Raw genomic sequence first — 56958 nt, 5'->3', positions numbered from 1 at the left:
CTATGCACGTATACAGCTGACAGAGATGGTCTATAACAATCCAGATTCACCACCAAATTTTGTTATGATGCTCCGCAAGTTTTTAGATGGCGCTATTCTTGACGGGATTCGTCAAATTGAAAATGACCGTGTCATTCATTTTTCCTTTTCAAAAAGAGATGAACTGGGCGATTTACAAAATATTTTATTAATCGTTGAGCTGATGGGACGTCACAGCACCATTGTCTTAATGAATCAGGACAGCGGCAAGATATTGGATGTTATCAAACATATCGGCAGCTCTCAAAACAGCTATCGTTCCCTTCTTCCCGGAGCAGACTATCTTGCGCCACCTGCAAAAAATCAAGTAAATCCATTTACCGCTTCTAAAGAAAAGGTGTTCGAACTACTGTCTATTGCTGAAGAACTGAACAGCACGTATCTACAGCAGCATTTTCAAGGTCTTGGCCGAGACACTGCCGAAGAGCTTGCCTTTCAAATGAAACAGCAGCCAAATAATAAAATGGTAATCTGGGAAAACTTTTGGAAAAAACTAAAGCAACCTACTCCCACACTAACAAAAACAGAGAAAAAAGAATTTTTTACTCCACTTGCCTATGACAGCTTACTTGGTGAAAAAGAACAGTTCGACTCACTTAGCTCACTGCTGGATGCTTTTTACAGCGGCAAAGCAGAAAAGGACCGTGTCAAACAGCAGGGCGGCGAGCTCATCCGAAAAATAGAAAACGAACGGAAGAAAAATCAAAGCAAGCTGATCAAGCTGGAAAAAACCTTAGCCGATACAGAAAATGCCGAGACTTTCCGGCGAGACGGCGAGCTTTTGACAACCTTTATGAGTCAGGTGCCCAAAGGCGGCGAATCAGTAGTTTTAGAAAATTATTATGAAGAAAATCAGCCTATCACTATTAAATTAAACCCGGCATTGTCGCCCAATCAAAATGCACAAAAATATTTCCAAAAATATCAAAAACTAAAAAATGGTGTACGTATTATTCAAGATCAGATAAAACAAACTAAACAGGAAATTCTTTATCTCGAATCTGTCCTTTCCCAGTTAGAACTAGCTACCCCTATCGATTTGGGTATGATTCGAGAAGAGCTGATTAGTCAGGGTTACGTAAAAAAACAACGACAAAAGAAGCAGAAAAAAGAGCAGCCAAGTAAACCGGAAATCTTCATTTCATCAGCTGGGGATACAATTTTAGTCGGAAGAAATAATCTACAAAACGATCAGTTGACGTTAAAAACGGCTAAAAAGTCCGACTATTGGCTTCATGCGAAGGATATTCCAGGCTCCCATGTCATTATTCGAAATGCTGAACCAAGTGAAGAAACACTCTATGAAGCAGCCTTATTAGCAGCCTACTATTCAAAATTCCGGCTTTCTGCTCAGGTTCCAGTTGATTATGTTCAAGTGAAGCATGTTCACAAGCCTAATGGAGCAAAACCCGGCTATGTGATTTACGAAAATCAGCGGACACTTTATGTTACACCTGTTTATGAAGCCATTCATAAACTAAAAAATAATAAGCTGAACTAGCTTTGCAAGTCCAGTTGAGAGCATCGTTAACACTATTCAGCCAAAAAAAAATAAGCAGTTTACCTGAATTTAGGTAGGCTGCTTATTTTCTAATCTATTCAACTGTTCATTCTATTTTGCAGCAGTCGAATAAATACTGGTGCTAAGATTAAGTAAAAAATCAGGTTCCCAATCCCATGCATGAAGTCAAAGGGGATACCTTGTAAATAATACGGCAGGAAAGCCGGCATGCCGTAAACCTGAACATCAATGAACGAGATAATCAACCCATAAAGAAAACCCGCTAAAAAACTAAATAAGCTTTGGAGGAAATAGCTGTTTCTGAATTCTTTAAATCGACTTAGTACCATAACGATCAAGAGAATAAAGAAATAACTCAACAGCTGCGAAAATGTCCATATACCCATGCCTAAATAGAAATTAGTAATCAAAACAGACAGAAGAGCAACAATCATTCCTCTTGATAAACCCAGTTGAATCGTAATAATCAGAAATATTGCTGTCAGCGGCTGTACATTCGGCAGCGGCTGACAGACAAGCCTGCCGACTACACAGGCAGCAATAACTAAGGACAAATAAGCAATCTCTCTGATGGAAAACGGGCTATCGCTTATCCTAAATTTTCTCATAAAAGAATTCGACATTATCTCCGGCCTTCAGTTTTGTTTCTTTAGCTCCGGTATTAATTGTTTCACTGTTAATTGTATACACCCAATAGTAGCCTGCAGCTTCATCCTGCTTTACGCCTTCAATAGAAGTAATCATCCCTTGCTTTTCCTCTACCTCAAATTCCTGTTCCATTACCTCCATGAGCGTACTTCCCTCAGCAACTTCAAGAACTTCATGAGCAAAATCCTCTTGATCCTTTAAGAGCGTAACTGTCACTTCTATCATTTTATCCGATTTCTTATCGCTATTATTTGAGCAGCCGCTAATCACTAATACACCGAAAATCAACGTCATCGCTAAAAATAATTTCTTTTTCATCGTCTTCCTCCTGATAAACACATATAAATAAAAACACTCCTCCTATTTTAGCACAGAATCGCACCCTTTGTGTATACTAAAGAGCTGTTTTTCCCACTTCTCTTTTTTTTCTCACAGCAGCTATTGGCGTCTCTTTTCGGATTTCTTTAGTGTTTTTTCAACTGTTTAACGCTTTCTTTAAACAGTTCACAATTCCTTCATGAAAAGTATTTTTTTCTTCTAAGTTTTTTATGTTCCATTTAATCTTGTTTGGTTATGATTAACTCAGCAAATACGAAAGGGGCTGTTTCAAGGATTTGAATTTTCTTTTTTGGGTTTTGTCTTCAAGATTTATAAAGAAAGCCGGAAACAAAACCCCAACTATTAAAATTGTATAGAGAGCTTACTATTAAGTGGATGAACGTGGTGTTTTAACTCTCATGAGGCATTAAACAGGATGTTTGTTCTCAACCCTAGAGGTGTAGGTTCGAATCCTACCGTCCACGTAGAAAACTCCCTTTCCATAAGGGTTTAATATATATTTACCCCAAATTTGCCCATAGAGGCAAAACTGAGGTGTACTCTAAACATGAAAGGATTGCTGCCCATGAAATTACTAATTACTGTCGGTTCGTTACTTTCAATCACTGCAATTACTGCGGTTACACTTAACAGAAAACACAAGTACGTGTACGCAAGAACGACCACTCGATAATCGTTTGAAATAAAGACGTTTGGCTCTAAAAGATAGGATGGATTATTCGGATTCAGTATAAAGAAAGGGTTTAGGCATGAGTAAACGCCTAAACCCTTTCTTTTCGCTACTCTCTAAACAAACATCGAACAGCAAGAATTTTTAGCAAAAAAGGCTAGTTACTTTTTAAAATTTGCAAGCTTAGAATTGGAGCCAGTCAGTATCATCAAAAAAATAATTGACTGATAATCCTGTTCAATAACGATTTTATACTAGCTGCTTAACTAATAAGTCTCCGTATAGTTTTTGAGTGCACCTTGTGCTCTGTTATATGTGGGATTTGCCTAATCAAGAAGATAAACTATTATTTACCAATACTATCTAATTGATAAATAAGCATCTGGATTTCCTTTAATTTCTTCGAACCAATCATTCACAAAATGAATATTGGGTATATTTAAATCATCGATAATTCCCAACATATCTTGAGTATTAATGCCAGAGTTCGCATAGCGAATTGCTTCTAGTTTCGGCATTTTATCTAAATAACCAAAAATATCTATTCCTTTATCTAGCGGCAGATAAAAAAATGAAGTAGTAACATCTAATACTTTTAAGCTCTTCAATTTTAAGAAAATATCAGGATTTGGAAAATAGGAATAGAATAGTGTCAAATACTCAAGTTTATTCAAGGTAGACATATTATCTATAAATTCTTTACTCACATCAGTAGCGAAATTCGCCCACTCAAAATCGATTCTGTCAAGATTCGGAGTATATTTAAAGAGATTTTTACCATTTTCACCCACACCAGCAAATTGAGACAAGGTCAGGTGATTTAACTTTCGTAAGTTCTTAAAGTAACTAAAATCACCTTCTATTAACTTATCATTAGACTGTAAAAGGATACTTGAAACATTACCCAATAAATAAAGTTTGTCAAACAATTCCTGTCCTAGAAAATCGCTAGATAACGAATAAAAGTCAAGGCTATGAGTTTCTCTTAACTCTTTATAAGTAATCTCCCAATCTAATTCTTTTCTTCTCTCCTCTAGATTGTAATCAGCTATACGCAAGACAGCTTTTGCCAGCTCATCATTTCCCAGCCATTCTCTGTATGTTTTTGTTTCTGAATCTTTGATTGCAAATGCTACATCCTGAGCTTTGATTTTTTCTAAAGTCTTGGTACCAATTCCCTTCACCTTCATCAACTCATCCAAGGATTCATAAGGTCTTCCCTGCACAATTCTTTCTGAGATAACCGATCCTATACCAGTTATCAATTCTAAGTCTTCTCGTGCTGCATAATTAATATCCACTTTATCCAAAGCTTCTGTGTTTCCCCGTACTGGCAGTATAAGCAAACCGCCAAGAATCACAATCAACACTTGCCATCGCAACAGCTTCATCAAAATACTTGCCCAACTATTTATTTTTTCTGCTCTTAACATTCTATCTCCCCTTCCTTATGAGAATATTATAAATTTCTTAAAGAAATAAATAAAATGCTTTTTAACATAAAAAAATAAAAAATGATAATTTAATTCTATTTTAAGAATTCTACCTTATTTTTCGAGTAAGATACTTCTGCCATGTTCTTCAGACTATATACAAAACCAATTATATTATGAACTAGTATAGTTTAATAGAATAAACATACAGTCATTTATTTTCATTTTTTACTCTGATATAATTGAACTAACACGGATTTTAAAGAAGGCAGAGTTTGGACACTTCATTCTGTCTTAAACTCGAAGGAGGACAATATGGTAAACAGTTTCTATTGTACTAATATTTTCACCAGAAATGCAAAAGAACTAATAAAATTTTATTGTGAAACACTGGAAATACCTATGTTGAGAACAGACTGTGATGATTACAATGGTGTTTATCTTGGTTTTATTGAGGATGCACCCTCCATTTGTATTTGGGATGCAGCACAGTGGGATGCGCCTGTTACCGGAGCTATGTCCTTTGTCTTTGTATGTGACAACCTTGACAACACTTGTTTGGAATTAGAACGAAAAGGGCTTGTCTTCGATCCCCCGGAAAAATTTGATTGGGGTACCTACGAACTTCGTCTAAAAGATCCGGATAATAACGAAGTTGTGATTGCTGAGTATTTAAACCAGTAGAACGAGTAATAAAAGTCTTTTCTAAATTTAGTGATGAAAACCAAGGAATGTAATGATTATCAATTCAACTATCGAGTAATAAGCCGCCAGATATCAAAAATATCTGACGGCTTATATTTTTTGTTTATTCCTTGAACTATAGAAATAAAAAGTATAGTTTCCATGCTGGTTATCACTACTCCTCCAGCAGAAACAGTATCCTTTGTTCCTTATTTTGCGGAGTTATTTGGATAATTTAAAATCTATTTCGTCAGTCATTAACATTTATCTTTTCAATGATTAATCCTGCCAAACAATTGGAATTTTCATTTGTCCCCAGAATTTAACAAAGAAATGGTCTCTCATCTCATCTGGTGTTTCTATCCAAACCGAAATGTGTAAATACTCAGTTTCTTCCGGAATATTTTCCCAAATCAACTTCCCTGTCGGCTCCCCTTCAGCATCCATTTCCTCATAACCAAACTCCTGATCATGAACCACAATACTTTGCTCACCAGTCTCCATTTGTCGAGGTAATTTTACTGGTAAATACATCGCATGATTGGGATTATTTCGGCTAAGCCTTACTTGCGAAGCTAGGGTACCATCAACACTGACTAATGCTTCAAACTTCTTATCAGGATTTTCAAACGTTTCCAAAGCAGAGAGATCAGAAGGAACAATACCACCAATTCCTTGATATTGATGGAGTTCAAAGCTTTGTAGACTTTCCAATTCCTCTAGAAAATCAAGCGAAGGAACAACACTTTTATCTGTTAGGTTCAGTTTCAATGTTTTTAAATTGGATAGCTTGCTAATTGGTGTTGCATCAAGTAAACTTCCTTCATAATCTAAATAGTCTAAATTGGATGCATGCTGTAATCCTTCTAAGCTAGAAGAATCTCCATTGACGACCTGCATCTCATTTTGCTCATTCTGTTGCTCTCTTGAGAATACATCTTTTGGCAAAGAATTAAACTCTTCAAAATTGGCAATTTCTTCACTTGTCATTACTGACCTGTAACCAGAATACTCATCTCCCAACAACGCTTCCCTTACTCCTTGGCTTGGCACAGCCACATAATCTTCACTAGCCTTCACTACTGAAAATCCAATGACCACACTTAACATCAACGCAGTGCCGCCCAACCCCGCTACTAATTTTTTCTTTTTCATCTAAATAACCTCTTTCTAAATTTTAACTATAGTATAACATGATTGAACACCATAAAATAATGCATTATGCATGATTTACAATCTTTTTTGAATAATTTTATTTAATAAATAAATTATTATATTGCTTATTTTGAACAAAACATTAAAAAATCACTTACAATAAGACAAAAAAATAATTTTTCATTTACTTTTTTCTGTTATAATGGAAAAGGTCTGATTGTTTTTTTTAATAGGATTACAATTTATGATAGACAATCTCCTATTTTAGGATGCAGACAAATCATTTATTTTAAGGAGCTTATAATGGATTTAAAAAAAGGAACAGATGTTTTTATATGGTTAGGCGTCACTGGTGTTGGTGCTTTTTTGCTGATTATTGGATTGATTATGCTAATTGTTCTTGCTGTTCGACGAAAAAAGATTTTATCAGGCTTGATTGTACTGCTCATCGGGCTAGTCTCAGCTTCTGCTGGCGGTTACCAGCTGTTTACAGTTGCAAAAACTCTTGATGTAGAAGGCTATATGGACTTAATTGATTACAAAAATGTAGGCAAAGATATTGATGAATTAGATGCAAAACAAATGAATAATGAAGACATCTACAACTTAGTTGACGATGCTACAGCAGAATTCGACAAGATCGAAGCAGAGCTGCAAGGCTTCATTGATAAGCCAGAGACTTATAATATTCTTGCTATGGGAAAAACAATGACTTCTGCTGAAAAGCTAAGAAAACAAGGGTTGAAACTAGAAGAAGCTCTTGAAAATGATACACATACACTTTCTAAAGAAGAAATCGATGTATTGAAAAAGAAATTAGAAGAAAAAATTTTAGTGCTTTCTGAGCTTGTCTCTCAGCTGCCTGATGAGGAATTGAATCAATAGCTTTTTTTCAAATCCTATTACTCAAAAATGTCATTCTGAATAATCATATTTCAAGACCTTAAACAAACTGCTTTTTATCAAAATTTATTTGAGAAACAGTTTGTTTTTTTATGTACTTTCGTAATTCTATTCTGTAAAATAAATACATTTTTCTTTCAAAATTAAGAGATAATCCATGCTTTACCATTTCAAAAACAATTAGAAATTAAAATAAATCTGAAAGCGATTCATAAAATAACTAAAGTTATCCTTATATTTCTTTGAGTGCATTGCTATCTATTGAATAATAGTATAAAATAACAATATATTAATGAAAAGGAGAGATTTTATGAACTTGAAAAAATGGGGAACGTTAGGTTTGGCAACAACAGTAATTTTAGGCAGCTTACTTATTGGAGGACATCTTTCTGGCGCCAGCGAGAAGAAAATCTATATCCATGATGATCAGCTAAGACAGGAACTAGTCCGAGCAGCTTCTTATGATCCGGAAACTGGCGAGAAAATTGTCATAGAGGACGAGCTGCCAACAGCAAAACAACTTGAAACAGTTGAAAGCTTTTCTTTTTGGGAAGCGAGCTCGATTGATGGGATTCAATATGCGAAGAATATGAAATACCTAGTATTTGGCGCCAGTACTTCTGAGGAAGGGAAACAAGTTGCAGTTGATTTTAGACCTCTTGGGAAATTAACGAATTTAGAGATGCTTCAATGCTACAGCTATTGGACCGAAGATGAAACCACTTATTCGGTTCAAGATATTTCTTACGTGAAAAACCTTACTAAACTAACTAGCTTAGACTTTTATCATTTTCCAGTTTTGGATTTAACTCCAGTATCAAACTTAAATGAACTAATTTGGTTTGATACAAACACAGGCGTACCAGTCGAAATTGATTCTGTTGCTGTTAGTGGAACAGAGAAAAAAGTAGTTATGGAACACCCTGTAAAATACTCAGTTCAGTTTAACGATGGAGATAAATCTGCTACAGGAACTGCAAGAAATGAAAATGAAGAGTATAGTGCCGATATCAGTGTTCAAATGGACGGCAATAAATTAACGATTGAGAATATTCCTGCAGAAGCTACCTACATTGAATTAGAACTGCAAGCAACATCAAAAGACTACTATAGCCGTGAACAAATGGCGGAAAAACATTTTAGAGCAAATACTACTGTGAAAGTACCACTTTTCTGGTACTAATATACACTTAAGGGCAGCAAAGTCATTTTTGATTTTGCTGTTCTTCTTCAAATTAGTGATTGTCTCAAGAATCTCATAAATTAGCATCTTGCTCCTTCTTTTGGCAATCATGGTTGAAGTAGTTTAATAACTTTTCTCAATATTACTTTCTTGTTATTTGCCTCCTCCCAACAGCTTGTTTTTTTGGTATACTATTCCTATCAGCAAATCGCCTGCTGAAATAATTAAAAAGTTGAAAACTGACCTAATAACTTCTCTTAGAATTAAAAAATTATTTTAATATTAATCGCTCAATGGAAAAGATAGTAAAAAAACTAACCAGCTCCGCAAAAGCTGATTAGTCTCATATTATAGTATGTTGCAAAAATATTATAACACGGAATGGAGAGTTTAAATGAAAAAATTTTGGACTGTTTTAGTAACGGGGTTTCTACTTATTTTATTGGTAGGCTGTGAATCCAAAGAGGTAAAACCTGATTATAGTGAAGCAGATGCAGAAACAGCTTTGAATGAGGGAAAAGATTTAGAGGGTAAAACGGTTGAGGTTAATGTTGCTGAATTAGTTCCAGATAGCGCGTTTGGCTACAACATCCAAGCTGGTGAACATTTGAATTTTGTTTCTACTGATAATCCTAAAGTAGAAAAAGGAGATACATTAGTTCTTAAAATCATAAACGTAAAGAGTGTTACGGGGTCATTTATAATCTCATACGAAAAAGTTAAATAAAAAAACACATCCCCTGCCCGACTAAGAACGAAGATGTGCTAAACAAAAACTTAAACCTAAAAAGGCTTATTTGATTATACCTATTTTAACAGAAACAGAAACGGTTAACAATGTAGATTGAAAACAAAAAGAACGAAAATATCAAGTTCTTCAACTTTTAGGAAAGTTCACGAAGCTGAACTATAATTTTTTGCCCCTCATTTACCCCTTTTGTACTTTTTAGCAAAATAAAAAGGGCTCTAAGCCCTGACCAATCAATATTTATACAGACACATGGTGGCACCTGCTTAGTGTTTAATATAACGCCTTATTGTTGTAAAACCTTGTATTTTCTAGCTATTTTTCATTTCTAATCTGTTTTAATATAGCTATTATTATACAATGTTATATAATGTTTGCTACTTTTATGCTACTAATATTATTTTTTAAAATAACATAAACGGCAGGACAAACATTAGAACATTTCTTTTCGTGAAATATCTCATGCTAGACAAACCAAACAAATGTTCGTATAATCTTTTTCAAGGTGATAGTTATGAGATATGTAAAAACAGTTCATTTAAAAGAAGTAACTTCTGCTTATCAGTATTTCTATAAGAAGAATGTAAAACCCTTTCGGAAATTATCGGCTAATCCAGTTTTTATTGATGATATTGTTTATAACATCTGGACGTTTAACTCTAGAAGTACACGGGATTACATCACTGCATTCCCTATTGAACAAGCTGATCACTTTCATATTTTTGAATTAACGATTGAAGAAAAAGTGACTAAATATTTCTTTAAGAAAGTGAATAAGTTATCTGATTTTTCAACAAAGGAAATAAAGCGTGATACAACATTAACAGAATTAAAAAAGATAATGGAGGAAGCCAAAAATGACTAAAAGAGGTGCAACGGGAGTTGAAAAAATAATAAAGAAGGTTGAAAAATCAGCCTTCTTTATTATTTTTATTATCTGTATCCTCAGCTCAAGTAGAATGATATCAAAAAGACTCTTCTATCATTTTTAATTTTAAATTGAATTTTTCTGACTTTGGTATCCATTGTCTATAAAGAATCTCTTTTACTGAAGCTATACATTTTAACTTTGAATTTAGAACTATGGAAAATATTGCTTCAACACTTTTGTTTACAATTTTACCTTTGTAGTAATACCTAAATAGTTCAAAAATATTTGTGGGCAATAAACATTGAGAGCATACCTCTGAGACTATATTTGGAAAAAGATTTTGTTGTATCTTATCTAAATTGGAAGTAATGTAATTAATCAACCTCTCGTCTATTGTTCGACCAACTGCTTCTGGTATCTTCCCATTTATTATAGGCTCTATATTTATTTTAGAACAAAATAATGCATATTCTTGAGGTTTAATCAATTTCGTATTAGTATCTCCCTTAAAATGAAGTTCTCGAAATATATTAAGATGATACAAGTATATAAAGTTTTCATTTATATCAAATTGATTAATTTTTTGCAAAATATCATTCAGTTCATACTTTTCTCTTTTTGGGTAAGAACAAACTAGAAATTGTTCAAAAATTTCATCATCAAACAAATAATTTTCTAATTCGAAATAATCGTAATAAAATACATTTTCATCTACTAAATTATCATTTAAGAGAAAATCATAGTCCCTATCAAGTAATACTTTTATATTGACTCCAAATTTATCTTTCATATTATTATAACTTTCTATAGCATTTCTTTTACCATCGAAAACAATATCTTCATCCAGTATTGATGCTCTTCTAATTTCAAAGGGCGGAGTTTTTGATAATAACCTGTAATATGTCTCAATAACTGTCTCATCATCTGCACCTTCAACTAAAAGAATATTTTGAGAAATAGGAATATCAAAAAATTCCAAGCCTATTTCATCAATTTCCAAAGTTCGTGGTATAGAACTTCCTTCTTGAATTAAATTTTCATGCTTACTCATCAAAACTGTTCCTCCACTAATTTAAACACACTGGACTTTAAAGACTTATTAATAACATATGGTGAGTGAGTAGCCGTTAGTATTGAAATGTTACTCTTTTCTGTTAGACTATTGAGAAGTGTGTTTTGCCATTTGGGATGTAACGATAGTTCAGGTTCATCTATAATGACTAAAGAAGGTTCATCGGTTGGCAAATGGAGTGCGCAGTATACGAAAAAAGTAAATAATTGTTTTTCTCCAGTTGAAAGCTTCCCAAAATTTATTTTATTTCCGTTTTTTCTAATTGTAAATTCATTATTTTTATGTCTATCCAAACTCAATTTCCCATTGCTAAATTTAGATATATTATCAGATATATATTTGTAATTTTTTAACTTATTAGTGAGTCTATTTTGGTAATTTTGATACAGACTTTCAAGTACAGATAGATAAGTTGTTCCAGTATCTTGCAAGTCCATTAGCCTAAAAATGAGTCTTTTCACTTCAATATCATCTAAATCTACATCTTCTATAGTTTGATTTTTTTCTTTCAATTCCTTCATTATTTCTCTTGCTTCATTATTCTTTTCTTGATAATCCACTGAAAAACTATGAATAGCATCTTCATCTATTTTCAATTCCAATGTAGAATTTAAATTAGCCAACATATCAAAAATTCCTCGTTCTGGAGCAGATCGAAACAATTCTATGGTCCCATCGCTATCCATAATAATTTTTATAACTTCTTTTACAAAACTTTTCAATAAGTCATCTAAATTTTCTGATACAAACTCATTTATTTCTTGTGTGTATGTTTCCAAATTATTTACTATGTCGTCATTAGAAATACCAACCACCCTGCGATTTCTTGGTCTTTTTCTTTCAATAGAATAGGGATTTTGATGATTATGCGGTCCTAATATAGATTCTATTGGATATCCCAAATACGCCTCCATATCTATATCCACTCTCCTGTATGTTGGAAAATATAGAATTGACTCTTTTATTTTTTGTAGCACATCCCAGATATCAAACATTCCTATTCCGTCAACAACATCACTTAGTTGTTCGACTGTATCGAAATATAGCGGTGAATCCTCCATCTCAAAGTCCCAAACTTTTTGATTAGCTTCTATACGTAATAACGCGATTTGGTTTTCATCAAAAGAATTCATTTTTGAAAAAACAAATAAAATGTCCTCTCTGTCTTCCATATAATATTTAATAGAAAGACTTTTAAAAGGTGCTTTCTTTTCACATTTAACAGTTATTTTTTCTAACAACTCATATTCTTTTTTAAATGTTATATCTACTGTTTTGAAATCGAAATCGAATAAATCGTTTATATCACCCACTAAGATACTGTAGAGAATATTCAAAATAGTTGTCTTACCATTTCCATTATCTCCTGTAATAATTAGAATGTTCTTATCCATTTGTAAATGAACATTTTTTTCTCCAAAAAGATTTTTTATATCAACGTTTTTTAACATCTACACATTTCCTTTCTTTCTATCATTCTAATCCTATAACATAAATATAAAACAAAAATAGTTAAAAAGAAAGTACAAAAAGAACAGGATAGGATTTGAACCTATATTCTCTTGAATTACCATCAAGCGCATTCCTGTCTGCCACCTGTTCTCAATCAAATAATACCTTTTTTTCTTTGATCCAACCTCTCAAAAAACTCCCGATTAACTTTCACTTTTCCAACTGAATCAACACTGTAAAAAAATCGTTATTCAAGATCTTGTTGAAGCACCCAACTGTGAATCTCTTTTAGAAGATATGCTCTTTTAGAATTCGGATTATTTACAGTTTTCACTTGCTGAACAGTATAGGTCTTATTCTTAACCCAAGACGGAATACGTTCTAAAGTTTGCATATCTGATTCTAGACACGTCCAATCTCCGTTTATATAATTCATACAAATTCCATATTCAGTTTCGTATTTCTTGATAACTTCATCTAACTTACTCATGTTCTGCCTCCTTTTGCTCTTGCAGATGCATCTAACTGTTTTGAATTCATTTTCATTTGTATAACTCCGTATCTCATTTCTGTAAAAACAAGTTTTTTATAGAACTCCCAAAAATCACACTTCCTTAAAACGTGTTTTTTCGGCAATCGAATGTATACTTTATATGCTTGCTTCACATGTTTCATATTGAAATAAGAACCTTGCAGCTTTTCTTCCCGCTGCATAGAGATTAAAATAGAACGCCATCTTTTCTTACTCATGTTTTGCCTCCTCTAGCAATTCAGGATTTTCGTATATGTTTCCACAAACAATATATGGACACTTTTTCCAGAAAGGGTAATATCGTTGGCCTCTTTTTTTAGTTACTTCTCTAATGTCTTTTATCCACCACTGTCCAATTTCTTTATTCCAATAGACAAAACCTCTACCAGACATTTGGTTAAATTTGAATTTTATCAAATCTCCCTCGTAAATCTCCACGCCGTTCTTGTCTTTTAAGCCTGTGTATTGCATGAGGACTTGCTCAGGTATGTTGTTTTCAGTGATATGCTGTATAAATATATCTTCTGTCCCTATCATCCAAACATATTCGTTTCCATTTTCCATTTGTAATACCATTTGCTCTGCTTCTTTATCCCACGCCCGAAACTTAATCTCTCTCATTCCTGCTCACTCCCCTCAATAAGAATCTCTTCCGCTGACAAGTAATTTGCCAAGCAGTCATTATCACAAAAGATATTGTCTTCGCCATCGGCGAACTGGAAAAACTTCACGATCAAAAAATTGTCTCTGACTGTCACGAAGCTATCTGATAGCTCTTTTTGGCAATGGGCACAACACATGCTTTCTTTAATTTTTGGATAAGTCATAAGTTCTACTCACTTTCTGCTTTCTATGCTTTATTGCACATTCTGCATGTTGAACTCTCCAACCTTGACCTCTAACACGCTCAAAGTGTCCTTCACCTTTTTCCACAATCCTTTTACATCTATAGCAGTAGATCAATGGTGGCAACACCACAAATTGACCATTAGAAATTCATCAGTAAGAATCTATACAAACATACTTAAATACATTTCTGAGAATATAAACGGGGATGCGTTAATTAAAAATGCTGATGTTCTCTTTTTCCAGAATTTTATGAGTAATCTCCCTCATTCTTATGCTTACAAAAAGAAATTCAAAAGCGTTTTGAAAATGGCTTTTGATTATGCAGTAGATATGGAAATGATTACTAGTAATCCAATTTTAAAAGTAACTGTTCCAAAGCCCCCACTTACTAGCGAAAACTACGAAAGAATTGAAGATAAATTTTTGGAAAAAGAAGACGTCAAGAAGCTCTTAAAAGTGTTATATGGTTCTTTTCAATCAGTTCACATGGGACGTTTAGCAGAGTTTATGTATTTAACTGGTTTGCGTATAGGTGAGGCTACTAGCATTACTTTAAAAGATGTTGATTTAGAATCTGGAATACTCAAGGTTTCAGGTACACTCGACTATTCAAACGGTTATAAAAACGCAAAAAAAGAACTACCTAAAACACTTAGTTCTTTCAGAGAAATTGGGCTATCAAAAAGAGCGATAAAAATAATGAAAGAGTTAATTCTTGAAAATACAATAAAGCATCCTAATGCTGAGTTTTTATTTGTAGGTAAAACTGGAAAACCAATTCAAATCAGTGCTTTCAATACCGCACTAAAAACAGCAAACAATAAATTAGGATTCGAAAAAATAGACAAGAATATATCAAGCCACATATTTAGGCATTCTCATATTTCTTTACTTGCTGAACTTGGTATCGAACCAAAAACGATTATGGAAAGAGTAGGTCATGCTGACACAGAAACGACAATGAAGATATACACTCATGTCACCAGACAATCAAAAAATAACATCATTAATAAGCTTGATGAAATCGAACTATAAATTTTTGCTACTTTTCTGCTACCTTTGCATTTTTGACAAAATAAAAAGGGCTCTAAGCCCTGACCAATCAATATTTATACAGACACATGGTGGCACCTGCTTAGTGCTGCTTCCTTCCAGATCTGACACGCTTCACTGGCCCACCATTGTCCTGCCTTACGGCATTTAATAGTATACCGCACTTTTTCATTATTGGCTAGTCTTTCTTTTATTTTTTTCAGCTTTCTTTTTTGCTCGTAGTTCTCTAAAGAAACTTGAAAGGAGTTGACCACAGGTTTCTTCTAAAATGCCGCCTTCCACATAGGCAGTATGATTAAATCGGTCGTCATCCAGCAAGTTCATGAATGTTCCTGCGGTTCCCCCTTTAGGGTCAGCTGCACCAAAATATACTTCATCCACACGAGACAGCAGCATTGCACCGCTGCACATGGGACATGGCTCCAGCGTTACAAAAAGCTGTGCCCCTTCCAGCCGCCAGCTGTCCAGTTTTTTACAGGCTGCTTCAATTGCAAACATCTCTGCATGGGAAGCAGCCTGTCGGGTATGTTCCCTGAGATTATAGCCTTCCCCAATCACTTCTCCATCCTTGACAATGACAGCTCCTATAGGAACTTCATCAAGGGCTCCAGCCTGCTCAGCTAAGCGAATCGCTTTGCTCATATAGTATTCTTTTTCTTCATTCGTCAGGTTAGATACCTGTTCCTTCATTCATTGTTCCCCCACTTAATTATCAACGTTCTTTTTATTATACTGACAGATCTTTCCTCTGTCCATGCTCGTTAAACTAAACAAGAAAAACATTTCTTTATTTTACAAAAAAAGAAAGTGAGCAGGACATAACTCATTGAGTTATATCCTGCTCACTTGGAATCCGGATAAACGATGGGAGCAGTAGCATATACCAGTATTGAACTGCGACGAGTAACCGCAGGAGCAAGACCTTCGAAAATAAGCCGAAACTCACAAAAATTTAAAGAACACCAAGTAGGAATTAGTCAATATCGACTGACTCACATTCGTGTTTCCTGTCATTTCCGTGAATTTCTTCTTATTGCTGAGAAACACAGTGAGGGACGAGCTAATGTTAAACAGTACCTATTTGGTTCTCGGGACTAAACACTTCTGTCCCATCCTCCTTCTTTTCTGCTCTTATTTTTACAGAAGCTCTTCGATAAAAGATAAAATCTTATCCTTCATGCCTTCTGCATTTTCTTTCACTTTGTCACCATAATCGGATGCCTTTTCACGGCCTTCTTTGACCTTGTCTAAAACACTTAATACTGCATCTAAATCTTCATCTGATAAATGGTCAACCATTGACATGATTTTATCATTTCCGCCCAGCTTTTCCTGAACAATTTTTTTAGCCTTACAGCGGTTCGATACATGTCCAATTTTTTTGATAATTTTTTCTGAAGCTGTTACAGCAACTACAACACCGGCTACTGCAGCAATACTTAAACCGACTGTGATTTTTGTTGATGCTTTCATTTCTACTCAACTCCTTAATTATTTTGTTATATTTATCATAGCACAAACCTGAAAGTCCGCCCAATAATTCAACTGATTTCCTATTAATTCCTTCGGTTATTTCCGCCAAAGAGAATGATTAGACGCAGTAGTTGCAAAAATGTTGATAGAGCTGCAGCCACATAGGTTAATGCTGCTGCAAACAACACTTTTCGTGCCATAGGTACTTCTTCAGCCGTCAACAGATTACCGTCAGATAAAATCTTCAAGGCTCTTCTAGATGCATTAAACTCTACCGGCAGCGTCACCAGCTGAAATAACAGTGCCAGCGAAAACGCAAAAATACCAATGTTAATCAGCGTTTGATTCCAGCTAAAAAGTACACCAATCATAATCATTGGAAAAGAAAGCATTGATCCAAAGTTTGCAACGGGAACAATTGCTGCCCGAATACGCAGCGGACTATAGCCTGTATGGTCCTGCACAGCATGTCCACATTCATGAGCAGCCACGCCTATTGCAGCTACAGATGTTGATTGAGCAGTTGCTTCCGACAGACTGAGTGTTTTATTACCTGAATTGTAGTTATCTGTCAAGTGACCGGAAATCTGTTGAACCCCTACATCAGCAATATGTTCTTCCTGTAAAATGTATTGTGCTGCCCGTGTTCCAGTAACACTGTTTCGGCTCTTTACCTCATCGTATTTTCTAAATGTGCTGTTCACATAAGCGGATGCTGCCATAGAAATGACCAGCCCGATGATTACTAATAAATAAGTTGGATCTAAAAATCCATAAAGCGGCAACATAATTTATTCCTCCTATCCTTGTATGTAGCTCCTGATAAACGTATGAAAACACGCCTCATAATTTTTTTCGCATAAAGAAAGGCAAATGTGACTCATCACGTTTTTATAGGATTTATTATATAGTACCATGAGCTATCGAAAAAAGTGTGTATGAACTTCTAATTTTTAGTTAAGCACTTCAATACTTGAATCAAAGTATTGTTCAATAAAGTGAACCGCATCCTCAATCTGTTTTTTAGAAAATGAACATCCCGCTGGTGCGGCTACCCATTTGTCCTCCACATCGTCTTTACGATGAATCACCGCAATTAGCCTGCCTTCAAAAGATGCGATTGGTTCTGCCACGCCCAAAATATAAACATCCTGCTCTTCTCCATCGCCAGCTATCAGTCCTTCCACATAACCGTAATTGATAGGGTATACCGTACCAAATTCATTTTGATATCCAATTGGACGATCAACAACTACACTTATTTTGCTCATGTTCTCTCCTCCTATCCCTCACATACAGACTAACAAAACTGTCACCTGAAAGAAAGACTTATCGATGGCAAAAATAACGAAAACGAGGATAATAAGAGATGAGGTGAGGACATTGAAAAAAATAATCGCAGCACTTATTGTATTCCTTTTAATTGGAGGAGGTTCCTGGTATGCCTATAATTACTACTTTGGCGGCACATCCTACTATACAGAAATTCAAGAAACCGGAAAAGCCACTGAAGATATAGATACCCGAGGACAAAAATACACCACTTATCATTATGAGCAAAAAGCTTATGATGAGGACGGAAATCAAACTCTGCAAAAAATGAACGAAGTGCGAGAAGATCCTTTGCGCATAGGTGCTTATTTGAAGCTAACCGTTAATGAACGTAAAGGTGTACTTAGCTGGGAGGAAGTTTCTGAAAAAGAAGTACCGGAAAAAGCCTTGGATAAAATCAAGAATGATTCTAATTAAATAAAATAAACCAGAGACTGCCGCATAGTCGAAATAACTATGTAGCAGTCTCTGATTTTTTTCTAAAAGCATTATCGATTCTTTATAATTGATTACTGATTTTTTCAATATTTTTCAAGGTAATTGAAACAGTCCCGTCAGGATTGTTTACAAATTCAATTAAATCACTATTGCGGTAAACTTCAATAGGAACGATTAATTCAATTCCATTATCCATTTTCAACTTCTGTTTGCCGAATTTTTTCTCTGATATTTCCCTTGCTTCACGTACCGGTGGTGTTTTATCAACAAACTTTGATTCATTGACTTCTTCCTGATAAGCCATTCGTGCCGAGATATTCTCTTTAAAAACCTGCTCGGCAATTTGCTGATTATCGATGGTGCCAGTCTCTTCGATACTTTCATAAACAGCTTCCTTCACCGAAGCAATTAGTTCGAACTCATCTTCATCATATTTCTTACCGATACGTTTCACAGCTTTCTTTATCTCTTTGATATTTTCCTCCAAAGAAGGAGCCGGTTGAGATTCAATCACTTTTTCAGAAAAATACCAAAGCTTCTCACCTGAGAATTCATACCTTTTTTCCAACAGCTCATAGCTCAACGTATCTAAATTGATAATGATGCCTTCGTCTGGCTTCTGCGTTTTTGACGGCAGAATTGCCCGGTTGATAATCAGCTTGTTGTAAACTGACTCATTTTCATAATCCACGAAATGCGTATAGTTTTCTTTGTAGTTCAGCTTCAGCATAGCTAAATGCAGGATGGTATCTTCTTCATAGAGAATAACCAGAATATCAGCACTCGGTCCGTCTTCACTACTGGAATAAATGTCATACCAATGCTGAACAAGCTGCTGGCTTTTTGAAATAAAATCAGTGGGAATACCGTTCATCTTATCAACAAAGCTGCTTTCCTGAATCAAGATACCAGTTTTTGTCTGAGCGGTCGACAGCTTATTCACTTTATTTGTCAAATAAATCCGAATATATTCAGTTGTTAAATCCAGTTCGTTTTCTGAGAAAACTGGTGTCCCCGTCTCTCTGTCGATAATATGTAATACTGCTTTTTTCAAATAAATATCCATTTTGTCTTTCTCCTTCTATTGGTCAGATACGGATATATTACTGCCTAGATACAGCTGTAATCAGGTAACCTGTTCACTATTTCTCTGACCACTGCAAATCAAACCTTATTTAGTCTACAGGAAATCAGAAAAAAAATCAAAGCTCTATAAATTGCTGACTGTTTGTATGTACATATAATTCTAGTATAGGCTTGATACTATTCCCCTACTTCCTTTTGTCTAATCGGTTGCCACCTCTCTTTGTTCTCCCCTGTCTAACCGATAACTTTTTCTTTGGAAAAAAACAGTAATTTCCTTTTATTCTATTTTGAGTTAAAGGCTGAAATATTTGAAGGAAAGTGATACACTAGAAAAATCAAAAACTATTGTAAAGGACACATACACCTACTATGAAATCTAAAAAACATTTTTCAGTCGTTCAAGTACTGGCTTTAGGTTTTTTTCTGATTATTTTTACTGGCGGAATTCTGCTTTCTCTACCAATTTTTTCCCGCAGTGGAGAAGCAACACCTTTTATTGATGCATTATTTACTGCTACTTCAGCGGTCTGCGTAACCGGATTAACAACAGTAAATACTGCTCTCCATTGGAATCCAGCTGGACAGGTGCTGATTATGCTTTTAATTGAACTTGGCGGTTTAGGATTTATGACGCTTCCAGTAATTTTCTATTTTGTTCTAAGAAAAAAAGTATCTCTTAGTACCAGAATGCTGCTGAGGGAAGCATTGAATTTAGATGATATGTCCGGAGCTTTTCGCCTAATGATTTATATTTTAAAGCTAGCTCTGTTTATCCAATTGTTAGGAGCAGTCTTACTTTCTTTCCAGTTCATTCCTGAATTTGGCTGGGGAAAAGGAACATTCTATAGTATCTTCCATTCAATATCCAGCTTTTGTAACGCTGGTTTTGACCTGCTTGGGGACAGTCTGGTTCCTTACCAATCAAATCCGTATTTATTATTGGTTATTGGCTTACTGATTATTTCGGGCGGACTTGGTTTTATTGTCTGGCAGGATATCTTACTTTACCGTAAGCGCAAGCGGCTTTCTCTTCACACCAGAATTGCCCTAACTACTACTTTCTGGCTATTGGTTGGCGGGTTTATTATCTTTTTCTTTACTGAGCAAAATGCTGGAAATCTAACCGAGGGAACAAATTTCATTGATCGCCTTGCGAACACATTCTTTATGTCTGTAACTCCGCGAACTGCAGGCTATTATTCGATTAATTATCTAAATATGACAAATGCCGGCTTAATAGCCACTATGTTTTTAATGTACATTGGTGGAACTTCGGGCTCTACAGCCGGCGGTTTGAAAACCACGACCTTTGCAATCCTTGTAATACAGATAAAATCTTTATTTCAAGGTCGTGAACGAGCTGAATATCATGAGCGCACGATTCGCAGTACGGCTGTTTTCAGAGCACTTACATTGTTCTTTCTCACTCTATCATTATGTGTTGTTTCAATTATGATTCTTTCAATCACCGAAAAAATACCTGATTATTACGGGATTGAGTATATCGCTTTTGAAGTCTTTTCTGCTTTTGGCACAGTAGGTTTAACTATGGGACTAACACCAGAACTATCTTTAGCAGGAAAAATTATTATTATGCTTTTGATGTACATTGGCCGGGTCGGTATTTTTACTGTTGGTTTTTCATTGCTGGCAAGAGGCAACAAACAGACCGGCAAATTCAAATATCCTGATGAGAGTGTAATGATTGGTTAGGAATTTAGAAAAATTTCTGCTTTATTTTGTATAATTGGTTTAGCAATCCTCAAGTCATGTCTCTTTCACTAAAATCATTTCCGTTGTTCATTTAACTTTTTTGTACAAATGCTTTCTCATCATAGCGGTCTTTACTTCTTTATGCTAGAATACAGGTATCAAAATAGAAATAGGTGATGATATGATTGCCCATAAAAGAGAATTCGCTCCATGTAGATAAAGGACTAGCTAAGTAATTTACATGGAGGGAAATCAAATGAAAGAAAACCATTATGACAAACAAACATTTTTTGAGAAGTACAGCCAAATGGAGCGTTCAAAAAAAGGGCTTGACGGAGCTGGCGAGTGGCAGACACTTCAAACGTTACTCCCCGCCTTTTCGGGAAAACGAGTGTTGGATTTAGGCTGCGGTTATGGCTGGCATTGTATTTATGCCGCGGAACAAGGAGCTGCTTCCGTGATTGGTGTTGATTTATCTGAAAAGATGTTGGCTATTGCAAAAGAAAAAACACACTATCCTCAGGTAAAATATCTTCATGCAGGGATTGAAGATGTTGATTTTCCGGAAGATAGCTTTGATATTGTGCTAAGCTCTCTAGCGCTGCACTATATTCCGTCATTCGAGCTTGTTGCTCAGCACGTCGCAAAATTTTTAGTATCCGGTGGAACCTTTGTTTTTTCTGTAGAGCATCCGATATTTACAGCTGAAGGAAAACAAGATTGGCTGTATGATGATCAAGGAGAAATTAGCTCGTTTCCAGTAGATAACTATTTTTACGAGGGCAAAAGAACTGCTGAATTTCTAGGTGAACAGGTTACTAAATATCACAAGACTCTAACAACTTATATTGATGGACTCCTGCAAAATGGATTCCAACTGGAACGAGTTGTCGAGCCTATGCCCCCTGAAAATATGCTGAATATCCCTGGAATGAAGGATGAGCTGCGCAGACCTATGATGTTGATTATTAAAGCTGTTAAAGTTTAATCAAAAACAGCTGATTGTAGGACTGCAACAATTGATAATTTCTCTAGCTGTCCGTTGTTTGATTTAGACAGGATTAAGCTTAAGACAGACACCCATGGCGGGTTCCCGGCACCAAGCAGAATGAAAATAATCGACCTGCAAACTATCTCCTATCATATTAAAAAGGGCAGAAGTAGCTTGTGGGTCGATTATTTAGGTTCTACGTCAAAATGTGTTGGTAGGACAAAAAACTGAATAAAACGATAGAGCTTGGAACAAAAGAACAGAGAAACCTCTGAGTTTGTTTCAAGTTCTTTTTAGAGAAAAGGAAAACAGCACGAATGATTTGGGCAGCTAAGCCCATAAGTTCATTATGCTTTGCCTCGAGTAATCGCAGAGGCAGGCTTCGCAAGGTATATTCGTAGTTGGACAGCTAGCTCCAATATAAGGTATGAATGCTGCACATTCATCTATCATCGAACGCATACCATCCCACTAAATGTTCCTACACAAGTAGAACTGCTAATTCCCGATTTGCCTATAGAGCTGCGGAACTATTCGCTTGTTTTTCTTTTTCATGTTGTGAAAAAATAAGACCTTGAATACTGTAAATACGCGAACGAAAATGATAGAAATTACGATAACCATAGACAACACGCTTGATTACTTTCATCTTGTTGTTTAGTCCTTCTGTCACCCCGTTGGAGAAAGAATAACGAAAAGCATTAGTGATAATTTGACCTTGATTTTTTAGGCCACATCTTTCGCAATGTGTTGTTCTATATGTAAGTGTGGCTTTGTGACTTGAGCCTGAACTCCTTTCATCTGTCTGTATTCAAGCCACTCCTCTCCAAAGGAGAGGTGTTTATCTGTTAGTCCAAGTAATTTTCTGGTTTTCTTATCCATAGGGAACAAACCTTTCTGATGATTTGGTTTTTAGTCGATTTCATTTTATCAGTTAGTTGTTCCTTTTTTGTGTTTGAACACTCAAAAAACTGTTAGTGCGTTTTCCTTTAGGAATTTCCACCAACACAAAATATTATAGAGCCATTATTTATTGAGGCACCTTGAGGGACAAACTAGATCACTCTACTTAGTTCACCAATCATTTAGTCATAGAACCTGCGTATAAGAAATGGTCAGCTTCAAGCAATACGGCTAAAATTTTTCCACAGATTTTTACGAGTTTTACCGTATTGTCGAAGAGATTAATTTTGAAACACCATTTATCCGAGTTTAAATGGACTGAGGTATAATATCACAGCTCCCTTTTATTTTTATCTCATTTCTAAAACATCTCTGTTTTCCTCATACCATTTTCCAAATACTTCATAAACTGGCAAAAGACTTCTTCCAAGCTCTGTAAGCAAATATTCTACTCTAGGCACAATTTCATTGTATTCTATTCTTGAAATTAGTTTGTCTTTCTCTAAGTCTTTAAGCTGAGCCGACAATATCTTATGACTGACCTCAGGAATTTTTCTTTTTAGTTGTCCATATCTAATATTAGCGTTCCCACTCAAGTGATAAATAATTTGTATTTTCCACTTGCCACCTATCATAGTTAATAATTTTTCTATATTTTCAAAACCATAATCTGCAACAATGCATTTATTTTCTTTTTCTGATTTCAAATCTTAACCTCCACTAGCTACTTACTTTTTTGTGCGTAATTGTACCATCCAATTTATTATTATATACTCAAACCAGTTAATACTAAAGGAGAATACAATGACAGAAATACTTAACATAATAATTGCAATCAGTTTTTTTCTCAATGCCTTACTTCATCTACTATTAATATTTGGTTTTCCTTTTGGCGAATATGTACTAGGTGGAAAAAATATCGTGCTGCCATTCAAAGTAAGAATTGTCAGCTTCTTTCTCTTGCTCATTTGGACGATTGTTGGCATTAGTTATCTTAACCATGGTCAATTGATTCATATTTCAGCATTTAATCAGTTTGACAGAAGTTTAATAAACTTAACACCTATATTCCTTTTCTTCGCTGTTTTATTTAACGGACTATTAACGAAAAGTAAGAAAGAACACAAAATTATGACACCATTTAGCCTAGTAACTTTTGTGCTTAGTTGTATGATATTGTTCTTATAGTTGCTAGTGATAAAATATATAATAAAAAAGGAGAACGTAATGAACTTAATTAAAAATAGTAATATAGCAATTGCTTTTCTGATAGAAATATTTGCTATATTTATTTTGGGATATTGGGGATTCACTCTTCACTCCAGTAAAATTATTCGTGTTACAGCTGGTTTGTTAGCACCAATACTAACAATTGTCATTTGGAGTATTTGGTGTGCGCCATCTTCAAGCTATCGTCTTGAAGGGCTGTGGCTTGTGGCGTTAAAATGCTTGCTTTTTGGAATTGTAGTGTGCTGTTTACTTAGTACGAAGCAGTCTTCTGCAGCAGTCATTTTTGGTGCTATTGTTGTCATTAACCTTGGACTTAGTGCCTACTTTGGAACACTTTAATCTTATCATGTATGATTTATGCTCAATCAGACATTTTATTTTTACTAAATATTATTAGTGTTGCAGAAATATAGTCAGAATAATCTGGAAATATCAATCTGTTAAAAAAGGAAAAAAATCGAATGCTTAAGCAATCGATGACTTTTTTTCTAGAAATTATGCGAATTATTTAACGAGTTTGGGACATAAGTAAATGCCCGAACTCTTCTTTCTCTAAAATCCGAATAAACGGCGTTCCAAAAGTAGCTCTCTCGGAAATAAGCCGAACTATCTCAAAAATATGAAAAGCTATTTTCGGATAATTCGTCTTATTGCTGTGAAACACAGCGAGGGATGAGCTGATGTTGAACAGTACCTACTTGGTTCTCGGAGCTAAACACTTTTGTCTCGACCTCAATTATAAATGTAGAATATTTACGTTGTTGCTAGTTTTATCAGTTTTTTTGGAGTAATATTACTTTTGATTGGTTTTGCAAAACAATTTAAGGAATTGACACTTTTACAAAAAACAGCACTCAGTCTCGGTTTTATCGACAGCTTTATTCCAATATTTGTCGGAACGATTCAAGGCTTTTTAACAAATGCTTAAATTTTTCAGGTTCTACTAAAAGAATGTAAATAAATGTACCAAGTTTGCTATTTTTATCAAAAAAATTAATTTTTTTAAACATAATAATTTTATCTGAAGAAGAATTATGCTATTATTTATATATAGTTTTCTCTATTATCAGACCTTTTGCATAAAAAAGCTGAGTAGCTTGTAATCCTTTCTGGAATTACTTAACTGCTCAGCTTTTATTTTTTATTAGAATTGTTATTTATTACCATTTAAAACAATTTTTCGGTGGTATATAAACGATTAAATTACTTCAATGTTTTTTTTGAATATATTCCGCATAGGCAAAAACCAGCGGAGCAATTCCTTTAGCATCATTTTCCACAATGGGCTCGGAAATATAGTAGGCATAGCTGCCGTCCCGTACTTTATAACTGCCATGCCCCGGCATTCCTCCCAAGCCAGCAACCAAACAGATATCCTGCAATACGTATCCTGCTTCTGTTTTTATCAGCTTGTGATGAACGATTGACTCCAAAAGCTCTGCTCCACGTTCAAAATAATTAAGAGGAAGATAGCCTTTTCGTGCTCCTTTCATCAGAGAATAAGCAATAGCACAGCTGCCGCTTGTTTCAAGGTAGTTCCCTGCCCTTGCTCCCTGATCCGTTACTTGATAGAACATGCCGGTCTTTTCATCCGCATATTTAAGAAGAGTAGATAAGAGCTCTTGGAACTGACGAATGAGCTCGTTGTATTCCTCTTGGTTCTCAGGATCAAAGTAATCAAGGGTATCAACCAGTGCCATCGCGTACCAGCCATGTGACCTCGTCCAGAAGTTTTGACTGCAGCCGGTTTTTGCGTCTGCCCAAAAAGCTTCTCGGCTTTCATCCACTCCGTGATAGAATAATCCTGTTTGAGGATCACGCATCAGCTGATAAACCTGCTGAAACTGTTGAAAGATATCAGCGTGATTAACGCCACTATTAAAGATTTGATCATATTGACTGTAAAAAGGCTGAACCATATACAATCCATCCAGCCAAATCTGATTTGGATAAATTTCTTTATGCCAGAAGTTGCCTCCCGGGGTTCTTGGCTGCTCCAGCAGCTGCTCATATAGCTTTTTTAGTGCATAGCCGTATTTCGCTTTCTTTGTCTGCTCCATTAAAGGATACAGCACTTTTCCTTCATTGATATTGTCACAGTTATGCTCTTCTTTATCATAACCAAGGATTTCACCGTTCTCTTCAACATAAAAGTCAATAAACTCATCAAGAAAGCGTAAGTAATCGTCTGTTTGCTCCGCTTCATACATTTTCCACACAGCCAAGGCCATACATCCGTCAATATAGCTCCACTTAGGCGCACTGGTCACCGCTGCTTCCTTGTTCCATAACGGCCGCTCAGGGGTTGTGTTAGCCAATATTTCATCAAAAAACTGCTTCACTTGTTCCATAATTATCTTCTCCTTGCTCATTCTTTTTACTGCATTTCGACAAGAACAGCTGCGTGTTGCCAATCTTATCTTATTTCTGATTTTAGTAAAAACCTAAGCAGTCAGCCAAAGTTTGCGCTTTCATAAAAAGTATAGCAAGGAACTTCCGGCCCAACAAGCCATCTACAAAGGAATTGTCACTACTGACGAATAATCAAGTGAAACTGCCCAAAATGAATCAGACAGCACGTTAAACAGTAAACCACCGAGACTATTAGTGTCGGCTACCGGCAGTTTCAGCAGGCAACTATTCATCGAACTGTTTTCATGCTTTCTAAGAAAAACCGACAATAGCATGGGGAATATAGGGTTCTTCCAAATAAAGGACATCTTCTGCTGAAAGCCGGAAGTTTACGGCGTCCGCTGCTGTTTCTACATGGCTCAGCTTCGTTGCACCAATAATTGGCGCAGCAACCGATTCTTTTTGAAGCAGCCATGCTAACGAAATATGAACTCTACTTACCAGATATTTCTCAGCCAGCTCTGCTACCCGTTCAATAACCAGCTGGTCTTTTTCTGCTGTCTGATCATATTTTGAGCGGGCAATCGCATCGGATTCCCCTCTTTTTGTTTGAGTTGATAAATCCCTTGTTAGTCTGCCAGAGGCCAACGGACTATAAGGCGTCAAAGATATCCCTTCTGATTGGCAATAGGGAATCATCTCTCTTTCCTCTTCACGGTAAATAAGATTTAAATGATTCTGCATAGAGACAAATTTCGTCCAGCCGTTTTTCTCTGCGATATTCTGCGCCTTTTGAAACTGCCAGGCATACATCGCAGAAGCGCCAATATAACGGGCCTTTCCAGATTTTACTACATCGTGCAGCGCCTCCATCGTTTCTTCGATAGGCGTATCGTAGTCCCAGCGATGAATAATATAGACATCAACATATTCTGTTTGAAGTCTTTTAAGACTGTGTTCAATTTCAGAAAGAATTGCCTTTCTTGATAAACCTGAGCCGTTCGGTCCTTCATGCATTTTACCGTGTACCTTGGTTGCAAGTACAATTTCATCTCGATTTGCGTAATCCTTTAACGCTTTTCCTAGAATTTCTTCGCTGCGTCCAAGAGAATAAACATTAGCTGTATCAAAAAAATTAATCCCCAGATCCAACGCTTTCTTAATAATTATTCGGCTGTCTTCTTCTTCTAAAACCCACTTGTGTAGCCAGCGTTCCGGATCCCCAAAGCTCATTGCTCCTAGACAAATCCTGGAAATATCCATACCAGTTGTTCCTAATTTTATATATTCCATCAATGAAACCCCTTTCGAAATAAGTTGCTTTTACTATACCACTTAAAGTCGACTTTAGGTCAAGAACAATCACACTATTTTTTACTCATATTTTTTTGATTCTGAATCAGCTATTTTATTTTTTTCTTTCCTTTAACTAAGTGTTTTTGCTTGAAATCTATGATTTTTAGGACTATTATTTAATCAGTTTTAGGTACACCTAAAAAGGAGATGAGCTACATGGATGAACAATCACAACATAACTACCATAAATTTCTAAAAGATGCGAACGGACCTAGTCTGTCTGAAATAAATAATTCAGTAGCCGTACCAAACTCAGGAAGCTTTTGGAAAAATCTGCTGGCCTTTTCTGGTCCTGGCGCTCTTGTTGCGGTAGGCTACATGGATCCCGGAAATTGGATTACTTCTATTAGCGGTGGTGCCAAGTATGGCTATCTGCTAATATCCGTCATTCTTCTTTCAAGCTTAATTGCAATGCTGCTTCAATATATGGCGGCTAAGCTGGGGATTGTCACTCACCTTGATTTGGCACAAGCTACTCGAGTATATACTGGTAAAAAGTTGGGCTTTGTTTTATGGATTGTTGCAGAACTGGCAATTATGGCCACAGATATTGCTGAAGTTATCGGCGGAGCAATTGCCTTGAATTTGCTGTTTGGTATCCCTTTGATAGTCGGGGTGGTTTTAACAATTTTCGATGTTTTGCTGCTGTTGTTTTTGATGAAGCTGGGCTTTCGAAAAATCGAGGCCATTGTTATCACCTTAATTACAGTCATTATGGCGGTTTTTCTTTATGAAGTAATTATTTCTCAGCCAAATATTCCTGACGTTTTAAAAGGTTTCATTCCTCAAAGGCAGATTTTGAATCACGGACAACTCACCATGGCTTTGGGGATTGTAGGGGCAACCGTCATGCCTCATAACCTTTATCTTCATTCTTCTCTCTCTCAAACAAGAAAATATGACCGGGAGGATGAAGAACATACAGCTAAAGCGGTTAGATTTGCCACTTGGGATTCAAATATTCAGCTTTCCGCTGCTTTTATTATTAACTGTCTCTTATTAATTCTTGGAAGTGCTCTTTTCTTTGGTCATGGAGAAGAACTAGGAACATTCTCCTCTCTATACAATGCTCTACAGGATTCTTCGATTGCCGGAGACGTTGCCAGCCCTGTGTTGAGTACGCTTTTTGCGGTTGCCTTGCTGGCTTCTGGTCAAAATTCTACTATCACAGGAACACTAACTGGTCAAGTTGTTATGGAAGGCTTTATTCATATGAAAATACCTACCTGGGCACGCAGAGTCATCACTCGTCTGCTTTCAGTTGTTCCTGTTTTACTTTGCACGATATACTTTGGCGGCAATGAAGCAGCTTTAGACAGCTTGCTTATATACTCTCAAGTATTTTTAAGTATTGCCTTACCAATTTCTATGATTCCTTTGGTTTATTTTACTGGCTCGAAAAAAATTATGGGTGAACGTTTCAAAAATCCTTTGTGGGTCAGCATTTTAGGCTGGGGCTGTACCATCTGTCTAACAGTTCTCAATTTTCAGCTAATTATTGAAACCTTATCCAATATTTTCTAAAAATGAGACTGGAACATTGGTTAAGCTGAATAAAAGAAGCTTTAATCCTTATCTTTCAAAAGTATCCTATTAAAAATAAGCCGGAATATCCGAAAATGATTGCTTGAGGTACGCTCATTTTCAATATATTCCGACTTATTTTCTTGAGCTGGACCAATCCTCCACGCTCTTTAAGATAAACTTTTTTTAGTCATCCATTTCTGTTTCCAAAATTGCTCCGGTTTTTGCATCTAGCTTGACAGATGCTTCAGAACGTCCATTCACAACTTTTACTTCCCAATAGGTAGTAGACATTTCTCTCTCCAATGACCATTCAATTGCCTCGCCTTGTCCAACTGCTTTCAGTGCCGCAGCGGCAGCCTCATCAATTGACAAAATCCCCTCGAGAGAGAGCTCTTCACTTTTCCGTTCAACCCCATTTTGTTCATCGGCGTCAAGCCGTTCCTCTTTTTCTTTGGCCAGCTCGCCGGTTTTGGCATTTATCTTCACTTCATACTCCGCGTTGTCATCCATTCCTTTGACTTCATAATAATAACTGCCAAATGAAGTATCTAACTCCAGCGATGTCACAGATGTATCGGGGTATGCCTCTTGATAGGCTTTAATGGCCTCTTCTGCTGAGCGTTCAATCCCTTCTAAGGCAGAGCCTGTTTGAACAGATGCCCCACTCGTTGCCTCCGTTGTGTTTTCAGGCGCTTCACTGGTTTGAGATGACTCTGCTGCTTCTGAAGATTTACTCGTAGTTGAATTGCTGTTCCGATTCTCTGGCGGTAGCTCATTTCGATTAGCAGTACACCCTGTCAAAAGCACACCTAAGGTAACTAGTCCTATTATTCCTATTTTTTTCATTTTAATCGTTCCCTTCTTTTTTGAAATTAAAGCAGCTGTTAGTAAATATTTTCTAAAATCAGCTAATTATATTGCTTTGATGACTCTATAGTATCAGAAGCTGAACGTATAAAATCCAAACAAAAATAAAACTTTTATGAAGAAATCTTCATTTTATTTTTTTATTGGAAAGCGGACAATAAAACGGCTTCCCTGAGGTGCATTATCCAATACCTCTATTAATCCATGATACTGCTTAACAAGCTCTTGGACGATGGCTAATCCAACGCCTGAACCGGAAATTCGACTAGATCTGGAACGATCCGCCCGATAAAAGCGGTTAAATATAAGTTCTTTATCCTCTTCAGTAATGCCAAGTCCTGTATCTGCCACTTCAAAGTCGACTGATTCTTTTTTTTGCAAGAGACGAATAAAGATTTTTCCATCTATTGTTGTGTATTTAGCTGCGTTTTCAATCAAATTACGAATAATCTGTCGTAAATTATCTTCATTTATTTCAAGGTAAACCTGCTCATCAATTTCTGTCACTATCTCTTGCTGGATCATCACCTGCAGCTCATCAAGCATTAGCTGTAAAACAGCTGAAAAATGAAGCATGGAAGAAGCTTTTTGTTCGCCTCGACCTAATACCAGCAGTTGTTCAACCATTACTGTCATACGTCTCGATTCAGAATCAATATAATGAATTGATTTAGGAATGACCTCAGGATGCTTAGTTCCTCTTCGATTAATTAAGTCTACATGACCGCGAATAGCAGCTAGCGGCGTCCGCAGTTCATGGGAAACATCGGTTACAAATTGCTTTTCTCTTTCCATGGAATTTCGCTGCTTCATCAGCAAATCATTAAAGGATTCAGAAACATACTTGACCTCTTGCGGGCTGTTCGGAACAGTCAATACTCCCTCTTGCTCTTCCGTTCTGCTCAACTCTCCGATTTCTTCATTCATTAAGCGCAACGGACGGCTAAATACATTGGCAAACCGATAAATAAGAATAGAGCCAATTAGTAAAATTACAATCGTTAGAATACTAGTGAGGATAAGTACGCTTTGAATCAATTCAAACTGATCTTCGATATCCACCAGAATGGCAGCCGTTGCCCCATCCTTAGCCATGGTGGTGTAAAAATAGGGATCCCCATCACTGTCCCATAATATATTATCTAAAAAGAACAGCTGCTTCATACTGGAAAAGTGATTGAACACAGTCTTAGCTTCATGTGAAAATATAACTTCCCCAGAACTCAAAGTCACCCGCACCAAATAAGGGGAGCTATCTCCAGAAGTGTAAGTCTCTAGAAAATCCAGCCATTTCGCTTGATTCTCAGTATCAGCATTCTCCATCGTTTCAGTCAGCATCTCTGCCTGATTTTTGATAGAATCATACAATTCTCTAGTCAAAACAGCTACAATTGAAAAACTTAACAGTAAAATTGCTGCTGAAAGCAACAAAGTAAAACGAACCGATAATTGATGGCGGCTACTATTACGCCAGATGTTCTGTCTTTTTTTATTTTTCATCTGCTGCCCTCAAAATATACCCCACACCTCGAATAGTTTGAATTAGCCGTGTCTCCTTTTGATAATCCATTTTATTTCTCAAAGAACGAATATACACATCTACAGTATTGGTTTGTCCAAAATAATCGTAGCCCCAAACTTCATTGAGCAGCTCACCTCTACTTAAGACTTCCTCCGGTCGTTTCATCAGAGCAGTCAGCAGTGCAAATTCCTTTTGCGTAAGCTGAATAGACTCACCATAACGTTGTGCAATATGCTTTAAAGGCTCAATAATTAAATCCTGATACTGATAAATAGAAGGTGTTTTCTTCAACTGTTCCAGCTGTTGATTTCTGCGTAGAATGACTCTTATTCTTGCTAAAAGCTCTTCGATATCAAAAGGCTTTGTAATATAGTCATCTGCCCCAACATCCAGCCCGGTTACTTTATCGCTGAGCTGATCTCGAGCGGTCATCATAATAATCGGGATATTGCTTTTCTTTCGAATTCTCCTGGCAACTGTGATGCCATCATATTTGGGCAGCATCCAATCTAATAAAATCAACGTCAGTTCATTTTGATGCGCCTCAAAAAGTTCTAAGGCTTCACCACCGTCTTTGGCATGAAGCACTGCGTATTCCTCAAATCTCAACTCTTCTGATATAAAGCTCGCCAAGCTTTCTTCATCTTCTACCAATAGAATCTGAACATCTGACATACAAACCGCCTCCTTAGTAACAGACTACTTAGTTAAGGAATGAAGGTCAACCATTTTATGATGAAAATATCTTCATAAAGAATATATAATGGCAGACTAGTAGCTAGTAAGTCAGATGCTCTTGATCATCTACTAAAAAGAACCAATCCAAAGAAGTTTTGCTTCTTGTCCAAAACGCTAAAAGCTTAAACTGAGGGGTTAGTTTATATAATATTCTTTTTTTAAATTTACTGCTATTAAGGCTTCATTAAATAATTCATGCTTTTCACAATTAAAAATGCCGATAACTTGAAGCACTTACTCCAACAGTTATCGGCTCTGCGTCTTTGCGTCTGGCTCTTTTATGATTGTTACATTAAATTCCTTTATATTAACTAAATTTTCTTGTTTGCATTTTGGACAATATAAGGGTAGTTTGTTAATAATTGTATCTGCATAAATTTTTATTCGTGTTTTAGCATGACATACAGGGCAGATAATCCATGACGATTCTCTCATAATATCACCAGCTTTTTTTTAATTTATTCGTCTTGTTCTTGTTGCAGTCTCCTATGATACTTTTCTTTTGTATACTTGCAGCGAGACAAAATATGCCACAATGATTGTACCCACGCACCAAACCAAAGCTATCACTAGACTATTATCTAAAGGTAAATCCAATGTTAGTGATCGAATGCTATCAATAATCGGTGTCATCGGTTGATTTTCAGCAAACCAGCGAATACCGCTGCCCATAGTTGCGACAGGAGCAAAGCCAGAACTAATAAAGGGTAGGATAAAAAACGGAAGCATCAAACTAATTGAACCCTCTGCTGACTTTGCGATTAGTCCACATAATACGCTGAGCAGAGAAATTGCAATGTTAACAAGAATAAGAAGTCCAACTACAGTACACCAGCCCCAAAAGTCAGCTTGCGGTCTAAAGCCTAGAATAAAGGCGGTACCAATAATTATGATAGTTGAAATTGTATTTCTTATAATTCCAGCGCCAGTATGACCTATAATTACGGCAGATTTTGAGATGGACATCGTACGAAAGCGGTCAATGATACCTTTGGTCATATCATTTGCGACATTCATTGCTGAATATTGAGAAGCCTGGCCAATGCTTTGCAAAATGATACCCGGCACGATGAAATCAACGTAATTAAAGCCTTTTATATCCGCCGTAGTTCCCAATATAGCAGTAAACAACAGCATAATTATAAATGGTAGTATGATTGACGACAAAAGTGCTTCCGGATTTCTAAAGGTGATTAATAAACACCGTTTAAATACAATCCATGAATCGATAATTACACTTCTCTTCTTATGATGCATGACTGGTATCCTCCTTTTTTTCATCAATTAATGTTAAAAAGACATCTTCCAATGAAGGTAGATTTTGTTCAACAGTATCAGCTGTAATACCATTCTCCCTTAAAAGTTCAATTGCTTTAATCGCACTTTCTTCACTATTAAAATTAAGTGACACTCCTCTCTTAGGCAGTATCTCTTTTAGATATTGCGGTGTCCCCTCCACGAGAATCTTTCCTTTATGAAGAATAGCAACATGATCAGCAAGGTATTCTGCTTCTTCTAAATATTGTGTTGTTAGAAATACGGTTGTTCCTTTCTTTGCTAAGCTTTTTACCAATTCCCACATTGCAATCCGATTTTGAGGGTCAAGCCCAGTAGTAGGCTCATCGAGGAAAAGTACCTGAGGGTTATCCATAAGGCTCATGGCTATATCCAATCTGCGGCGCATCCCGCCTGAATACGTTGATACCTTACGATTAGCTGCATCCTCTAAATTAAAAAAAGACAGCCACTCATTCGTTTTGCTTTTGACATCTGGCAGACGCCGCAGCTGTCCGATAAGTTTCAAGTTTTCCCTGCCTGTTAAGACTTCATCGACTGCAACAAACTGACCAGTCAAGCTGATGCACTCTCGGACCTCATCGCTTTGACTCTCTATGTCAAAATCATTGATGGTAGCATTCCCACCATCTGGTTTCAATAAGGTAGATAGAATTTTAACAATAGTTGTTTTCCCTGCACCATTAGAACCTAATAAAGCATAGATTGTTCCACTGGGAACAGAAAAGTTGACATCATTTAACACCTCCTTGCCTTGATAGCTTTTCTTCAATGATGATACTGCAATAGAAATAGTTGATTTTGACACGGCATTTCCTCCTTTGATTAGTTCTTGGTAAACCTTTAACTACATTAATAAAAACAAACATACCTACCGAACGAATGTATAAGATGAATAAAAAATTGTCTTGCTAAAGACAATTTACTTACTTTCTTCAGAGAAATAGGGTAATGATTTTATCATTTCCTCCATTTCACTATCATGGATAGGTACCCCCATTTTATCCAGTATTTCGGCTACAAAAAGATATCTCCTTTGACTTTCCTCAGCACTACCTTCGGACATGGAAATCATGAACCAAGTATCTATAAACGATAAAAATTCCGACAATTCCTTAGCATATTCTGTACGAATAGACCCATCTTTTTGCCCTTCTTCAATTAGTTCCAGCCAATACGGATATAGGATACGGCGATTTGATTCTATCATTTTTGCTAAAATATGAGGGTTTTTTAAGAGCGGAATCGCTTGTCTTGATAATTCTACCTGATCTTCATTTGACTGATTTAATTTAACAGCCATTCTCATTTTTTGATGAGCATTTAAGTCAGTCCGCTTTTTTACAGCTTCAAAAGGATTGTTGTCGAAAAACATTTTATCTCCCAAAGCATCCATAATATCTTCTTTCGACTTGAAATGATGGTAAACAGCTCCCTTGGTTAAGCCATCCAATTCATTAACAATATCAACAATTGTAGTATTGTCATACCCTTTCTCTAAAAAAAGTCGTCCAGCCGCTTCTAATATTTTGTCAACCGTTATTTCCGGATATTTGTTTCGAGCCATAATATCCCTCCTTTAACATTCGTGCGGTATGAATGTATTGTAAAACACCAATCATAACTTGTCAAACGTTTTCATGAAAGCTATTTGAATCAGCAATAACTCTTTTAGTCACATCATTAGTAATTGACATCTACCAAAAAAACAAATGCAAGATAGCTGAAGAAAAGCAAATCCTGATAAAATCGGATGATTTTTAGCAAATATACAGTAATATCAATTACGCAAAAAATCATATGCTTCCTTATTCTGTATCAACCTAAAATCTACCATTAGTTGATTTTCACCTTGTTTAGTTGATTATAAATCGATTGCCCATTTATAAATAGCGACGTATACTTAAATCAAAGAGGTGTTATCTATGGAAATGAAGATTGGTGAATTGATTCATATCAAGCGTAAAGAAAAAAACATCACGCAAAAGCAGCTGGCAGATTTTGTAGGGGTTTCCAAAGCTTCCGTCTCAAAATGGGAGACAGGACAATCATACCCTGATATCAGCCTGTTGCCTTTACTCGCTGCTTATTTTAATATTACAATCGATGAGCTATTGAGCTTTCGAACACAACTAACGTCTACAGAAATCAATACAATTTATGCTGCTCTTCAAAAAGAATTGATTGAATTAAAACCGGAAATTGATCAGAAAATCAGACGGCTTATTCGCACTTACTGGACATGCGGACCCTTTGTTTTTCAAATGGCTGTACTGCTTTTAAATCATTTAGACAGCTTGACTGCTTTTGATAAAATGGAAAGCTGGCTTGCCGAAATCCGTGGACTCTTTCTTCATGTACAGGAGTTATCAGATAACCCTCAATTGATTCATCACGCTAAGGTTATGGAAGCTTCTGTCGTGCTCATTCAGGAAAAACCCGAAGAAGTAATAGATATTTTGGGTACAGCAACACCTATTTTTTTGCCGCCGGAACTGATTATTACTAGCGCATTGCAAATGATGGGAAAAATAGAGGAAGCTGAAACAGTTATGCAGACCTCTCTTTTCCAATATACAATCATCATGATGAACGTTTTTATCCAATATTTGCCGCTGACTTATCAAAATGAAGTTCAGTTCGTCGAAACAGCTCATCGTGCTCAGCAGTTTGTTACTGTTTTTTCAATTGATCAGTACCATCCTTTAACTGTTCTGCCCCTCTATCTACAAATTGCTGCAGGGTATCTGTCTCTAAACAGAGAAGCTGACAGTTTGTGTTTACTTGAAAAGTTTACCTCCTTAATGGAGCAGACAGCCTTTCCGATTGAGCTTCACGGCGACAGTTATTTTACTAAAGTGGCAGATTGGCTTTCAGAATATTCAAATGGCGGACAGCCTCCTAAAGAGACGCAGCTTATTAAGCTGCAGTTAATCCAAGCAGTATCCGGTCCTCCTTTTGATCAATTATCAAAAGACAAGCAATACCAAAGGCTTTTAACACGGTTAAACACCTTAGTTGATTAAGGGCTATCCGAGAAGGTCTGATGATTAAGCCCTTGTATAAAACTCCTTAAAGAAAGTTGGAAAAATAATGTCAGTTTTGACGATTGAACACTTAACTAAAACATACCCAGGAGGAAAAGTTGCCGTTTCGAATCTCAGTCTTAAAGCAGAGCCTGGTGATATTTTTGGCTTTATCGGACATAATGGCGCCGGTAAAACAACGACTTTAAAGTCAATCGCTGGAACACTACATTTTGACCAGGGAAAAATTATGATTAATGGACATGATATTGAAAAAGAGCCGCTTTTGTGCAAAAAGGACATTGCTTATCTCCCCGATAATCCAGACCTTTATGATTATCTGACCGGCGTTCAGTATCTTGATTTCATTGCAGATATTTTTGAAATTTCTAGTGAACAGCGTCAGAAAAGAGTGGTCAAATTCAGCGAGAAGCTGTCATTAGCAGACCAGTTAAACAACTTAATCGGCACTTACTCTCATGGCATGAAACAAAAACTAGCTATTATCTCCGCCTTTCTTCATCAACCAAAGCTTTTGATTATGGATGAGCCCTTTGTTGGTCTGGATCCGGAAGCAGTCTTCCACGTTAAACAAATGCTGCAGGAGCTTTGCCGTCAAGGCAGTGCTGTTTTTTTCTCTACTCATGTTTTAGAAGTAGCTGAAACCCTTTGCACCAAAATTGCGATGATTGACCAGGGGCAATTGAAAAAATATGGACCGATTGAAGAAGTGCGCAACGGGCATACTCTTGAAGAAATATTTATGGAGGTAATCGGGGATGAATAAAATTCCTATATTACTTCGGCTGGAATTGCGTGGTCTTAGTCTTAATAAACTTCGTTATCGTTCCAAGAGTTATAAGATTGGTGCAGGAGTAGGATTTATTTTACTACTGCTTTTAGCCATTAGCTATATTTCCGGTGCTAGTTTTACCTTAATCTATTTAAAGCTTGACCAATATGTACCTACGCTAATGGTTTTTCTAACGTCCGCGGTTTGTCTCATTCTGACTTTTATGAAAGGACATCAGCTACTATTCAAATTTCGAGACTTTGACACGCTCTTTTCCTTACCTATACAGCCGCGAATGATAATTATTAGTCGTATGCTGACATTGTATCTGTTGAATTTTGGTTTTGCTCTGCTAGTTCTTTTACCCAGTATTAGTATTTACAGCTTTCACCTAAAGACTCTTCAGCCGTTGCTGTTCTCTTTACTGATTACGCCATTTATTCCATTAATACCAATCACTGTAGGGGCTGTATTGACCTTAGTTATTTCCGTAATTGCGGCTGGCTTTCGTCATCAGCAGCCAATTATTATCCTGCTAACATTGGGCGGTCTATCAGCTTTTATGTTGGGATCGCTTAATCTAACTCAGTATGATGATGCTGCAGTTACTCAATTATTGGAGCAAGGGCTGAAACAGCTGGAAGGAATCTATCCACTATTGTCGCTGCTAAAAAATGGCTTAACCCAACAACCTTGGCTGCTGTTGCTTTTCGATTTGATTTCTCTTCTTGTTTTTGGTTCTTTTTCTCTGCTTCTAGATCGTTTCTATTTACAGATAAACTCTTGGTTAGGGGTCCGGTCAAATCATAAAAAACTAATAGTTAACAAGCTGACTCGTCGCAGTATTTTTAGCAGACTCATTCGACGAGAGGCCCGGCTTTATTTTTCAAGTTCGCTTTATGTTATCAATACGGTGATTGGTCCATTTCTATTCCTTTTGGCTGCTTTTAGTGTGCCTGTTCTTATGAAACAGCTGTTGGTTGTATTACCGACTACCCTATCTTTATCTCAGTTAACTGAGTGGCTGCCTTTTGTCCCTTGTCTTTTTTTAGGAATGAGCACACCAACAAGCTCTGCCATTAGTATGGAAGGACGTAATAGCTGGCTATTGGCCGCTTTGCCAATTCCTGTGCAACAAATTTACGCAGTGAAAATACTCTGGAATCTTATTGTATTTCTTCCCCTGATTTGGAGCGGCTGTCTTATTTTGGCGATTAGCTTTCCTATTACTGCTGCCGGCGGAATTTTACTCTCTTTACTCCCTAGCAGCCACTGCTTGTTCATCGTCACACTCAGCTTATGGCTTAATCAGAAGTACCATCGGTTTGACTGGACAAATGAACAGCAAATAATTAAGCAATCTTTACCAGTCTTATTGACAATGCTTGTAGGTTTTTTATTGATTTTGCTGCTTGTCGGAATTGCTTTTGTGTCTCAAAACGTTACTTTAATAGGCTATATAGCCGCTTTCTGCCTGGTAGCCGGCAGTTTAGCCATCTGGTCACGTATGAAAAAGGTCAATGTATTTATTGTTTAAACCAAATAATTATTTAATTCCTACTCTTGAAAGAGGATGGGACAGAAGTGTTTAGTCCCGAAAAATAAGCCGAAATTCACGGAAATGACAGAAAACACAAATATGAGCCAGTCGATGTTGACTGATTCCTACCTGTGTTCTTCAAATTTTTGTGAATTTCGGCTTATTTCCGCAGGTTTTGCTCCTGCGGTTACTCGTCGCAGATGGTAATAAGGCATGTGCTCCTGCGGTTACTCGTCGCAGATGGTAATAAGGCATGTGCTCCTGCGGTTACTCGTCGCAGATGGTAATAAGGCATGTGCTCCTGCGGTTACTCGTCGCAGTTGGTAGTAAGGCATGTGCTCCTGCGGTTGCTCGTCGCAGTTGGTAATAAGGCATGTGCTCCTGCGGTTGCTCGTCGCAGTTGGTAATAAGGCATGTGCTCCTGCGGTTACTCGTTGCAGTTCAATGCTGGTATGTGCTACTGCTTCCACCGTTTATCCGAATTCCAAATGAGTTATGTCCCACTCACATTCAAGTTTTTCATTTTTCTTCAAAAAAAGCTTATTATTGCTTTTTAGATATTTTCTAACCCTTTACTTTTTCAGCTGCATGTTTAACTTTTCTTAATATTTTTTTTAATCCCCAATACAATAACTGCGTTAAACAAGCGATGGCAATCCTCTCCAAATGACCTTACAATTTTGTTATTTATTAATCAGTCTAAAGTTTGATTTCTTCCAGCTGTTTTGAGAGTATTATCATTACAGAAAGGGTGATTCACATGAAAAAAGCGATAACAGGTAGTCTTATTTTTATTAGTATTGTAGCCGCACTGGGATTTGGAGCAAAATATGCAATGGACAAATATTGGGCAGATAATTATGGTGGTCCCTCCTACTACACAAAAATAACCAGCATCCCTGAGGATACTGGTACTCCTGAGGATGAGAGTCCCGTTTGGCAGTATGATCAGATTTCTTATAATGAAGATGGTCAGGAAAAAATAGTTCATCTCAAAGAAGCCCGCCCTCAGCCGTTAAAAGAAGGTGCATACTTAAAGATGGTAGTTAATGAGAATAAAGGCGTTACCTCTTGGGAGGAAGTAAAAGCTGCTGAGCTGCCAAAAAAAGTAGCTGAAAAATTAGAAAGCGAGGGCGACAATGATTGATGCTCTGTTATCCATTATCAGTGAGTTTGGAACTGCTTTATTTGAAGTTCTTCTACAATTTTTAATTATTCCATTCGAGGTATTAGCAGATATTGTCCAGACTTTTTTTAGTTAAATAGATAAAATAAAAACTTTAACGCAAAGCTTCGTCAGTTGCTAAATTGCTGTGAATATCAAAAGTGGTAATCTCCAGAATCTAAGAGAGACAGCCCTAAAGATAGTACCTTTCAGTTTTTTTAGCTACTTGGGAAGCTTTGCTTTTTTCTTTATTCGAATAAATACTACGAACCTGACTATCACATAAACTCTCTCGTTATTCTCAATTACTTCTTAGATATTTTTTCTCTTCACGATCATTTCTCTTTAGTTCTCTCGGCTGAGCTATTTCATAAAAAACTTTACGGGTAAAGAAGCTGATACAAAACATAATGAGTGCTGCTCCATAAAACGGCAGATAGATGCTGCTGCCGATATGTTCGAAAATAATTCCATAGATGAACTGACCAACTGGACTGGAGCACATACACAAACATAAAACACAGGAAATCACTTTCCCAGTTAGTGCTTTTGGCGTCAGCATTTGTAAATATGTCATCATTTGAATCGTGAACAACGTGGACAACACCAATAGTAACCCACAGCTAATCGCTAGAATGAAAAAGATTTTTATTGAGCGACCTACAAGGAGCTGCAACGCAGCTCCGCTAACCAGTATTGTTAAGGCGCAGCCGCTAAGAATCAGCGGACTAACCTTTAAAGTCAGCTTTTTAGAAAACACACCAGCTAGTAAACCACCGATAATACTACCAGATGCCATAATTCCCTGTGCATAGCCATAGAGACGATTCCCAGCACTCACATCAAAACCTAAATGCTGGGTGATAATTACTGGAACACCGACTAAGATCAGAGAGGTCAAAAATAAATTAACAGAAGCAAATACCAAAGACATCTTCCAAAGGATTGGTTTTTCTTTAAAGATAAAAGCGATACTCTCTTTTAAATCATTTAGTCCGGTTATTAAAATATTGCCTTCTCCCTGTTTCTGTACAAAAGGCATATGAATAAACAGCTCCATTACAGCAGCTAAAAAGAAACAAGCCATACTCACATACAAAATTGGTGTTAGACCAAAAACCGAATAAAGAATACCGCCAATGACCGGACCAGCCATACTTGCTAAGGAGCTGATTAAATCAACAATGGCATTGCCCTGCATAATGTATTCTGTATCTACTAACTCAGGGACACTAGCTTGAACAGTAGGCTGATAGGTTCCTTGTATTCCATATAAAATGACTATTGTCATGCCCATTAATGGAACAATTTCCATTTTATTTGCTAGTAGATAAAATAAAAAAATTAGTATGGCTGTACTAAAATCAAGAAACACCATAATATTTCGCTTGTTGACACGATCAGCAATAATCCCGCCAATTGGAAAAAGTACCAGCATAGGCACAAAGGATATCGCCAAAATAGTACCAAATAAAGCGGCAGAGCCGGTTTCATTTAGTAAATACAAGGGTAAAGCATACCTTAAAATCTGATTTCCAAATAGTGAAATGATTTGACCAACGGCTACGAGTAAAAAATTCTTGGAATAAATTGTTTTCTTAGTTATCATTAATAGTTCTCCTTTTCAGATCAGTTGCTTTGTTTCCTGAGTTCCAACATAAAGCTCTATCTCCTAGTGCTGAATAAGGATTTCCTATATCATCTAGTCCAAAATACGCCGCGGTTCATATTCGGATTTTTAATTTCCTCGGAAACAAAAACAACTTTACCACCATTTTGATTCCTTGTCAACAAAAAAAACTTCATTAGACTCCGCTCTTTCATCTACCTTAAATGCAGATAAATATTGAAAGAATTTTCCAAATCTACTTAATGACTTGCAGAAAATACGACAACTGTAATTGAAAACATAATCCCTTTGGATACAAAAAAATCACAGAAATTTGACAACTCATTTCTGTGATTTCTCCTTTATTCTTGAAACTTACCTACATGTTTTAGTCTTCTACATAGTCAAGCTACTTTTTGAATGTTCTTAGCTGATTGTCAGACCTTGCTTTTTAATTTCTTCATCCAGATGCTTGCTGTATACTTCAATAAAACGAAGCATACTGGTAAGCTGTTCTTCTGTCATTTGCTCGAAAACAACTTTATCTCGATCCCGAAATGCTTTATGTTCTTCTTCATGAATCGTATAAATTTTCTCTCCCAGCTCTGTCAGCTTAAAATATCTCTCTTTTTTATTTTCTGGTTTCTGGTAGCTTTCTATCAGCTTTTTTTGTATCAGCTTCTTTGTCAGCTTGCTAATTGCACCTCTGGTCATATAGAGACTTTCAGCAAGCTTTGTAACATTGGGCTCTTTTTGTTTTTTTATCGCTTCTATGCAATGAACTTCTGAAGGCTTATAACCTTTCAGGCTTTCTTCCATTTTAAATTTATTAAGCCAGCTCATTTTTTCAAATAAATCTCTAGAATTTACAATTAACTCTTCTTCTTTACTCATTTGCTGCCTCCAAATAATCAAATAGTTGATATTAGTGTATCAGCTTATTATTTCCCTTTCAACAATGCTATAAAAAAGACATATTAAAAAAAGGCTGAAACAATAATATGTCTCAAGCCCTAAAACGAAATAAGCGGTGTGTCTCAGAAGACAGTTCCTTGAAAATAAACCGGATGATATCGAAAATACAGGAAATTCTAGTCAAGTATTAATCAACCGCTTCTTGATTTTCTCTCAGTGTTTCTTGTCAAATTTCGACTTAATCCAGTTTATTGCTGAGAAATACAGCTAGGTATGAGTATGTTGAACAATACCTAGCTGGTTCCCAGTGCTAAACACTTCTGCTATATTCTCTTTTAAGCTGCTAAACAAACTAAGTCTGTACAGCTCTCTTTAATATAAATCATTTGTTGTTTCATCCTTTTTCTTTTTTAAAAAGTAGGCGAATGCCAACATAAACAATCCTGAGATAGAGGTAAGAAGACTGCTCTCCTTCATGCCTGTTTCCGGTAATTCCTTCTCAGCAGACTTAATTTCTTCCGTCTTCACTACTGTTTCTTTAGCAGCCGGCTGTTTAGTGGTTCCCATTCCTTCTGGCTTAGCTGCTTCTCTGTCCTTAACCGTTAAAGTCATGACAGTTTCAGCTTTTTTATCTCCTTTTTCTGCAAAGAATTTAATTTCATGAACACCTGTTTCGACTAATGTACTATCGGAAGCTTTTACTTTAATATTTTCACCCATTACTTCAAAACCAATAGCTTCCGCATTTTCGGCTTCAGCCCATTCCAAAATCATCTCCTCAGTCAGCTTATCCCCCACATACATCACTTTGTCTTCTACCTTAATAGAAGGAGTCAGTTGATCAACCACTGTTAAGGTAATCGTTTTTACAGCTGTATTTCCTGCTGTATTGGTAAAGGAATATTGAATCGTGAATGTTCCTTCCTTAGTAGTGTCAATTGGTCCATCAAGGACTGTGAACTCAGTTACTGCAAGGTTTTCACCATCCACAGGATCAGAAGCCTTCGCCCAGTTTAAAATGTCTGCATCACTAATCACTGTTCCAACCTCAACAGTCTGATCAGCTGCTTCAATTGTCGCTTCTCTATTTAACACAGTTATGCTAATCGATTTAGTCGTTGTATTTCCTGCCGTATTTGTAACAGCATATTCAACCGTGAACACTGCACCAGCAATAGAAGTGTCAATACTTCCTTCAAGAATCGTATACGTCAAATCTAAATCAGTATCTACTGGATCACTGGCCTGAGCCCAGCTTAGAATTAATTCATCAGTGATTTCCTGTCCTTGGTATACTTCCTGATTATCAGCTGTAATTGCTGCTGTCCGCTCAACTACGGAAACTGTAATTGTCTTGGTCTCTGTTGTACCTGCAGTATTAGTAGCTGAATATGTCACACTGTAGGTACCGATTGCTGCAGGATCTACGTTGTTTGAATCAACTGATACAGTAAGTCCGCCATCTCTTTCATCCATCGCTTTCGCATAGTCTAGCGGATTAAAAGCTTCCCCCTGCATAATGGTCACATCCGCTGCTTCAATAGTAATCACACTAGCTGCAACTGTAACATTGACTGTTTTCGTTTGATTGACTCCGCTCGCTGTTTTTGCGCTGTAAGTGACAGGATACACACCTGCTGTCGTAGTGTCTACTAGCCCGGAGTATGAAATTCCAGTATCAGAGACACCATCATAGGCTCCTAAAGCAACTATTGATCCATCTGCTTTATTTTCTGTTGCACTAACATTGGCCATTGGATCAAAAGTATCTCCAAGAAAAATCTTACTGTCAACTGCATTAAGCGTTAAACCGCTCATAACAGTGATATTTACCATTTTTTCAGTATATGTTCCATAAACCAGCGACTCTACAACCACGGAAATATTATACGTACCCACATCTCCGCCACCAGCTGAACCACTTGTATATAGCGTATACTCAGTTGGGTCAGTTGTTGTTCCGTCTGGATTTTTTACAATAATTCTTTTTTTAATTTCTGCCTGATAATCGCCATTTTGAGCAATTGTAAAATCAGAAATTGACACATCCAGCATACCATATACTGAGTCATCAACAACCAATACTTTGGTTGTGGCTGTCATCGTTTTACCAGCTGAGTTAGTCACTGAATAACTCACTTGATAAGGTGTGGTATTTTCAGTGTTAATGTCCACATTATTGCTGGTGACAACAATGCTTGAGGTAATATTCCCATCTAAGCTGTCGTATGCGGTTACCCCTTCCAACGGATTAAAAGCTTGACCTTTTCTAATTGTTTTTACTGGTGTAACTGAAATAACCGGCGCATCTGCATCACCCATAGCCGGCGGCAGCTGGGTAATGTCCAATGGAACAACACTATCCGCTGTTTCAGCCGTTGCCAGAACTTCTGGAAGTACAGATTCTTCATAAGGTACTTCAATCGGTGCTTCAATCACAGGTGATTCAGCCGGAGCTTCTACTACTGGCGTTTCAGGCACTGACTGTTCAGCTGTCGGCTCTTGAACTGAAGGTGTTTCTACAACAGGCAGCGAAGTAGCTTCCTCCACGGCGGGTGTTGCTGATTCAGCTGTCATTGGCTCCTGTAATGAATCAGCAACGGCCAGCTGTGCGTTCAAAAATGTCGGAGCAAGCAGTGTAACTAAAGTAAATGCAACAATCTTCTTATTTTTCATTTGTATTCTCCCTTTTCTAAATAATTAGTGTGTAATTCAAAGCTGGAGGAAAATTAGAGGAATTTAAACATGATCAATTTTTCTTCCAACTCTGCTTTCACTACTAATACCTTGCACTCTCTGAAAAGGTTACAAAGGAAAAAAAAATTTGAAGTGCTGCTGCGAAAATTCCCCCAAAATAAAATTATAAATAAAGGACTTTTACATAAAATAAACCAGAAAACAGGGATTGGTATCTGTTTTCTGGTCTATTTTTTATTTCTTTTTCACTTTAATATGTCTACCAATATGAGCGATAATAATTTTTTCTTTTGCTTTTTCTGGCCATTTAAAATAAATACGCTCATCACTATAATTTGTAAACAGTTTTGTATGAGGAATACAAGTAATTATTTCATCTTTCTCCGGATCTGGATGAGCGGTTTTAAAAATCTTAAGGCTTTCCTTATTCCCTTTACCGGAACAATAAATATTATATTCAGAACCTAGAAATTTTAGCCATACTCCCGTATCTTTTTCTTCTAAATCTTCTAGCTGTTCACTAAACAAATTTAGGGCATTTAAATGCTTGGTTAATTCTTTGACATAATCAGACCACAAATAATCCTTTGACTTCTTTTTAAAAGAAGTCGGATAAATTTCCAGTGATTCATAGCACCCCTTAGCTAATTCAGAATAAGCCTGAAAGGATTCTGAGTTTTGGATGAAGTCCAAATCTAATTCATAAGAGTCATTCTTGGATAAGATACTATTTTCGATTTCCCAGTCTGTGATATATTTAGTAAAATCAGTAATCGCAAGCGACTTAATATCAGCTAATGTCTTCTCTTTTTCCCAATTAGCTCCCTCATAACCAATTTTAGTAAAGAATTCCTGTAACAAATTCATAGTATCGCTTTGTTTATTAGTCTCACTCAATAGATACTCCGCAATACTCAGTCCTGCAGAATCTACCTCGTTATAAATACTTCCTACTATAGATAGCTTTGGTTCTTCCTTACCCATAAATTCCCGAGCAAATCCAACATAATTATAGACTGTTTCATGAGAGGACGAACGATAATCATACAACGGGTGAAGATAGATTTTTCCAAGCGTCACCTAGCTCCCCTCCATTCGATTCTTAATCAGCTCCCTGACGTCCTGCATACTTTGATCAAAAAAGCCTTTAGGCCAATGAGAGAGTTCTCCATATTCATCAACAGAAATCTTTTCTGCCTTTCCTTCATCAAAAAACAGCACACTCATCAGCTTCGTTTGTGCTTTCAGCGCTAAATTCAACCGTGCTCCATTAATCACATGCTCACTATGGGTTTCAATGATAACTTGAACACCTTGGATGGCCAATTCTGATAAGAAACTACCAATCTTAGATTGACTATATGGATGCAAATGGGCTTCCGGATTTTCTATAATGAGTACGGCTCGTTTCTTTAATTCGTCATCTAAAGAAGCACAGTATAACCCTTGCACAATAATTGGTAAAACATAGGTCAAGCCAAATCCTACTGTAGTTGGTACAAAATCCTGATTATATCTTAAAGCCGATATACCCAAATCACTGTCACTTCTTGAAGAAAAGCCTGACCCCGGGATAATGATGTTCAGCCACTCGCTACAGTTGTTATAAAACCGCAGTGATTTGCCCCGCTTTAAGGCTTCTGGAATATTCATACGCTCATTTTCTAAACGATCCAGCATGAAACTGGTATTTTCGCCATGAACGCCGACGCGGTCTGCTAAATTATCTGTTAATTGATTAGCTAGTCTAGGACCAATACGCTCAGCATTTAGATAAAAAACGTCTCTTTGCCAGCTGCCATCCAGCTTTTTATTAAAATAATTTTCTTCAAACCGCTCTTCTACTTCTAAAGTAACCCGCATTTTATCTGGTTCAATAAAAAACTCTATCTGATTTCCTGAATTGCTGTTCCCTACCTCCATAGAATTTTCTAAAGTAAGCAGTTTGGAAGCTAAACCCAAATTAGTACCATAAACATCCGTCGTGTATACACGGTCTTTATTGGTGTTTACTGCTGAAGCAGACAACAGAATACTTTGAATCACTGAAGATTTTCCGGCAGAATTGCTGCCGGTTAAAATCGTCATTCCGCTAAAATCGACAGAATAATCAGAAAAGCATTTAAAGTTCTTAATCCTTATACTCTCAAGCATTGCTCAATAACCTCCTTAACCTCTTCAAAAAGAATACGTACATTTCCTCTATTATTTGTTCCAATTGAAATTGCATTAAAGAAACGATAATCCTGAATTTTTTCCACCATTATTTTTTCAGCTGCCTTTTGGTATTGAGAAAAATCAATAGTTTGGTATTTGGGATCAGCTAGTAAAACAGTGAATGCTGAGTAGAGGGGTTTATTAATAATTGACGTTGGACGATAAGAACCATCTTCATAAACGACATATTTATTAAAAGCATTTCTTTCGAAAAGCTCGTAGGATTTCATTAACCCTCGCTTAAACGCTTTCTCATATGCATCAAATTCTTCTGGATGATCCAGTAAAAATTCATGGGTCTCATTCAATAAATCAACGATACTGGAATGTTCGTAGTTAATCTTCTGATTTTCAAAATCATAAATGCGATAAAAAGCCACAAAACGCAGAACCAATTCCTGATCCTCTAATCTTCTTTCTCCTACACGATGACAGGTAGCTAATAAAAACTCTTCAGATTGCCGACAACGTTTGTAAAATTCTCTAACTGCAGGAGAGCTAATTGCATTTCGCATTTCCTGATTATTTAAAGGAACCCCCCCTGTGTTAATTCGCTTGAAAATGTCATAAACCACCCGCTTGGGAGAAGTGATATCAATCGTATTAACAGAGAGCTGAGTTCGATAAATCTGCCCTTTAAGTTTGACGGATAAATCAGCAAACGCTAACCCTTCATAGTCATTGAGATATTCTAATCCTTTTAGCCTAAATTTTCCTTGTAAAAAACCAAAGATAGCATCTAATCTTTGTTGTCCATCAATAATCTGGAAACCGCCCTCTTCTGTCTCATACATATAGAAGGCTGGTATAGGAATATTAAGAATCAATGACTCAATCAGCCGTGATTTTTGCCTATCATTTTTCCAAACCCGCTGTCTTTGAAAATCCGGACTTAATTCAATCAATCCGTCTTCGTACAGTTCAAACATATATTTAATGGATAACAGCTGTTGGGAGATTTTTATTTTCTCAGGACTATAAGGCTCTCTAATCACAGGAACATTCTCTGATAACATTTCTTCTGCCTCTATCCCGCTAGCTGTTTTTTCACCTAGTTCTTTCGATTTATCTGAAAGATATTCATTTAGATAGTCCAAAAACGCCGGCTTTGATTTTTCTTCTGGTTCATTCTCTGTATTTGAAAACACTAAAAACATCTGTTTCTCACCATTAAAGACGGAAAAATCGCTAACTCCGGACTCAAAAAGTTTATTGACTCTCTGTTTGCTCATCAGAAATTCAAGCTCTTTATTGTTAGTTGCTTTGACTTCAAAGAAATAAACAGGCTGTCGATCAATTTTTGAAAGAATGACTAAATCAAATCGAAAACGCTCTTTATCCATCACATATTCTCTGTTTAATTCAAAGTTATTATTAAGATACGCATTAGCTTCTAGAAAATCTTTTATCAGCCTAAACAATGCTTCTCCGTAGATACGTTCTTCCATGTATGATTCCTCATTTCAAGAGTTTATTGCTGCATTTGTCTTTCTAATTATAGCATATACTGCTTTTACAAATGTAGTCTATTTATCTCATAAAAAAGAGCATCGGACATAAAATTTTTAACGTTTTTTACTCAAAAGAACCAAATAAGCAGCGGTATAAAAGCTGCACCTTGGAAAATAAACCGGACTATACTGAAAATGAGGAGCCATTTTCGTATAGTCCGGTTTATTCTTTGAAGCAAAACACATTTGGCTTTGCCTCTTTATTTCTTACTTATATTTATTTTTCGTTAGTCGTCATTCGGCTTTTTTTCACTGGAACGTTTGCGCCGCTTAACATTTTCGGTCAGCAAATACTCTATTTGTCCATTCACACTGCGAAACTCATCCTCCGCCCATGCAGCCAGCTCATTGTATAGGGCAGCTGATAAACGAAGCGGTACCTGCTTTTTTGCTTTTTGCTCTTTTTTTTCCATAACAGCAGCCTCCCTGATAAGCAATAAAGAGTATTTTAATACAGTGAGCCACTATTGACAACTGGCTGAGCATCCCGGTTTCCGCATAGAACAACTAAAAGATTGCTAACCATTGCCGCCTTGCGTTCTTCATCCAACTCAACGATGCCCTGCGTACTTAGATTTTCCAAGGCCATCTCTACCATGCCGACAGCTCCTTCAACAATCAGCTGACGCGCATCTACAATTGCAGACGCCTGTTGACGCTGCAGCATTGCAGCAGCGATTTCTGGTGCATAAGCCAAGTGAGTAATCCGTGCTTCAAGAATCTCCAAGCCTGCTACTTCAACCTTCTCTTGAATTTCTTCACGTAGTTTCGAGCTAATTTCCTGACTAGAGCCGCGAAGACTCTTTTCATTTGCATCTTCATCATCGGCGGAATCATAAGGATACAAACGAACAATATTACGAAGAGCTGAATCACATTGAATTGACAGGTAATCTACAAAGTTATCAACATCAAACATTGCTTTAGCTGTATCAGAAACTCGCCAGATAACTACAATACTAATAATAATCGGATTTCCAAGGGCATCATTAATCTTCTGTTTATTATTACTCAATGCCATCGTTTTTAGTGAAAGCTTCTTCGTTACTCTGTTAACATTGGCATTTTTCGCCTTTTCTTCCTCTGTCATCTCCGTCGTATCCATCGATGATAGGCGCTTAGGTACTGGCAGAGCAGTCGTGAATGGATTAACGAAGTAAAAGCCTTCGCCTTTTAAAGTTCCTACATATCGGCCAAAAAGGGTCATAACCATTGACTCATTGGGGCGGATGATTTTCAATCCGGCAAATAGCAGCGGCATGATAACACACCAGTAAAATACGCTAATTCCTAAAAGGATGCCGCCTAACACATAGGTTTCTTTTTCCAAATAGACAACCCCAAAAATAAAAGCGGCAATTGACAAAGCGATTCCCAACACATTCAGCAGTAGAAACGGCATCCCGCTTCCTGCTTTCATCCTCACTTCTTGAGACGGTGTATTACTTTCGAATTTTTTGACTTCCATCTTTTTTTCCTCCTTTTCTTTATGATATCAAATTGATATCACTTATATATTAACTAGATGTTATCAGTAAAATAGAGATTTGTAAAGAGAAATTGTACTAATTTTTTACCTATTGCCGCTAAATGTTCTATTTCTTAAAGAAAAAAGCGATTCTCACTTTTTTATCAGTAAGAATCGCTATTTTGTTTTGGCTGTAAATCTGCTGCTTAAGCTAAATTAGCCAGATAAGCTAACAGCTTCGAGTAATCAACCGTTGAAAAGTCTGATACATCATACTCAAATAGATGTCCTAAAGAAAATTCATTGTACCGCCGCAGCTCAATTATTTTTTTAAATTCTTTTTTTGTAATCAGATTATCTGCCTGAGAACGATCTCTTAAGCAATCGCCATAATGATAATGAGTCATAATATGGCTCAGATGTCGATCAGGTTCCCTATCACGAAGCTCTCTTCTCGCCCACAGCTGTTCAAAATCGGCAGTTAATCGAATGGTGATTACTTCATAATTGTAAATTACGGCCAAATCATTCAACCGCTTTTTCTGCTTTGCAGAGAACGGATACTCAGAAACAACAAATTTTTTCCCAGCATTCATATATAGCTTCAATACTCCATAGTAGAATTGCCAGACACGTTCTTCCAGCGCTGCCTTTTCATTTAGATTATCAAATCCGACAGAATCAGCATAAAGCTCCTTTCCTTCATCTGGTGTAATGATGAATATGTCAGCTAGAACTTTCTTTATCAAATGAATTAAATAACTTTTTCCAGTGGCTGGACTTCCGGCAATCAGAATCAGATATTTTTTCATGCGGTTTCTGTTTTTACAGCCAAAGGACTTTCGGTGTTCATAAATAATCCAATCTTATGTTTAACGATCTCTTTGACTTTCATATTTGCCGGGATAATATTGTGTCTTAGAGATTTATTTACTTCGGTAGCTCCAAAGCATTCTTTTGCCTCCTGAGTCCAGTTTACTAACAGCTCAGTTCCTACATTAAATTTACGAATACCGTTATTAATTAGCTCTGGGTAATCCTCTTCTTTTACACCTGTTCCACCATGAATAACGAGTGGTACACTCACTGCCTGATGAATGTCTTTCAGCAAAGGGATATTTACTTCTGTTTTAGACTTGAACTGTCCGTGATTTGTACCAATCGCAATCGCTAAAGCATCTACTCCTGTCAATTGAACGAATTCAACAGCATCTTCTGGTTTCGTATAGATTTTATCTTTTTCTGAAACAGAAATCCCTTCTTCTGTACCACCGATTGTACCTAGCTCTCCTTCCACAGATACACCACGTGCATGAGCATATTCAACCACAGCTTTCGTCTTCGCAATATTTTCTTTGAAAGGCAGGTGGGATCCATCATACATAACACTGGAATAACCGGCTTCAATCGCCGCTTTGATTTCATCAAAATCTCTGGCATGATCCAAGTGTAAAGCAACATCTACTAGTTCATCTTCAGCAATTTCTTTTACTACTGAAACAACTACTTTATAACCAATGTATTTCGCAGTATCGATACTTGTCTGAATGATAATTGGCGAACCCATTTCTTTAGCTGCGCGAATCATCTCAGGCAGCATCTCCAGATTATGAGCATTAAATGCTCCAATTGTCATATTCAGTTCTTCTGCTGTCTCCGTCACTTCTTTTAATGTTTTATACATGTTCGCTTCACCCTTTTTCCTTAGTTTTATCCAGTAATCGTTACCTGCTTCGCAATCTGCCGCATGTCGTCCATTTTCTGCATGTACGTTTCAATTCCAGCATCATCACCGCTTCGGGCAGCCGCCGCCCGTTTTGCATTATACAAACTCATGAGCTTTTTATAGCCATCGCCAATTGAAAGCTTAAGCTCTAAACTTCTTTCAAGAGCAGCAATCGCTTCATCCAGCTGCTCCATTTCAGCTAGTACCAAGCCCTGTTCTTCATAGAGCTCAGCAAGTACCTCACGGCTTTCAGAATCCTTATCAGTTATCCTGCTGATTTCATTTGCTTTACCTTCTACAAGCTGCTTCAGCCTATCAAGCTCTTGCTCAGTTAAAGCTTTTTTTTCTGTTTGCTCTTGAGGTTTTTCTTTTTTTCGTTTGAAAAAATCAAGCATCTCTATTCCTCCTCTAGTCGCTGCTTAAAACATTTTTAAGATGGGACTTAGCAGCCAGGCGTACAACATTGCTGCAATAACCGTATCCACATCTGTCGCAGTAGCATTGATAAAGCCCATACTATTAAAAATTGTCACCAGCAATGCCGGTAAGAGTGTGATGAAGAACCCGTGGGCAATTCCTCCGATAATTGCTCCTCTTCTTCCACCAACCTCGTTGCCAAAAATACCCGCTGTTCCTCCAGCAAAAAAGTTTGTCAGCATTCCCGGTAAGATCATGGCCAAACCAAACATCGGCAGAACAAACATTGCAATTACGGTTCCAATAGTCGTTGTGATAAACCCTAAGATAACTGCATTAGGTGAGTAAGGGAAAAATACTGGACAGTCCAATGCCGGAATAGCATCCGGCACCAGCTTCATGGCAATCCCTCGAAAAGCCGGAACAATCTCACCTAAAAGAAGACGTACGCCAGCTAACAGCACATAGACACCTACAACAAACTGAATGGCTTGTAAGAATGCAAACATTAAATAATGCTGCGATCCATGATCACCTACGCCAGGTCCGGCAAATGCTGCCGTAATAATATAGAGAGGAACCATCACAACCATTACAGAAAGATACGTATCCTGCAAAAACTCAAAGGATTTTGGCAAATTGATGTCTTCTATGGATTTCTTATTTTCACCTTTTTCACCAAATATTTTTGCAACTCCCGCTTCAAATAAATAGCCAATTGTACAAAAATGTCCTAAAGCAATATCATTCGATTCTGTAACCTTACGAATAATCGGCTGAGCGATTGCCGGCATCGCAACTGCAAATACTGCACCTACAAAGCCCCCGACAATAATCAAAACAAAGCCCCTTAATCCGGCAAAGTAACCAAAAACAGTTGTCATTGTTGCCATCCACAAAATTGCCTGACCTGTTAAAAAGATATATTTCCATTTCGTAAAGCGGGCAATCAGAATATTAAAAATAAAGATTGCTAAAAAGGTCAACGCAATATCTCTCCCAAGACCTAGCTCATTCATTGCCTGCCCATTGATTGCTTCAATTGAAGGAATAATTCCCTGCATATCAAAGCCTTCTGTAAAAATTTGTCCGAAATATGTCAGACTACCGACAATAATGCTTGAGCCAGCACTCAACACTTGAAAACCCAATAAAGTTTTCAAAGAGCCAGAAATTATCTGTCCAGCTGATTTCTTCTGTAGAATCAGCCCCAGCATAGCAATCAAGGCAATAGTGATTGACGCCTGTGTAAGAATATTATCAATAATAAAATTTACAACACCCATTAATATTCACCTCTATTTTATTTTTTTAAATAGCTCCTTTAGCTTGTAAAATCGGAACTAGTTTTTCTTCAATTTCAGCCTTAGACACAATATTTTTCAAGTAGACAATTGCGGTTTTTTCTTCATCCATCGTAAACTTTTCAAACTGTGACTGAAAATTTTGAGCTGTGATAATAATATCCGGCTGCATGGAAGCCGCAGTTGAAATATCCACATGATCCAGTTTAGCATCTACATGATGTTTATTTAGTACATCCTCTGCCGACATTTGCGCTGCAAAACTGCTGCCTAGTCCAGCACCACAAACAAATAAAATTTCTACTCTTCTTCCCATACTTCTCTCTCCTGTTCTATTTTTTTGTTTTATTTCCTTAATCAACGAAAAATACTTCTTTAAATGCAGTGATACTTTCTGCTTTGGATAAGCGATTGATTTTATCTTCATCGTTAATCAGGTCAATCAGGTTCTTCATAATATTCAAATGAGAATATGAATCCACCGCTGAGAGACAAAAAATAAGTGTGACTGGATCATTCTCTTCATGTCCGAAATAAATCGGTTTTTTCATAACTGCTACGCTTAAGCCCAGCTTCTCTGCTCCGTCTTCTGGTCTTGCATGGGCCAAAGCCAGGTGGCGGCCAATGACGATATAAGGTCCAAACTTTTTAACAGCTTCAATCATTGCTTCTATATATTGCTGGTTGATTATTTTCTCTTTCAACAGAGGCTGAGAAACTAAACGGATGGCTTCCTGCCAATTTTCTGCTTCAACATCGACCAGTATATTTTCATCCTTTAGAACGTCTTTAATCATAGGTTGTATCTCCTTTGCATCGATTGATAAATGATTTTCCAGAAAAATATTTTCCAGTTCTTGATAGTCTTCTCCAGTTATTTTTCCATTTTTTCTTTCAATCAGGTGGAGTAAAGAATGAAACATATGGGTGGCATCCTCCTGACGTCTAGCCAGCCTTTGACAATTCTTATGCTGCATAAGAAATGCGGTAATTGCTTCTTTATTTTCTTTTTTGATGATTGGATCAATAATCAAGGTAGGCTTTGTCTGTATTGGAACGGATAATGTCGCAAAAACTAAATCGATATCCAACTTACTGATTAAATCAGTTTCACGTGAGCTAAGCACCGCTAAGACTTCAATATTGAACAGCTCTTTAAGATTTTCTGCCAGCAGTTTTCCTGTAGCTACACCATGATTGCAGATAACCACTGCTCTGTAATAATAGCTTTCCTCCTGATTAAGCTCGCTAGCTGATGTTGAAAAATGAATAGCAAGAAAGGCCAATTCATCCTCTGTTATTTTTTTCCCGGCTGCATTATTTATTTCAGGCGCAAAATCAGCGACTGCCCCATAAATGCCCTGATAGCTGGCCTTTATATTTTCTTTTAAAGGATTAGCGAACTGAATATCATAGCGGATTCTATTTAGTAATCCCGCAATATGCTTGTACAATCCCTCCTGCAAAGCTTCTTCTCTTCTTGAAAACGGAATTTTTGTGATCTTTTCAACGTGTTGGATAAGCTGGATTGATAAAATCTGCGCCTGCATCCATTCAATCGAGTTATTCATATTTTTTTGATTAAAGGTATTTAGCATAAAAATCAGATAGTTCAGTTCATTCCCTTCCGGCTGTATCTTAAAGTCTTTGCAGATGGTATGAACAAACTGTTGAATTTCACTCGGCAAATCAGCCGAGCTACCTTTCCAATGAGTATTTTTTATCAGATTTTCCTGCTGATAACGAATAAGCCAGATACCAGTAAACAAAATAAAGTTTTTTCGGTAAAAATTCTCTTCTTTACTAGAGATTACCTGATCATATATGCTATCTATTTTCTTGAATAATGCCATTGGAAGATACTTAAAGATTATCTGTTCTTTTATCGGGCGGCTTTCCACCCGTTCAGCCAACGAAAGACTCTTGACTGCTTTATTGACGACTGAGTACAGCATTGTTCGGATAATCCGTTCCTTGCCCTCCAATACCAACCCTTGTTTTGGCATACTGATTACTTCTAGCCCATATTCCCTCAGGAACACTCTGACACGCCGCATATCTTCATCCATAGTGCTTTTAGAAATCTGATATTCTTGTTCCTTCTGGTAGAGAAAAACTTTCTGATTTTCTAATGAAATGGATAAAATCAAATCCAGAATCCTCAGCTCTCGAGACAGAAAATCTTTTTCTCTTTGCTCTTCCATCAATCGAATCGCTGCTTTTTTCTGATCTTCGTTCAGCTTTAGGTACATCCCCTTCCCTCTAATACTCTGAATGACAGGAAACTCGTTTTTTGCTAATTGCTCATTCATCTCACTGAGCTCATTTCGAATCGTCCGCTGACTAAGTGAAAGCTCCTGACTCAAAGACTGGATACTAACCGGAACAGCTGCTGCAATAAAACGTTTCAGCAATTTTAATTTTCGATCTCTCATCTTTTTATCTCCTTTGTCTGTTTAAAGTATAAAGCCCTTACATTAGATTTGTTAGTAGATATTTCTGCCAGTAAAGTGTGCAGAAATATGGGGACGAACTATTGAAAGCAATCCAGCTTTATTCGTTTGTTTTTCAAAACATAAAGACAAATAAAATA

At 36.8% G+C, this 56958-nt stretch carries 59 protein-coding genes, 2 tRNA genes and 1 other RNA gene (1 of these 62 running past the window's edge); 20 read left to right on the top strand and 42 right to left on the bottom strand.

Annotated features, from left to right (window positions below; translation table 11 throughout):
- Window positions 1–1540, top strand: the 3' portion of a protein-coding gene (efbA, locus tag ACPWSO_RS03015; RefSeq protein WP_426081320.1) for a fibronectin-binding protein EfbA. Its footprint begins 164 nt before the window's first position; 1540 of the gene's 1704 nt are visible here — the last part of the coding sequence; the start codon falls outside the window, past its left edge; the stop codon is at window positions 1538–1540.
- 98 nt (window positions 1541–1638) lie between these two features.
- On the opposite strand, the gene ACPWSO_RS03010 is transcribed toward efbA, so the two are convergent.
- Both ACPWSO_RS03010 and ACPWSO_RS03005 read right to left on the bottom strand, forming a co-directional pair.
- Window positions 1639–2184 carry an ECF transporter S component gene (locus tag ACPWSO_RS03010; RefSeq protein ID WP_426081319.1) on the bottom strand — a complete coding sequence of 182 codons (546 nt, stop codon included), beginning with the start codon at window positions 2182–2184 and terminating at the stop codon, window positions 1639–1641.
- Window positions 2156–2527: a DUF4430 domain-containing protein gene (locus ACPWSO_RS03005; RefSeq protein ID WP_426081318.1), complete on the bottom strand. Its 372-nt coding sequence runs from the start codon at window positions 2525–2527 to the stop codon at window positions 2156–2158. Before ACPWSO_RS03005 ends, ACPWSO_RS03010 begins: the two co-directional genes overlap by 29 nt.
- Before the next feature lie 392 nt (window positions 2528–2919).
- Between ACPWSO_RS03005 and ACPWSO_RS03000 the strand changes: the two genes are divergently transcribed.
- A tRNA-OTHER gene (locus ACPWSO_RS03000) sits at window positions 2920–3012 on the top strand.
- A 565-nt stretch (window positions 3013–3577) separates the two neighbouring features.
- Here ACPWSO_RS03000 and ACPWSO_RS02995 read toward each other — a convergent pair.
- Window positions 3578–4651 (bottom strand): ComEA family DNA-binding protein, encoded by a 1074-nt coding sequence (locus ACPWSO_RS02995; RefSeq protein WP_426081317.1) that lies wholly within the window; start codon window positions 4649–4651, stop codon window positions 3578–3580.
- Between the two features lie 315 nt (window positions 4652–4966).
- Here ACPWSO_RS02995 and ACPWSO_RS02990 point away from each other — a divergent pair, with 315 nt between their 5' ends.
- On the top strand, window positions 4967–5335 hold the full coding sequence (locus tag ACPWSO_RS02990; protein WP_426081316.1) for a VOC family protein: 369 nt from the start codon (window positions 4967–4969) through the stop codon (window positions 5333–5335).
- A 279-nt stretch (window positions 5336–5614) separates the two neighbouring features.
- Here the strand turns inward: ACPWSO_RS02990 and ACPWSO_RS02985 are convergent, their stop codons facing one another.
- Window positions 5615–6490 carry a hypothetical protein gene (locus tag ACPWSO_RS02985; protein ID WP_426081315.1) on the bottom strand — a complete coding sequence of 292 codons (876 nt, stop codon included), beginning with the start codon at window positions 6488–6490 and terminating at the stop codon, window positions 5615–5617.
- A 303-nt stretch (window positions 6491–6793) separates the two neighbouring features.
- Here ACPWSO_RS02985 and ACPWSO_RS02980 point away from each other — a divergent pair, with 303 nt between their 5' ends.
- The 4 genes from ACPWSO_RS02980 (at window position 6794) to ACPWSO_RS02965 (ending at window position 10189) form a co-directional block, all read left to right on the top strand.
- Complete coding sequence (locus ACPWSO_RS02980; RefSeq protein WP_426081314.1) at window positions 6794–7375, top strand: hypothetical protein; 582 nt, start codon at window positions 6794–6796, stop codon at window positions 7373–7375.
- 328 nt (window positions 7376–7703) lie between these two features.
- Window positions 7704–8576 carry a hypothetical protein gene (locus tag ACPWSO_RS02975; RefSeq protein ID WP_426081313.1) on the top strand — a complete coding sequence of 291 codons (873 nt, stop codon included), beginning with the start codon at window positions 7704–7706 and terminating at the stop codon, window positions 8574–8576.
- Between the two features lie 394 nt (window positions 8577–8970).
- On the top strand, window positions 8971–9303 hold the full coding sequence (locus ACPWSO_RS02970) for a hypothetical protein (RefSeq protein ID WP_426081312.1): 333 nt from the start codon (window positions 8971–8973) through the stop codon (window positions 9301–9303).
- A 535-nt stretch (window positions 9304–9838) separates the two neighbouring features.
- Window positions 9839–10189 (top strand): hypothetical protein, encoded by a 351-nt coding sequence (locus ACPWSO_RS02965; RefSeq protein WP_426081311.1) that lies wholly within the window; start codon window positions 9839–9841, stop codon window positions 10187–10189.
- Window positions 10190–10289: 100 nt separating this feature from the next.
- On the opposite strand, the gene ACPWSO_RS02960 is transcribed toward ACPWSO_RS02965, so the two are convergent.
- From ACPWSO_RS02960 to ACPWSO_RS02930, 7 genes are all read right to left on the bottom strand, one after another.
- Window positions 10290–11246 carry a hypothetical protein gene (locus ACPWSO_RS02960; RefSeq protein WP_426081310.1) on the bottom strand — a complete coding sequence of 319 codons (957 nt, stop codon included), beginning with the start codon at window positions 11244–11246 and terminating at the stop codon, window positions 10290–10292.
- Window positions 11246–12718: an AAA family ATPase gene (locus ACPWSO_RS02955; protein ID WP_426081309.1), complete on the bottom strand. Its 1473-nt coding sequence runs from the start codon at window positions 12716–12718 to the stop codon at window positions 11246–11248. The genes ACPWSO_RS02960 and ACPWSO_RS02955 overlap by 1 nt, the downstream gene beginning before the upstream one ends.
- An 80-nt stretch (window positions 12719–12798) precedes the next feature.
- Window positions 12799–12869 (bottom strand) — tRNA-Tyr (locus ACPWSO_RS02950).
- Window positions 12870–12966: 97 nt separating this feature from the next.
- The gene (locus ACPWSO_RS02945) at window positions 12967–13209 is read right to left on the bottom strand and encodes a hypothetical protein (protein WP_426081308.1); all 243 of its coding nucleotides are present in this window, start codon (window positions 13207–13209) and stop codon (window positions 12967–12969) included.
- Complete coding sequence (locus tag ACPWSO_RS02940; protein ID WP_426081307.1) at window positions 13206–13469, bottom strand: hypothetical protein; 264 nt, start codon at window positions 13467–13469, stop codon at window positions 13206–13208. The genes ACPWSO_RS02945 and ACPWSO_RS02940 overlap by 4 nt, the downstream gene beginning before the upstream one ends.
- Window positions 13462–13872, bottom strand: a complete 411-nt coding sequence (locus tag ACPWSO_RS02935) for a YopX family protein (protein ID WP_426081306.1) — start codon at window positions 13870–13872, stop codon at window positions 13462–13464. Before ACPWSO_RS02935 ends, ACPWSO_RS02940 begins: the two co-directional genes overlap by 8 nt.
- Entirely contained in the window at window positions 13869–14078 is a 210-nt protein-coding gene (locus ACPWSO_RS02930) for a hypothetical protein (RefSeq protein WP_426081305.1), read from the bottom strand. Before ACPWSO_RS02930 ends, ACPWSO_RS02935 begins: the two co-directional genes overlap by 4 nt.
- Window positions 14079–14232: 154 nt before the next feature.
- Here ACPWSO_RS02930 and ACPWSO_RS02925 point away from each other — a divergent pair, with 154 nt between their 5' ends.
- Window positions 14233–15135, top strand: a complete 903-nt coding sequence (locus tag ACPWSO_RS02925; RefSeq protein ID WP_426081304.1) for a tyrosine-type recombinase/integrase — start codon at window positions 14233–14235, stop codon at window positions 15133–15135.
- A 72-nt stretch (window positions 15136–15207) separates the two neighbouring features.
- Here the strand turns inward: ACPWSO_RS02925 and ffs are convergent.
- An RNA gene (gene ffs, locus ACPWSO_RS02920) (signal recognition particle sRNA small type) lies at window positions 15208–15293 on the bottom strand.
- 31 nt (window positions 15294–15324) lie between these two features.
- Window positions 15325–15843, bottom strand: a complete 519-nt coding sequence (gene tadA / locus ACPWSO_RS02915; RefSeq protein WP_426081303.1) for a tRNA adenosine(34) deaminase TadA — start codon at window positions 15841–15843, stop codon at window positions 15325–15327.
- Between the two features lie 174 nt (window positions 15844–16017).
- On the opposite strand from tadA, the gene ACPWSO_RS02910 reads away from it, so the two are divergent.
- Window positions 16018–16251 (top strand): hypothetical protein, encoded by a 234-nt coding sequence (locus ACPWSO_RS02910; protein WP_426081302.1) that lies wholly within the window; start codon window positions 16018–16020, stop codon window positions 16249–16251.
- A gap of 39 nt (window positions 16252–16290) precedes the next feature.
- Here ACPWSO_RS02910 and ACPWSO_RS02905 read toward each other — a convergent pair whose 3' ends face one another.
- The 3 genes from ACPWSO_RS02905 to ACPWSO_RS02895 all read right to left on the bottom strand — a co-directional run bounded on the left by ACPWSO_RS02905 (window position 16291) and on the right by ACPWSO_RS02895 (window position 17897).
- Window positions 16291–16626, bottom strand: a complete 336-nt coding sequence (locus tag ACPWSO_RS02905; protein ID WP_426081301.1) for a hypothetical protein — start codon at window positions 16624–16626, stop codon at window positions 16291–16293.
- 83 nt (window positions 16627–16709) lie between these two features.
- Window positions 16710–17414 (bottom strand): zinc metallopeptidase, encoded by a 705-nt coding sequence (locus ACPWSO_RS02900; RefSeq protein ID WP_426081300.1) that lies wholly within the window; start codon window positions 17412–17414, stop codon window positions 16710–16712.
- A gap of 165 nt (window positions 17415–17579) precedes the next feature.
- Window positions 17580–17897 carry an inorganic pyrophosphatase gene (locus ACPWSO_RS02895; RefSeq protein ID WP_426081299.1) on the bottom strand — a complete coding sequence of 106 codons (318 nt, stop codon included), beginning with the start codon at window positions 17895–17897 and terminating at the stop codon, window positions 17580–17582.
- Window positions 17898–18009: 112 nt separating this feature from the next.
- Here ACPWSO_RS02895 and ACPWSO_RS02890 point away from each other — a divergent pair, with 112 nt between their 5' ends.
- On the top strand, window positions 18010–18375 hold the full coding sequence (locus ACPWSO_RS02890) for a YxeA family protein (protein ID WP_426081298.1): 366 nt from the start codon (window positions 18010–18012) through the stop codon (window positions 18373–18375).
- 82 nt (window positions 18376–18457) lie between these two features.
- Here ACPWSO_RS02890 and ACPWSO_RS02885 read toward each other — a convergent pair whose 3' ends face one another.
- Complete coding sequence (locus ACPWSO_RS02885) at window positions 18458–19462, bottom strand: nucleoid-associated protein (RefSeq protein ID WP_426081297.1); 1005 nt, start codon at window positions 19460–19462, stop codon at window positions 18458–18460.
- Window positions 19463–19851: 389 nt separating this feature from the next.
- On the opposite strand from ACPWSO_RS02885, the gene ACPWSO_RS02880 reads away from it, so the two are divergent.
- Both ACPWSO_RS02880 and ACPWSO_RS02875 read left to right on the top strand, forming a co-directional pair.
- Window positions 19852–21195: a TrkH family potassium uptake protein gene (locus ACPWSO_RS02880; protein WP_426081296.1), complete on the top strand. Its 1344-nt coding sequence runs from the start codon at window positions 19852–19854 to the stop codon at window positions 21193–21195.
- 256 nt (window positions 21196–21451) lie between these two features.
- The gene (locus ACPWSO_RS02875) at window positions 21452–22183 is read left to right on the top strand and encodes a class I SAM-dependent methyltransferase (protein WP_426081295.1); all 732 of its coding nucleotides are present in this window, start codon (window positions 21452–21454) and stop codon (window positions 22181–22183) included.
- A gap of 517 nt (window positions 22184–22700) precedes the next feature.
- Here the strand turns inward: ACPWSO_RS02875 and ACPWSO_RS02870 are convergent.
- On the bottom strand, window positions 22701–22997 hold the full coding sequence (locus tag ACPWSO_RS02870; RefSeq protein WP_426081516.1) for a transposase: 297 nt from the start codon (window positions 22995–22997) through the stop codon (window positions 22701–22703).
- A gap of 442 nt (window positions 22998–23439) precedes the next feature.
- Window positions 23440–23796, bottom strand: coding sequence for a winged helix-turn-helix transcriptional regulator (locus ACPWSO_RS02865; protein WP_426081294.1), 357 nt, complete (start codon window positions 23794–23796; stop codon window positions 23440–23442).
- 97 nt (window positions 23797–23893) lie between these two features.
- Here ACPWSO_RS02865 and ACPWSO_RS02860 point away from each other — a divergent pair, with 97 nt between their 5' ends.
- The 3 genes from ACPWSO_RS02860 (at window position 23894) to ACPWSO_RS02850 (ending at window position 25247) form a co-directional block, all read left to right on the top strand.
- On the top strand, window positions 23894–24277 hold the full coding sequence (locus ACPWSO_RS02860) for a hypothetical protein (RefSeq protein WP_426081292.1): 384 nt from the start codon (window positions 23894–23896) through the stop codon (window positions 24275–24277).
- A gap of 39 nt (window positions 24278–24316) precedes the next feature.
- The gene (locus ACPWSO_RS02855) at window positions 24317–24658 is read left to right on the top strand and encodes a YrdB family protein (protein WP_426081291.1); all 342 of its coding nucleotides are present in this window, start codon (window positions 24317–24319) and stop codon (window positions 24656–24658) included.
- A gap of 460 nt (window positions 24659–25118) precedes the next feature.
- Window positions 25119–25247 carry a hypothetical protein gene (locus ACPWSO_RS02850; protein WP_426081289.1) on the top strand — a complete coding sequence of 43 codons (129 nt, stop codon included), beginning with the start codon at window positions 25119–25121 and terminating at the stop codon, window positions 25245–25247.
- 280 nt (window positions 25248–25527) lie between these two features.
- Here the strand turns inward: ACPWSO_RS02850 and ACPWSO_RS02845 are convergent, their stop codons facing one another.
- Both ACPWSO_RS02845 and ACPWSO_RS02840 read right to left on the bottom strand, forming a co-directional pair.
- A complete protein-coding gene (locus ACPWSO_RS02845) occupies window positions 25528–26670 on the bottom strand; it encodes a glycoside hydrolase family 88/105 protein (protein WP_426081288.1) in 1143 nt (380 codons plus the stop codon).
- Window positions 26671–26983: 313 nt separating this feature from the next.
- Entirely contained in the window at window positions 26984–27964 is a 981-nt protein-coding gene (locus tag ACPWSO_RS02840; protein ID WP_426081287.1) for an aldo/keto reductase, read from the bottom strand.
- Between the two features lie 219 nt (window positions 27965–28183).
- Between ACPWSO_RS02840 and ACPWSO_RS02835 the strand changes: the two genes are divergently transcribed.
- Entirely contained in the window at window positions 28184–29551 is a 1368-nt protein-coding gene (locus ACPWSO_RS02835) for an Nramp family divalent metal transporter (protein WP_426081286.1), read from the top strand.
- 186 nt (window positions 29552–29737) lie between these two features.
- Here the strand turns inward: ACPWSO_RS02835 and ACPWSO_RS02830 are convergent, their stop codons facing one another.
- From ACPWSO_RS02830 to ACPWSO_RS02800, 7 genes are all read right to left on the bottom strand, one after another.
- A complete protein-coding gene (locus ACPWSO_RS02830) occupies window positions 29738–30400 on the bottom strand; it encodes a PepSY domain-containing protein (protein ID WP_426081285.1) in 663 nt (220 codons plus the stop codon).
- A gap of 153 nt (window positions 30401–30553) precedes the next feature.
- Window positions 30554–31921: a sensor histidine kinase gene (locus ACPWSO_RS02825; RefSeq protein ID WP_426081284.1), complete on the bottom strand. Its 1368-nt coding sequence runs from the start codon at window positions 31919–31921 to the stop codon at window positions 30554–30556.
- Window positions 31911–32618, bottom strand: a complete 708-nt coding sequence (locus ACPWSO_RS02820; protein ID WP_426081283.1) for a response regulator transcription factor — start codon at window positions 32616–32618, stop codon at window positions 31911–31913. Before ACPWSO_RS02820 ends, ACPWSO_RS02825 begins: the two co-directional genes overlap by 11 nt.
- A 309-nt stretch (window positions 32619–32927) precedes the next feature.
- Entirely contained in the window at window positions 32928–33116 is a 189-nt protein-coding gene (locus tag ACPWSO_RS02815) for a cysteine-rich KTR domain-containing protein (RefSeq protein WP_426081282.1), read from the bottom strand.
- 51 nt (window positions 33117–33167) lie between these two features.
- A complete protein-coding gene (locus ACPWSO_RS02810; RefSeq protein WP_426081281.1) occupies window positions 33168–33938 on the bottom strand; it encodes an ABC transporter permease in 771 nt (256 codons plus the stop codon).
- Window positions 33928–34785: an ABC transporter ATP-binding protein gene (locus ACPWSO_RS02805; protein ID WP_426081280.1), complete on the bottom strand. Its 858-nt coding sequence runs from the start codon at window positions 34783–34785 to the stop codon at window positions 33928–33930. The genes ACPWSO_RS02810 and ACPWSO_RS02805 overlap by 11 nt, the downstream gene beginning before the upstream one ends.
- Before the next feature lie 114 nt (window positions 34786–34899).
- Complete coding sequence (locus ACPWSO_RS02800; RefSeq protein ID WP_426081279.1) at window positions 34900–35544, bottom strand: TetR/AcrR family transcriptional regulator; 645 nt, start codon at window positions 35542–35544, stop codon at window positions 34900–34902.
- Between the two features lie 358 nt (window positions 35545–35902).
- Here ACPWSO_RS02800 and ACPWSO_RS02795 point away from each other — a divergent pair, with 358 nt between their 5' ends.
- From ACPWSO_RS02795 to ACPWSO_RS02780, 4 genes are all read left to right on the top strand, one after another.
- Window positions 35903–37003, top strand: a complete 1101-nt coding sequence (locus tag ACPWSO_RS02795; protein WP_426081278.1) for a helix-turn-helix transcriptional regulator — start codon at window positions 35903–35905, stop codon at window positions 37001–37003.
- 67 nt (window positions 37004–37070) lie between these two features.
- A complete protein-coding gene (locus tag ACPWSO_RS02790) occupies window positions 37071–37790 on the top strand; it encodes an ABC transporter ATP-binding protein (protein WP_426081277.1) in 720 nt (239 codons plus the stop codon).
- Complete coding sequence (locus ACPWSO_RS02785; RefSeq protein WP_426081276.1) at window positions 37783–39333, top strand: hypothetical protein; 1551 nt, start codon at window positions 37783–37785, stop codon at window positions 39331–39333. Before ACPWSO_RS02790 ends, ACPWSO_RS02785 begins: the two co-directional genes overlap by 8 nt.
- Window positions 39334–40096: 763 nt before the next feature.
- Window positions 40097–40483: a YxeA family protein gene (locus ACPWSO_RS02780; RefSeq protein ID WP_426081275.1), complete on the top strand. Its 387-nt coding sequence runs from the start codon at window positions 40097–40099 to the stop codon at window positions 40481–40483.
- Window positions 40484–40802: 319 nt separating this feature from the next.
- Here the strand turns inward: ACPWSO_RS02780 and ACPWSO_RS02775 are convergent, their stop codons facing one another.
- From ACPWSO_RS02775 to ACPWSO_RS02710, 14 genes are all read right to left on the bottom strand, one after another.
- Window positions 40803–42110 (bottom strand): MFS transporter, encoded by a 1308-nt coding sequence (locus ACPWSO_RS02775; protein WP_426081274.1) that lies wholly within the window; start codon window positions 42108–42110, stop codon window positions 40803–40805.
- A 426-nt stretch (window positions 42111–42536) separates the two neighbouring features.
- Window positions 42537–43004 (bottom strand): MarR family winged helix-turn-helix transcriptional regulator, encoded by a 468-nt coding sequence (locus tag ACPWSO_RS02770; RefSeq protein ID WP_426081273.1) that lies wholly within the window; start codon window positions 43002–43004, stop codon window positions 42537–42539.
- Window positions 43005–43397: 393 nt separating this feature from the next.
- Window positions 43398–45701, bottom strand: a complete 2304-nt coding sequence (locus ACPWSO_RS02765) for an immunoglobulin-like domain-containing protein (protein WP_426081272.1) — start codon at window positions 45699–45701, stop codon at window positions 43398–43400.
- Window positions 45702–45956: 255 nt separating this feature from the next.
- Window positions 45957–46802, bottom strand: coding sequence for a hypothetical protein (locus tag ACPWSO_RS02760; RefSeq protein WP_426081271.1), 846 nt, complete (start codon window positions 46800–46802; stop codon window positions 45957–45959).
- Window positions 46803–47876 (bottom strand): DUF3696 domain-containing protein, encoded by a 1074-nt coding sequence (locus ACPWSO_RS02755; protein WP_426081270.1) that lies wholly within the window; start codon window positions 47874–47876, stop codon window positions 46803–46805. It abuts the gene before it with no gap.
- Window positions 47861–49387, bottom strand: a complete 1527-nt coding sequence (locus tag ACPWSO_RS02750; protein WP_426081269.1) for a DUF262 domain-containing protein — start codon at window positions 49385–49387, stop codon at window positions 47861–47863. The genes ACPWSO_RS02755 and ACPWSO_RS02750 overlap by 16 nt, the downstream gene beginning before the upstream one ends.
- A gap of 290 nt (window positions 49388–49677) precedes the next feature.
- On the bottom strand, window positions 49678–49863 hold the full coding sequence (locus ACPWSO_RS02745; protein WP_426081268.1) for a ribbon-helix-helix domain-containing protein: 186 nt from the start codon (window positions 49861–49863) through the stop codon (window positions 49678–49680).
- 35 nt (window positions 49864–49898) lie between these two features.
- Window positions 49899–50918, bottom strand: a complete 1020-nt coding sequence (locus ACPWSO_RS02740; protein ID WP_426081267.1) for an SPFH domain-containing protein — start codon at window positions 50916–50918, stop codon at window positions 49899–49901.
- Between the two features lie 206 nt (window positions 50919–51124).
- Window positions 51125–51730 carry an AAA family ATPase gene (locus ACPWSO_RS02735; protein ID WP_426081266.1) on the bottom strand — a complete coding sequence of 202 codons (606 nt, stop codon included), beginning with the start codon at window positions 51728–51730 and terminating at the stop codon, window positions 51125–51127.
- On the bottom strand, window positions 51727–52602 hold the full coding sequence (locus ACPWSO_RS02730) for a class II fructose-bisphosphate aldolase (protein ID WP_426081265.1): 876 nt from the start codon (window positions 52600–52602) through the stop codon (window positions 51727–51729). Before ACPWSO_RS02730 ends, ACPWSO_RS02735 begins: the two co-directional genes overlap by 4 nt.
- 26 nt (window positions 52603–52628) lie before the next feature.
- The gene (locus ACPWSO_RS02725; protein ID WP_426081264.1) at window positions 52629–53039 is read right to left on the bottom strand and encodes a tetratricopeptide repeat protein; all 411 of its coding nucleotides are present in this window, start codon (window positions 53037–53039) and stop codon (window positions 52629–52631) included.
- A 24-nt stretch (window positions 53040–53063) separates the two neighbouring features.
- Complete coding sequence (locus tag ACPWSO_RS02720; RefSeq protein WP_426081263.1) at window positions 53064–54347, bottom strand: PTS sugar transporter subunit IIC; 1284 nt, start codon at window positions 54345–54347, stop codon at window positions 53064–53066.
- A 25-nt stretch (window positions 54348–54372) separates the two neighbouring features.
- The gene (locus ACPWSO_RS02715) at window positions 54373–54681 is read right to left on the bottom strand and encodes a PTS sugar transporter subunit IIB (protein WP_426081262.1); all 309 of its coding nucleotides are present in this window, start codon (window positions 54679–54681) and stop codon (window positions 54373–54375) included.
- Between the two features lie 37 nt (window positions 54682–54718).
- Window positions 54719–56800, bottom strand: coding sequence for a BglG family transcription antiterminator (locus ACPWSO_RS02710; RefSeq protein WP_426081261.1), 2082 nt, complete (start codon window positions 56798–56800; stop codon window positions 54719–54721).
- Between the last annotated feature and the right edge of the window lie 158 nt (window positions 56801–56958).

Origin of the sequence: Enterococcus sp. LJL51 (assembly GCF_049894025.1) — a bacterium.
Lineage (GTDB): Bacteria > Bacillota > Bacilli > Lactobacillales > Enterococcaceae > Enterococcus_L.
This window is presented reverse-complemented; position numbering and strand designations above follow the sequence as displayed.

Excerpts from the sequence above, each read along its gene's own strand:
- ACPWSO_RS03010 (WP_426081319.1), bottom strand. The coding sequence starts at position 2,184 with ATGTCGAATTCTTTTATGAGAAAATTTAGGATAAGCGATAGCCCGTTT.
- ACPWSO_RS03005 (WP_426081318.1), bottom strand. The coding sequence starts at position 2,527 with ATGAAAAAGAAATTATTTTTAGCGATGACGTTGATTTTCGGTGTATTA.
- ACPWSO_RS02995 (WP_426081317.1), bottom strand. The coding sequence starts at position 4,651 with ATGTTAAGAGCAGAAAAAATAAATAGTTGGGCAAGTATTTTGATGAAG.
- ACPWSO_RS02990 (WP_426081316.1), top strand. The coding sequence starts at position 4,967 with ATGGTAAACAGTTTCTATTGTACTAATATTTTCACCAGAAATGCAAAA.
- ACPWSO_RS02985 (WP_426081315.1), bottom strand. The coding sequence starts at position 6,490 with ATGAAAAAGAAAAAATTAGTAGCGGGGTTGGGCGGCACTGCGTTGATG.
- ACPWSO_RS02980 (WP_426081314.1), top strand. The coding sequence starts at position 6,794 with ATGGATTTAAAAAAAGGAACAGATGTTTTTATATGGTTAGGCGTCACT.
- ACPWSO_RS02975 (WP_426081313.1), top strand. The coding sequence starts at position 7,704 with ATGAACTTGAAAAAATGGGGAACGTTAGGTTTGGCAACAACAGTAATT.
- ACPWSO_RS02970 (WP_426081312.1), top strand. The coding sequence starts at position 8,971 with ATGAAAAAATTTTGGACTGTTTTAGTAACGGGGTTTCTACTTATTTTA.
- ACPWSO_RS02965 (WP_426081311.1), top strand. The coding sequence starts at position 9,839 with ATGAGATATGTAAAAACAGTTCATTTAAAAGAAGTAACTTCTGCTTAT.
- ACPWSO_RS02960 (WP_426081310.1), bottom strand. The coding sequence starts at position 11,246 with ATGAGTAAGCATGAAAATTTAATTCAAGAAGGAAGTTCTATACCACGA.
- ACPWSO_RS02955 (WP_426081309.1), bottom strand. The coding sequence starts at position 12,718 with ATGTTAAAAAACGTTGATATAAAAAATCTTTTTGGAGAAAAAAATGTT.
- ACPWSO_RS02945 (WP_426081308.1), bottom strand. The coding sequence starts at position 13,209 with ATGAGTAAGTTAGATGAAGTTATCAAGAAATACGAAACTGAATATGGA.
- ACPWSO_RS02940 (WP_426081307.1), bottom strand. The coding sequence starts at position 13,469 with ATGAGTAAGAAAAGATGGCGTTCTATTTTAATCTCTATGCAGCGGGAA.
- ACPWSO_RS02935 (WP_426081306.1), bottom strand. The coding sequence starts at position 13,872 with ATGAGAGAGATTAAGTTTCGGGCGTGGGATAAAGAAGCAGAGCAAATG.
- ACPWSO_RS02930 (WP_426081305.1), bottom strand. The coding sequence starts at position 14,078 with ATGACTTATCCAAAAATTAAAGAAAGCATGTGTTGTGCCCATTGCCAA.
- tadA (WP_426081303.1), bottom strand. The coding sequence starts at position 15,843 with ATGAAGGAACAGGTATCTAACCTGACGAATGAAGAAAAAGAATACTAT.
- ACPWSO_RS02910 (WP_426081302.1), top strand. The coding sequence starts at position 16,018 with ATGGGAGCAGTAGCATATACCAGTATTGAACTGCGACGAGTAACCGCA.
- ACPWSO_RS02905 (WP_426081301.1), bottom strand. The coding sequence starts at position 16,626 with ATGAAAGCATCAACAAAAATCACAGTCGGTTTAAGTATTGCTGCAGTA.
- ACPWSO_RS02900 (WP_426081300.1), bottom strand. The coding sequence starts at position 17,414 with ATGTTGCCGCTTTATGGATTTTTAGATCCAACTTATTTATTAGTAATC.
- ACPWSO_RS02895 (WP_426081299.1), bottom strand. The coding sequence starts at position 17,897 with ATGAGCAAAATAAGTGTAGTTGTTGATCGTCCAATTGGATATCAAAAT.
- ACPWSO_RS02885 (WP_426081297.1), bottom strand. The coding sequence starts at position 19,462 with ATGGATATTTATTTGAAAAAAGCAGTATTACATATTATCGACAGAGAG.
- ACPWSO_RS02880 (WP_426081296.1), top strand. The coding sequence starts at position 19,852 with ATGAAATCTAAAAAACATTTTTCAGTCGTTCAAGTACTGGCTTTAGGT.
- ACPWSO_RS02875 (WP_426081295.1), top strand. The coding sequence starts at position 21,452 with ATGAAAGAAAACCATTATGACAAACAAACATTTTTTGAGAAGTACAGC.
- ACPWSO_RS02860 (WP_426081292.1), top strand. The coding sequence starts at position 23,894 with ATGACAGAAATACTTAACATAATAATTGCAATCAGTTTTTTTCTCAAT.
- ACPWSO_RS02855 (WP_426081291.1), top strand. The coding sequence starts at position 24,317 with ATGAACTTAATTAAAAATAGTAATATAGCAATTGCTTTTCTGATAGAA.
- ACPWSO_RS02845 (WP_426081288.1), bottom strand. The coding sequence starts at position 26,670 with ATGGAACAAGTGAAGCAGTTTTTTGATGAAATATTGGCTAACACAACC.
- ACPWSO_RS02840 (WP_426081287.1), bottom strand. The coding sequence starts at position 27,964 with ATGGAATATATAAAATTAGGAACAACTGGTATGGATATTTCCAGGATT.
- ACPWSO_RS02835 (WP_426081286.1), top strand. The coding sequence starts at position 28,184 with ATGGATGAACAATCACAACATAACTACCATAAATTTCTAAAAGATGCG.
- ACPWSO_RS02830 (WP_426081285.1), bottom strand. The coding sequence starts at position 30,400 with ATGAAAAAAATAGGAATAATAGGACTAGTTACCTTAGGTGTGCTTTTG.
- ACPWSO_RS02825 (WP_426081284.1), bottom strand. The coding sequence starts at position 31,921 with ATGAAAAATAAAAAAAGACAGAACATCTGGCGTAATAGTAGCCGCCAT.
- ACPWSO_RS02820 (WP_426081283.1), bottom strand. The coding sequence starts at position 32,618 with ATGTCAGATGTTCAGATTCTATTGGTAGAAGATGAAGAAAGCTTGGCG.
- ACPWSO_RS02815 (WP_426081282.1), bottom strand. The coding sequence starts at position 33,116 with ATGAGAGAATCGTCATGGATTATCTGCCCTGTATGTCATGCTAAAACA.
- ACPWSO_RS02810 (WP_426081281.1), bottom strand. The coding sequence starts at position 33,938 with ATGCATCATAAGAAGAGAAGTGTAATTATCGATTCATGGATTGTATTT.
- ACPWSO_RS02800 (WP_426081279.1), bottom strand. The coding sequence starts at position 35,544 with ATGGCTCGAAACAAATATCCGGAAATAACGGTTGACAAAATATTAGAA.
- ACPWSO_RS02795 (WP_426081278.1), top strand. The coding sequence starts at position 35,903 with ATGGAAATGAAGATTGGTGAATTGATTCATATCAAGCGTAAAGAAAAA.
- ACPWSO_RS02790 (WP_426081277.1), top strand. The coding sequence starts at position 37,071 with ATGTCAGTTTTGACGATTGAACACTTAACTAAAACATACCCAGGAGGA.
- ACPWSO_RS02785 (WP_426081276.1), top strand. The coding sequence starts at position 37,783 with ATGAATAAAATTCCTATATTACTTCGGCTGGAATTGCGTGGTCTTAGT.
- ACPWSO_RS02780 (WP_426081275.1), top strand. The coding sequence starts at position 40,097 with ATGAAAAAAGCGATAACAGGTAGTCTTATTTTTATTAGTATTGTAGCC.
- ACPWSO_RS02775 (WP_426081274.1), bottom strand. The coding sequence starts at position 42,110 with ATGATAACTAAGAAAACAATTTATTCCAAGAATTTTTTACTCGTAGCC.
- ACPWSO_RS02770 (WP_426081273.1), bottom strand. The coding sequence starts at position 43,004 with ATGAGTAAAGAAGAAGAGTTAATTGTAAATTCTAGAGATTTATTTGAA.
- ACPWSO_RS02765 (WP_426081272.1), bottom strand. The coding sequence starts at position 45,701 with ATGAAAAATAAGAAGATTGTTGCATTTACTTTAGTTACACTGCTTGCT.
- ACPWSO_RS02755 (WP_426081270.1), bottom strand. The coding sequence starts at position 47,876 with ATGCTTGAGAGTATAAGGATTAAGAACTTTAAATGCTTTTCTGATTAT.
- ACPWSO_RS02750 (WP_426081269.1), bottom strand. The coding sequence starts at position 49,387 with ATGGAAGAACGTATCTACGGAGAAGCATTGTTTAGGCTGATAAAAGAT.
- ACPWSO_RS02745 (WP_426081268.1), bottom strand. The coding sequence starts at position 49,863 with ATGGAAAAAAAAGAGCAAAAAGCAAAAAAGCAGGTACCGCTTCGTTTA.
- ACPWSO_RS02740 (WP_426081267.1), bottom strand. The coding sequence starts at position 50,918 with ATGGAAGTCAAAAAATTCGAAAGTAATACACCGTCTCAAGAAGTGAGG.
- ACPWSO_RS02735 (WP_426081266.1), bottom strand. The coding sequence starts at position 51,730 with ATGAAAAAATATCTGATTCTGATTGCCGGAAGTCCAGCCACTGGAAAA.
- ACPWSO_RS02730 (WP_426081265.1), bottom strand. The coding sequence starts at position 52,602 with ATGTATAAAACATTAAAAGAAGTGACGGAGACAGCAGAAGAACTGAAT.
- ACPWSO_RS02725 (WP_426081264.1), bottom strand. The coding sequence starts at position 53,039 with ATGCTTGATTTTTTCAAACGAAAAAAAGAAAAACCTCAAGAGCAAACA.
- ACPWSO_RS02720 (WP_426081263.1), bottom strand. The coding sequence starts at position 54,347 with ATGGGTGTTGTAAATTTTATTATTGATAATATTCTTACACAGGCGTCA.
- ACPWSO_RS02715 (WP_426081262.1), bottom strand. The coding sequence starts at position 54,681 with ATGGGAAGAAGAGTAGAAATTTTATTTGTTTGTGGTGCTGGACTAGGC.
- ACPWSO_RS02710 (WP_426081261.1), bottom strand. The coding sequence starts at position 56,800 with ATGAGAGATCGAAAATTAAAATTGCTGAAACGTTTTATTGCAGCAGCT.